Genomic DNA, 57,671 nt, shown 5'->3' with positions numbered 1-57,671 from the left:
CCCATCAATATGGTCGCCTTTACCGGATCGCGAACAACGGGCCAAAAAATTATGGCCAATGCCGCTCCGGCATTGAAACGCCTGGTTATGGAATTGGGTGGCAATGACCCGATGATCGTGTTGCAGAGCGCCAATATTCCCCAGGCTGCACAATTTGCCGTTGGCTCCAGTTTTGAGAATTCTGGCCAGATGTGCACCTCCACAGAGCGTATTTATGTGGACGAAAAAATTGCCGATAAATTCGAAAATGCCGTGGTGGCATTAGCGAAGCAATATCGTGTCGGCGGGTGGCAGGAGCCACAGGTGGATATCGGCCCCTTGGTTAATCACCGCCAACATCAAAAGGTAGTGGAGCATATCCACGATGCCCTGAATAAAGGCGCAAAGCTTCTTCTAGGGGAGCGCGATCCACAGGTGCCGTTTATTCCGCCCACAGTTATCAGCGGTATTCGACCGGGCATGCTGGTGGAAGATGATGAGACTTTTGGGCCTATCGTAGCCATCGACCGCTTTAGCTCAGTAGACGATGTGGTCGAGCGGGCCAATAACTCTGTTTACGGTCTCGGTGCGGTTGTGTTTGGTGAAAGCAAACAGGCCGAGCAAGTCGCCAGCCAGCTGCAAGCGGGAATGATTGGCATCAACCAGGGCGCCGGCGGGTCACCTTGGGTGGGCGCCAAGCAAAGTGGCTTTGGCTTCCACGGTGGAGCTGAAGGGCACCGGCAGTTTGCCCAAATTACCGTTTTAAACCGCTAAGTCTTTTAAAAGTTTTTCTATAGAAGTACAGCAGATGTCCACGACTGAAAGTATTGATACTGTCACCCACTTGGATGACTTTTTTGTTATCGCTCGCGAACCTGGAGCAGAACATCCGGCCCTACCTACCTGGGCTACTCGCAGTAAAAACCCGGCGGCCCTGGCCGAGCAAGCTCCGCAACCGGTTTCACGACGAGATATCGCCGAGGTACCCGGAGCCTTCCAATTGCTCAATGTCTTTTCAAAAGAGGAATGCCAACGGCTCATTGATATCACTGAAGCGGTGGGTTATTCACCGGATGCAGCCGTCTCCCTGCCCCGGGAGGTCCGCCATAACGACAACCTGACCTGGGTGGTTGACGAGGTTACAGAGCGGCTGATCTGGCAGCGATGCCGAGACCTGGCGCAGGACTTAAATGGTTACTTTGGTGGAAGAGAGGCTGTCGGCATCAATCGGCGTTTCCGCTTTTATCGCTATGGTGAGGGAGATTTCTTCCAGTTCCACACCGATGGCGCCTGGCCCGGTAGCCGCATTGACAACAACCAGTTGATCACCAATGGCTACCCCGATCGCTATAGTGAAATGACGTTTTTAGTACTGCTGAGTGAAGATTTTGAAGGTGGTGCAACCCGATTCAGGGTGAATGCAGATGACCCCCTAAAACAACCCAGCCGAGACTCTTTATTAGACATCGATGTCCGCACACCTGCCGGGGCCGTACTGTGCTTCCCTCATGGAATGCATCCCTTACACAGAATTCACAGCTCTACTCCAATCACCCGAGGAATCAAATATATTATTAGAACGGATATTCTCTTCCTGCAGGAATAACTTCTCCAAGACCTGTTAAAAGGGAAAAGATGCTTCGGCTCACATCGAAGTATTAAGTGCTCCAGGCGCTAGAATTTCATTTGATTTCTACCTTGGAGCACATTCAGTGAAATTGCTTAATTATCTGGATAAACACTTCCTGACCAAAGAACAGCTTATTCAGGCTACTCAAATCAGCGAACTACAATTGCAGCGCTACCAGGATGAGGGTGTTATGCCAAAGCCCTCTTATAAGCTTAATATTCAATGGGACTGTGAATCCTTTTTTGGACCCCACTCCGAAAAACAGGCAGTTGAGTACTTTGCAAAAGGCTACGCCAGCTGGATTGGTATCATAGAGGCTAAGCAAGACTTTAACTCTATTTATCAATGCTTTGCTAATCGATATATGGCTAAAATAGCTCAATTGCAAAATTTAAGATACGAATCCAGCAACCCAAAATTTTCATCCGGAATTTCTCAACATATCGAAGAGGAATGGCAACACTTTATTGAGGGGACTTATGGATTATGTACTCGCAGTGGCCTGCCAGAAGATATAGCAGCAAAGGAGCTGTCTAGCACAGAAATCAATGCACTTCTTGCTCAAGATAATTTAAACCAAAAACAAATACATCGGCTTAATCGTTATGTAGATCTTCTAGATGAAACCAGCGCATATTTTGCGCCTCACGAAAGAAGTATAAGTTCAAGGCAGAAGCTAATTGATACGCTGCGCAGGAAATATAATTTAGATTGCTCTGTATCAAAAAGTAAATAATTATCCAATTACGGGGATAGGATCATCGATATACTCAGTCGAAGTTGCCCGCAGCAAAGGGTGGGCTGTCAATATTTTCCCCGAGTACTCAATGGATGGTTTTAAGAAAGGGCTAAAATCTTCTGTCACCCCCGAACAATTTAACCAGGACGCTACAAAATCTGGGCGATTGGGCGCAATCATGGGAAGTGACTTTTCATGGTAGCGCTTAGTGGCTGGGTGGGAGTCCAAAGTAATGATTGAGCAACTGAGTAAATTTCCCCAGATTTTATACAAACCACAAAAGAAAAAAGGCTCACCATAACTGAATTCCACCGGGTGCTTGCCACCTTGGCTTTCCACCCAGGCTGTAGCGGGAATTAAGCAGCGGGACTTGCGATATTCCGGCCTGGAGTCCAGTTTTTTCCAATTACTGTTGATGGACCAGTATTTTTTATGGGGCCGCCAAGTATCACCATGCCTCTCAAGGTAGAGATGCCAAATGGCATTTTCTATTTCAGCAGCACCATTCCGTGTAGTTACAATAGACACCTGCTGGGTGGGCCTCCGGCGTCTACCGTAAATCATATGCCCGGCACCCCGAATACCATAAGTATCGAGAAAGCGTTCCATACCCGCATGACCACTGACATCAAAGACACTACACACCCAGAGCCTCCCACTTATCCGGCTGAACTGGTTTTTTCAGTATATTCGGACAGCCACCTTAAATTACTCTCGATCCCTCTCATCTGACACAAGGTTAACTCCAATTCCTTGCGCAAATCCACTCCCACAGCAACAGAAAACCGACGTACGTACTTTTCATAGTTCAAAATACTAATCGCGTACATAGGGCGGCTGTCATAACTGGACCTATAGCGGCAAATTCTTATGGGTTCATTATCAAAAACTATAACTCTGGGGCGCATAACAACTCACCTATAATACTGTACAAAAATACAGTATATCTTGAGAAAGTACAGATCTGTCAAGCCAATAGCGAACTGGCACCGCTGCCAACTTCCAAAGGCGCCGAATAGCTTTATCTAATGATGACACCAGCAAAACCTGGCGCGTAAATTAATAAAGATCACAATCAAATCTAGAATTCTTCTAAGAATTAGAAAACAGATTTCATTTGAATATTATCCAGGAAAGATTAAATCAATTTAAAATTCTATAAATTTTGCGAATAGCAAAATCGTGCAAACCACCTTTATTTAGAAATCCACTTCGCGAGACATCCTGATGAAAAAATGTAAATTTCACGTAACGATTATATTTTCTGGATTACTTATTCCACTTTCAGCAGTCGCCGTTGAATGTGGTGATACGATTACTTCACCAACCACACTGACAGAGGATCTTATTTGTGAAGTCACAGAGCCAGACCAGATAGTTTTGACCGTAGATGGCCCCACTGGAATTTTTGATATGGATGGTTATCAACTCACCTGTATTGATGAGAGCAATCAAGCAGACGCAGCAATACTTCTTACCGGAACTGGCGCGCAGGTATTTGATGGTTCGATCACCGGTTGTGGAAGAGGTATTGTTGCTGAAGGGGAGGGAGGGCATGTCATTTATTCTATGAACCTTACTGATATGTTTGGTGATTTAATTTATGTAGAAACTAATAATACAGTTATAAGAGATAACACCCTTTCTACAACTCAAAGTGGGGATGGTGTAGAGCTTAGGGGGAATTCAAATATAGTACTTAGAAATACCCTTACCAATATTGACAATTCAGGTATTGAATTAAGGGGAATGTTTAATAGTATAACTTTTAATAATATCAGTGGTAGCGGCAATCAGGGTATCGAGGTGAATGGACAGTTCACCAATGTATTTTCAAATATTGTTACCGATGGCTTAAATGATGGAATTGCCGTAGGGGAAGGCGATGAGGGAGATAAAGCTGACTTCTCTACAGTCTCAAACAATCTTGTAACCGGAAATGCCGGCCTAGGAATTCCAATTAGATTTACTTCAAGTACTCTCATCACTCAAAATACTGTCGAGGATAATGGCGAGGGAGGAATTGGTATATTTATCGAGGGTAGTGAATTTAACAAGATTGTTCGAAATACCTCTCTCAATAACTCACCTTACGATTTGGAAGATGATACCGATCCGGGCGATTGCAGCGGCACCAATACTTGGGTCTTTAACACGTTTACCGCAGCAGAACCTGCATGCCTGGATTAAAATATCTATTGAAAACAGTGGGTAGCGAAAATATAAAGTGTCTCGCTACCCATTGCTATCTACCTAACGATCACTAATTGGCCGCTATTTAATCTTAGAAGATCTCTCTTCATCCCTAAGCGTTAGCACTTCATAACCGTCACAAGTTACCAAAATCGTATGCTCCCATTGGGCCGATAGCTTTTTATCCTTAGTTACTACAGTCCAGCCATCTTTCTTGAGTTTGGTTTTACGATTTCCCTGATTGATCATGGGCTCAATGGTAAATGTCATTCCCTCCTGCAAAACTTCACCGGAACCAGGCCGCCCAAAGTGAAGAACCTGAGGTGCTTCATGCATTTCCCGGCCAATACCGTGGCCACAATATTCCCGTACGACACTGAAGCCGTTGCGCTCGGTATGGCGCTGGATTGCATTGCCGACATCACCAAAAGTAACTCCCGGCTTTACCGTGGCAATACCGGCCCACATAGCTTCATAGCAGGTGGTTACCAGTTTTCTGGCAATAGGGGTCACGGTACCGATGCTATACATTTTGCTGGAATCCGCAATATAGCCAGATTTCTCCAGGGTAATATCCACATTGATGATATCTCCCTCCCGCAGTAGCTGCTTATCACTGGGCATGCCGTGACAGACTACTTCGTTGACTGAGGTGTTCAGAGCGTAGGGATAATCATATTGCCCCTTGCTGGCGGGGCGGGCATTGAGTTCATTGACAATAAATTCTTCTACCCGCTCATTAATTTGCATTGTCGAGACCCCCGGTTCAATAAAGGCGTCCAGCATGGCAAATACACGACTCAACAATTGGCCCGATTGGCGCATTAACTCCTGCTCATCAGGAGTCTTTATTTTTATTTCACTCACGTATCAGCTCTTCCAGGGTTAATGCCTGATTGCGCAGCAACTTCTTACACAAGTCGCTGTAGCTTAATTCCGGGTTCAGCTCCGCCAGCATCCCAATCTTGATCCAGTACTCCGCCTGGGAATTAATTGAACGGGCCATCACCGTACTGGCCTTGCGAATCTCATCGTGTAGCTCATCGGATATCTTGACGATGCCCATAACCCTAACCTTGATATACTTTATATATAAATTGTATACGAAACATATAAAAGTGCACAATAGATAAACAGAATATTAATATGCAACTTATTGCATAGCTCGATAGGGGGCGCTATGGTTGAGGAATAAAAACAATAGTGGCGAGGCCATCATGACAGAGACCCCTGAGAAGAAGCGCAGTGCCCCAAAACCAAGCCGGCTGCGTATTGGTCGGCGCTATCGCCCGAGCCGCCTGGAAGGCAATTACGACGCCATTATCATCGGCTCAGGCATTGGCGGTCTGACTTGTGCTGCGATGCTCAGTGCCATGGGCAAGAAAGCACTTGTCCTTGAGCAACACTACACTGCCGGGGGATACACCCACGCCTATGACCGCAATGGTTATGAGTGGGATGTCGGCGTCCACTATATCGGCGATGTGGGCGAACACCCCACCATGACCCGCAAGATCTTCGACTTTATTTCCAATAACCAGTTGCACTGGGCGCCAATGGACAGCACCTATGACCGCATCTGTATTGGCGATAAACAATACGACCTGAAAGCCGGCCGCCAGCAATTTATCGATGAGTTGGTCAGCCACTTCCCCGATGAGCGCGCGAATATCGAGGAGTACCTGCAACGGCTGAATGTGGTTGCCAAAGCCATGCAGCGACTGGCAATGGAAAAAATGCTGCCCTCCTGGTGTGGGCCTTTTATTCGCCTGTGGAGAAAGCTGCGCGAACCCGCCTGGCTCAATAAAACCACCCGCGAAGTTCTCAGTGGAATCACCAGCAATGAAAAGCTGATCTCTGTGCTGACAGGGCAGTGGGGTGATAATGGCATGACCCCATCCGAGGGCAGCTTTATTATTCACGCCCTGATCGCCAAGCATTATCTCTATGGCGGTTACTATCCTGTCGGCGGCGCCAGTAAAATCTCCGAAACGATTATTCCCCAAATCCAGGCCAGTGGTGGAGATGTATTTACCTATGCCAAGGTGGAAACCATCCTGATGAATGGGGATCAGGTTCGCGGTGTAAGAATGTCCGACGGACATGAAATCGAAGCACCATTAGTTGTCTCCGGCGCAGGGGTATTTAATACCTTCGAGAAGCTGTTACCGCGCAGTACCAGTGAGCGCATGGGATATATCCGCGACCTGGACACCGTCAACCGCTCCATGTCTCACCTGTGTCTGTATATTGGCTTGGAAAAAACAGCGGAAGAATTAAACCTGCCCAAGACCAATTACTGGATCTATTCCAGCGATCAGTACGAAGAGGATATGCAGGCCTTTATCGACGATCAGGATAAGGAAATACCGCTAGTCTATATTTCGTTCCCGTCTGCGAAAGACCCCACCTTTACCCAGCGCTACCCGGGCCGCGCCACTATCGAAATTGTGGCACCGGCCAACTACGATTGGTTTGCCCAGTGGCACGACAAGCCTTGGGGCAAGCGAGGAGATGATTACGAGGACCTGAAGGAGGCATTTAGCCAGCGCCTGCTGGAGCATTTGTATAAGCACATGCCGCAGTTGCGTGGGGAAATTGATTACTACGAGCTTTCAACCCCGTTATCCACGGATTATTTCTGCTTCTACCCACGGGGAGAGATCTACGGACTGGATCACGATCCCAACCGCTTTGAGCAATCCTGGCTGAGACCCAAAAGCCGGGTCAAAGGGCTCTACCTTACAGGGCAGGATGTGATGAGCTGCGGCGTAGCCGGTGCAATGATCTCCGGTATGCTCACAGCGCAGAGTATTATTGGATTGCGTCAAACTGGAAAATTAATGAAGAAAATATTTTCCAACCAAGCCCCAAAGACGCCGGTAAATTCCAGTGAGGAACTGGGTAATGCCTCTAGCTGAGACACTACTCTAAGCGACTTCTTCGCCAGCAAACTGTTCGGGGTTAGCGCCTCGGCAGTTTGCTGGGAACACGATCAAAATTTAGTACCCGGATCATCAGGCGGCGGTTCTCCCGCTTGCCTTTCTCTGTCTCATTATCCGCAATCGGATCAGTATCGCCGTAGCCCTGGGCTTCCATACGGTCAGCGGAGACGCCTCGCTCTATTAGGAAATGCTTTACCCAATCCGCTCTGCGCTGGGACAGGCTGAGATTCTTCTTCGCATCGCCGCCACTGTCTGTATGCCCCTCAATGGAGATTCGCATCTCTGAAAAATCGCGCATGATCACCAGCAAGGCTTCCAGATCGGCAATGGTTTCTATGCGGGGGGCAAAACCGCCGGGATCGAACTCCAGGCGCAGGCGGAATGTGTCCCCGATGGACCGGTTATTTCCCCGTAAAAACCTCACCAGCTCATCGGCAAAGGGGGCCGCTGCTCGGGCAGTCTTCTCACTGTCACCTGACTGTATTCCATCGACAGGTTCGAGCGTATATTTCTTTGGGGATTCGGACTGGTCACAGCCCACCAGAGTAAAGGCCAATAAGAATAGGCAACTGGCAGACAAGAATTTACCCGCCATAGGTACAGCTTCCGGTTTCTCGACGTCAAATTCAGTGTAGAACAGCGAAAGCGCTGATCAACCGGAAGTCTCGGCCACTGTGGCCATTAAATAAAGTTGAGAACTGCCATCATGTCTGTGACTACCCGGGCACCCTGCTGTTCCAGCTGGGGACCCCTTACTGGATGGGCACTGTAGCCAACCACGCGCATACCTGCAGAGACGGCCGCAGAGACACCGGCAATGGAGTCCTCCACTACCAGACAGCGCTCCGGCGCCACCCCCATGGCATCTGCTGCGTGCAGGAATAGCTCTGGCCAGGGCTTGCCCCGGGATACATCGTCGGCACTAAAAATCCGCCCGTCGAAATAATCGTACAAACCGGTCTTATTCAGTGTCAGCTGCATTTTCTGGTGAGAGCCCGAGGAAGCCACGCAGCTGCGCAGACCCAGCTGTTGCAGTTGGTCGAGCAGGCCTTCAATACCCACAACCGGCTGTAATTCCTGCTGGAACGCCTCGCGGATACGCCGCTCCGTATTGCCAAAATAATTATCCGGTAGTGGTCCGCCAAAGCGCTTCTCGATTTCCACCAAGCAGTCCCTGGCCGGGCGACCGCTGAATTGCTCGTCCAGTTCCTCGGCGGTGGTCTGCAAGCCCAGGCGATTCATTTCTTCTGCCAATATGCGACAGACGATGCTCTCGCTGTCTACCAGCACACCATCACAGTCAAAAATAATTAAATCGGTAGAAGACATGGGAACCTACATCGTTAACGCGCAGAGAGCAGCATCAGGCCGAGGATGACACCGATGACGCCGCTAATACGCAGGAAATTTTCATTGCCACGGGAAATTTTAACCGCTAATTCTTTGCCCCGCTCAAAACCAATTTGCAGCATATAGGCACCACTCAATAGCACCAGTACGCCGAGGGCATTGAACAAAATATACCAGTGGCGAGTGTCTGCAATTAGTAAAAGGATCAGGCCAATAATAATTCGCGCCCAGGCGGAGAGGGCATAGCCGGTTTCGTTAAGCCGTTCGCTGAGGCTTTGGCCAGCTTCGGCTTGGCAATAATCGCCAGTGATAACACAACGATGACAATGCCCAACAACCAGATAAATGCTTTTATCATGCTCTTCTCTCCCTGAATACTCTCGCGGCCAATCCTTCAGTGACTTACAAATCACCCCATTGAAATTGCAATACCGACAATGCCGCTATCGGCGCTGTCTCAGTGCGCATCACCCTTGGTCCCAAACGCAGAGGCATAAAATCCTGCGCCAGTGCCGCATTGATTTCCACCTGCGATAGCCCGCCTTCTGGACCTACCAGTAGCAGGGCGGATTCCGGTGTACCGCGCTCCGCCTGCCATTGGCGCAGATCCAGCTCGGTGCGGTGATGCAGTACCAACTTGGCTTGGGGCTCAGCTTCAGCAGATTCACTCTGTAAATACTGCGCCAGCTTTATCGGTTCGGCAATCTCCGGCACCCGGTTGCGCTCACACTGCTCACAGGCACTGATAGCAATCTGACGCCAGTGACCCAGCTTTTTCTGTAAGCGGTCCCCGGACAGCTTCACTTCACAGCGTTCGGTGAACAGTGGCTGTATTGCCGCCACCCCCAACTCTGTAGCTTTCTGTATCACCCAATCGAAACGATCGCCACGGGAAATACCGATCGCCAGGGTCAGTGCCAACGGTGATTGGCGATCTTCTGCACAGTACCCTCTCGTGCGTGCGCGTGCGCGTTTACCGGTCTCAATCAACTCCGCCGTGTACTCACCACCATTGCCGTCAAAAAGAACTAATGGATGACCCGCATTCAGGCGAAGTACTTTTACCAGGTGACGGGAAGCCAGCTCATCCAGGTCTACTTCCTGATCGGAAGCCAGAGGCTGCTTGGAAAAAATACGCGGGATGCGCATGGGAGAATCCTATTCAAACACCATAAAAAAGCCGACAGGAATGTCGGCGTTTTGTTGGCAATTAGTTTAGGCATTTATACCCCATAGGCGCAATGGTGGAGACGATCCACCCTTGCGCCAGGTACTCGACGCTACACCGCCTCCAATGAGACCGGGGCATCCTCTTGCGCTGCGGCTTTACGCTTCGGACGTAACTTCTCAATCACTTTGTACAGGTTGGGGACCAGAATCAAAGTCACTGCCGTCGCAAAAAGAACACCGAATGCCAGGCTGATCACCATCGGGATCAGGAACTGGGCCTGGATTGAACGCTCAAACATAATCGGTACCAGACCGATAAAGGTAGTAATCGAGGTCAAGATAATCGGGCGGAAACGATCCCGGCCCGCGTGTACTACCGCATCCATCACCGCCATACCCTGAGCGCGCAGCTGATTAATACGATCCATCAATACCAGATTGTCGTTCACAACCACGCCCGCCGCTGCGAGGAAGCCGAGCATCGACATAATGCTGATGTTGTGCCCCATTAACAGATGACCAACTAAGGCACCGAAGAATCCAAAAGGTACAGCAGTGAGGATCAATAGCGGCTGAGAGTAGGAGCGAAAGGCAATCGCCAGCAATGCGTAAATAGCGAACAAAGACAGCACAAAGAAGGCCAGGATAGCGCCATTAAATTCCTCTTCTTCCTGCATTTCTCCTGCGGTTCTGAGAGAGAAGCCGGGGAACTGGCGCTCCAGTTCAGGTACCAGGGTCTCGCGCATATCCTTAAGGATATCCTGCGTGCTGGAAGTATTCGGTGTTATTTCAGCGGTTACCCGAACTGTGCGTTCGCGATCGTTGCGGCGAATCGTGGTGTAGCCTGGCACATAAACCGCATCAGCTACCGCTGAGAAGGGTACCTCCCCATCGTTGGTACGGATACGAATACGGTCCATCTGCTCTTCACTGGCGCGCTCCTCCATGGGGTAGCGAACCATTACGCGAACATCCTCACGACCACGTGGGATACGTTGAACCTCCTCACCATAGAAACCCTGGCGAACCTGCCTGGCCACATCTGACAGGTTAATGCCCATCGTGGTGGCGTAAGGCTTCAGCTGGATTTCAATATCGCGACGGGCACTGGTCAGGTTATCGCGCACATCATAAACACCGACATAACTATCCAGCTTTTCCTTAACTAGGTCAGCCGCAGCACGCAGTTCCTCCATATCCCCCGAGGCAGTGCTCAGGTTTAGACTCATACCATTGCCGCTATTGTTAATAGTGGCATCAATATTCATATCTTCGACACTAGCCGGCAGCTCGCCAATCAATTCGCGCCAACGCAGCGCCAAAGATTCAGAAGTAACATCACGCATCTCTCCATCGATGAGCTGCAAGGTTACATAGATGTTGCCTCGCCAATTGAAAACCAAGGAGTTCTCCAAGAAAGGCTCACCCTTGTTCTGCTCCAGCATTCCCTCATCAGATTCCAACTTATCAGCTGCGCTAAGTACCTGCTCCATTACCCGTTCAGCTTCACTGAAAGGCTCACCAGAGGCCATAGAAATTCGCAATTGCAATAAATCAGAGGGGACCTGGGGGGAGAATGAAGAGCCCACATAACCGCTCTGAAAAACAGCGATCGACAAACCAAGCGCCAACATAAAGCTCATTACTGTGGTGCGGCTATTGCTGAGGGACTTCTTCAGCAGCGGCAAGTAATACTTGTCGCCAGCAGTTTTCATAGTGCCGGCAAAACGCCCACGCACTTTCTGTAATTTAATTCCTAGTGTCGACTTGGCTGGCTTCTCAGGCTTCATGCCTACCAAGTGAGCCGGCAGGATTAACAGGGACTCTACCAGTGAAAACACCAGACACAGCAATACTACCACCGGCAAGGCCAGCATCATCTGTGCGGTGACACCGGGCAGGAACAGCATGGGAATAAAGAACACCATGGTGGAAGTCACGGCAAAAATTACCGGCGAAGCTACCTGCTTCACTCCTTGCTCGGCCGCAGCTAAGCCAGATTCACCTCTATCGTGGGCAGCATGCACGGCCTCTCCCACAATAATGGCGTCATCCACCACAATCCCGAGTATCAACAGGAAAGCGAACAGCGACAGCATATTCAGACTGACGCCGGTCACCGGCAACAGCCAGAAAGCACCAAGGAAAGCGACAACAATACCCACGGTTACCCACATGGCCAGTGCCGGGCGCAGGAACAGCATCAGCATGACAAACACCATGGCAAAACCGCTCAGGGCATTGGTAGTCAGCAGATTCATGCGGCCTTCAAATGCCTTGGAGAAGTCGAACCAGATATCCAGTTCCATACCCGGAGGCAATTGCTCGCGAGTCTCTTCTAGGAAATCTTTGATTCGCTCTGCCGTTTTTACCACATCCAGGGGCTCGCCCTGAATAATGCGGAGGTTCATGGCAGGATTGCCATTAAAGCGAATAACGTTGTTGTATTCCTCAAAGCCATCCCGTACTGTCGCTACATCACGCAGTAACAATACAGAGCCATCAGCACGGCTAACCACGGGGATGCGCTCAAAGTCTTCAGCGGTATAGGCTTGGCCTCGGGTTTGAACCTGGATATCACCGCGATCCGAGCGCACCATGCCGGCAGGCAAATCCAGGGAGGAGCGGCGCACCGCGTCGGCAACCTGGTTAAAGCTCAGGTTATAACGACGCAAATCCAGCTCGGAAACTTCAATAGATAACTCGTCTGGTCGATCACCCCAAACATCAACGCGGCGCACACCCGGAATCAAGTTGAGTTTGTCGCGTAGGTCAAGAGTGGTTTCCTTGAGCTGACGCTCGGAAACCGGACCGCCGATAGCAATCATCATTAATTCGGCATTAGCTTCGATCAAGCGAATAACAGGACGTTCAATACCATCCGGAAAGGTGCTGATACTGTCCACCTGCACCTTAATATCGTTGAGCAGTCGCAGTTCGTCGTAACCATCCATCGCCTGAACTTCAATAGAAGCATGGCCCCGCCGGGAAGCGGAGTTCACTTCCTTAATACCTTTTACTTCGGAGATTGCTTCCTCAACACGTACAGTTACCTGCTGCTCTACTTCAGCAGGACCGGCACCAGGATAGGAAATATCCACATCGACAATACCCAGCTGCACCGTTGGGAATACTTCCCGGTCGATACCAGATATACCAAAGAATCCGCCGATGATAATCATAATCATCAGCAGGTTTGCCGCCTTACTATTGCGCGCAAACCAAGGGATGATTCCGCTCATTACTTGCCTCCCTGGGAAGCATTGCTAACACCACCGGCATCACCAGCAGCGGATACTGTAGAGGGATCTGCTGAATCCTCAGGAAGACTCCCCAGGCCCGCTGGCCGCTCATTGAGGGGGTTAGCGGTAAGTACCATACCCTCACGGGAGTAGCCCAAGCTTGAAACAATCACTCGGTCACCCATAGCAATATCCCCGCGGAGCCAGATTCTGTCACCGATGGTTTGTAACAGCTCAACAGTTTTGTAGATCAGCTGGCTCTCGTCATTCAGAACCAACAAGTGATCTCCTTCATGTAGTGCCTGACGGGGCAGCTCCACAACATCATCAAAGGTTCTACCGGCAATATCTGCCTCAACAAACAGGCCATTCATCAGCGGTACATCCCCTTCATAGGGCTTCTGCACTTGGGCAACAGCAAAAATAAAGCGGCTGTTGGGATCGATACTCGCTTCGGTTCGCACCAGTTGTGCACGCCACTCGTGTTTACGTCCAGCGACAACAGCTCTCAGGCGCACAGCGGGGCCATTCTCAATAGTTTTACCCAGGGGAAGATCGAGCAGGGCCAGTTGCTGGTCAGTCAGAGGGAGGCGGACTTCAGCGATACCAGTGCTGTGAATTTTTGCCAGAGGAGTGCCGGGGGTAATGTACTGCCCCAGGTCGACAAAAGTCTCAACTACACGACCTGCAAAGGGGGCTTTGAGTGATGTGCGCTCCAAATCCAGCTTTGCCTGGTCGCGGTCAGCTCTCGCGGCTTCCACTGCAGCCTGGGCAGCTTCGAGATGGGGTTTGCGCAGGAACAGGGCATTGGCAGCTTCAGATCCCAGGTCACGCCACTCGCGCTTAGCTTGCTTGGCATGGCCCTGCTCCTGAGCAAGGGCGGACTTAGCATTTGCCAGTTGTGATTCCGCGCGAGTGACTTGGTAGCGATAGTCTGCTTGCTCGAGCTGCAATAAACGGGCGTCTTTATTGAAGAAGCCACCGGGAACAAATGCCTCATCGACGCTTTCGATCACACCGCCGACTCGCGCGATCACATCGATTTCATGGCGGGCATGGACGGTTCCCTGGCTGGGTACCAACAGTGTCTGGCGACTGGGTTCTATATAGAGAACATCGGCCATTGGCGGTACCACCACCTCTGGCGGTTTTTCCTCCGGCTTCGGTTTCAATACAACCACCGCAGCAATAACAGCCACCCCGACTAACAATACAATGAATAACAGCTTGTTTTTACTCGAGACTTTCACAGGTACCCTCTACCCCGTTCCCTGACCTGAATTGGTCAAATTTTAGTTAGTACGCATTCTACTGGAGTTCGACGCACATAAGAGGCAATTTGGATGCAGACTGCCGCACAAGTTTGTGCCCTGCCGCAAACCTTCCTCGCTGCGCTCGGGTAACGCATAATGCCGACCCAAAATTACTCCTGTAAGGGCCCTCTCGTTTACCCGCCAAATACCACGGAAACTGAAAGGCTACTTACTGGTCCTACATCGCCCTTAACGGTACGAAATTTCCCGGAAAACGGATGTAAACATCAAATGCTGGATATCAACGTTCGCATCGCCGAAGAACTCAATGTCAGACCACAACAGGTTACCGCCGCAGTATCCCTGCTCGATGAAGGAGCCACAGTCCCATTTATTGCGCGCTACCGGAAAGAAGTGACAGGGGCCCTGGACGACACCCAGCTGCGCACCTTGGAAGACCGACTGCGCTATCTGCGCGAACTGGAAGAGCGCCGCGCTGCCATCCTAAAAAGCATCGATGAGCAGGGCAAACTGACCCCAGAGTTGTCACAACAAATCAACAGTGCCGACACAAAGAATCGCCTCGAAGACCTCTACCTCCCCTACAAACCCAAGCGCCGCACCAAAGGGCAAATCGCCATCGAGGCTGGCCTGGAACCGCTGGCCAATGCACTGATCAACAACCCCTCCCTAGACCCCGCAGCCGAAGCAGAGCAATACCTCAACACCGACAACGAAGACGCCTCCCTTCACGTCAAAGACATCAAAGCCGCTCTGGATGGAGCCAAATTTATCCTGATGGAACGCTTTGCCGAAGACGCCGAGCTGCTGGGCAAGCTACGTGAATTCCTCAAGTGCGATGGACAGGTGAAATCCAAACTGCTCGAAGGCAAAGAAGAGGAAGGGGCCAAGTTCCGCGACTATTTTGAATACGCCGAAGACTGGTCCAAGGTTCCCTCGCACCGTGCCCTGGCTATTTTCCGTGGCCGCAACGAAGGCGTGCTCGCTATCAGTGTCGGCCTTGCCGAAGAGGAGGGGGCTTCCCCAACCGCCAACCACCCCTGCGAAGCCATGATTGCCCGCCATGTGGATATCACCGATGAAGGTCGTCCTGCAGACAAATGGCTCGGCGAAGTGGTGCGCTGGACCTGGCGAATCAAACTGCTGACCGCACTGGAAACTGACCTGATGGGTGAGCTGCGCGAGAAAGCAGAAGAGGAGGCCATCAAGGTATTCTCCCGCAACCTGAAAGACCTGCTGCTAGCAGCTCCGGCCGGGCAAAAAGCCACCATCGGCCTGGACCCGGGCCTGCGCACCGGGGTCAAGGTCGCCGTGGTCGATGCCACTGGCAAGATACTCGATCACACCGCCATATTCCCCAACCCGCCACAGAATCGTCACCAGGAGTCTGCAGCAGTTATTGCCGCCCTGTGTAATAAATACAATGTGGGCCTGATCGCCATCGGTAACGGCACCGCCAGCCGTGAGACCGACAAATTTGTCGGGGAAACCATTAAACAATACAAGCTGACGGCTCAAAAAGTTGTGGTTAACGAAGCCGGTGCTTCCGTTTACTCCGCCTCTGAATTTGCTGCGCGGGAATTCCCAGATCTTGACGTGACTATCCGTGGAGCTATCTCCATCGCCCGCCGTCTGCAGGACCCGTTGGCAGAATTGGTGAAAATCGAGCCCAAATCCATTGGTGTTGGCCAGTATCAGCACGACGTTTCCCAGACTCAACTGGCTCGCTCATTGGATGCCGTGGTTGAGGACTGTGTAAACGGGGTCGGCGCTGAGCTGAACTCCGCCTCTGCACCGCTGCTGGCTCGGGTTTCCGGCCTGACTGCATCTATTGCCAACAATATTGTCAGCTACCGCGACCAGAACGGCGCTTTCAAAAATCGCAAGCAACTGATGGAAGTTCCGCGCTTAGGACCCAAGGCATTTGAACAGGCCGCCGGCTTCCTGCGTATTAATAACGGTGAAAATCCGCTGGACAAATCCGGTGTACACCCCGAGTCCTATATCGTGGTTAAACGCATTGCCGAAAAAAATAGCCGTGAAATTAACAGCCTTATCGGCGACTCCGGCTTTCTGCGCCGGCTGAATCCGGCAGACTATACCGACGAAAAATTCGGTGTACCTACCGTTACCGATATTATCGCCGAACTGGAAAAACCTGGCCGAGACCCGCGCCCGGAATTCCGCACGGCAAAATTTGAAGAGGGCGTAGAAGAAATAAAAGACCTACGCCCAGCAATGGTACTCGAGGGGACTGTCACCAACGTCACCAACTTCGGTGCTTTTGTGGATATCGGTGTTCACCAGGATGGCTTGGTACATATCTCTGCACTTTCAGAGAAGTTCGTTAAAGACCCTCACGAAGTCGTAAAAGCCGGTGATATTGTCAAAGTTAAAGTGATGGAAGTGGACGTTGCCCGCAAACGTATCGGCCTTTCCATGCGTTTATCTGACGAGCCCGGTGAGCAGGGTAGTGGCGGTATTAAAAAGGGTGACCAGCGCGAAAACCGCCAAGCCCAGCGCTACAACAAGCAGCAGGGCAACCGCTCCCAGAAAGGGGGCCAAGGCAATGGCCGTGGCAGCATGGGTGATATTTTGATGGCGGCGATGAAGAATAAAAAATAACCGATAAAAAGGGCGGCCAAATGGCCGCCCTTTTTATATCTCTCTGACAGCCCCTCTTGCCATATTATTCAATTAAAAACTCTCCGGGCAACTCGCTAGTAAAATACAAAGCTTCTCCACTTACAGGGTGAGAAAATTTCAGCTCGCTAGCATGTAACAGTAGCCTCGAAGCCCCCTTCAACGCACCAGGGTGGGCATAAAAGGGGTCCCCCAATATTGGATGTCCTATTGCCTGCATATGCACCCGGAGTTGGTGAGAGCGCCCAGTAACTGGCATAAGTCGAATCAAGCTACTGTTTTCAGAGCTGGAGACTTTCTCCCAGCGGGTTAGAGATGGCTTGCCCTCGGCAAAATCTACTTTTTGCCTCGGCCTATTTGGCCAGTCACAAATAAGCGGCAAATCCACTTCACCACTTACATTTTCAGGCACACCCCATACCCGCGCATAGTAGGCTTTCTCGACTTCACGATTTTGAAATAAAGTACTCAGTGCCTTATGTACCTCAACACTGCGTGCCATTACGATTAGTCCTGAAGTATCCATATCCAATCGATGGACAGTTAATGCATCTGGATATAGTGATTGCGCTCGACCAGCTAAACTGTCTTTATGATCAGCGCTTCTTCCCGGAACACTAAGAAGCCCACTGGGTTTTTCTAAGATGAGTAGTGCTTCATCCTCATATAGTATTGAGAGGAATGGTTTCAGGGGGGGATTATAATTCCGCACTTATACCAACCTACCGGAATTTAAAAATATTTCAGATGGCCCAGAAAAGATACTAAATTTCCAGCCAGTAAACTCTGAACAAACGATATGAAAATTTCAGTCAATGTTTCATAAACAGAAAACTCGAAAGCAATAGCTTTCGAGTTTTCAATTAAAGCTTGAGGTTTTTCAAAATCTTAGTAACGATTGCATCCTGATTCATTGTGTAAAAATGTAAACCTGGTGCCCCCCCTTCTAATAAGGTCTCGCAGAGGTCGGTAACAACCTCTAATCCAAGCTTTCGAACGTCTTCAGGATTACGGAAGCTTTCCATGCGTTTAACCAACCACCTCGGAATTTCTGCACCACAATTGCGAGAGAAACGCACAAGGTTGGCAAAATTAGCTATCGGCATAATGCCTGGATAAATGGGCGCATCGATACCCGCCTTTTCACACTGATCAATAAAGTAGAAATAGGAATCCGGGTTATAGAAATATTGAGTCAGAGCGCTATTAGCACCTGCCTCAAATTTACCTTTTAAATAGCGAATATCATCATCATAGCTGTTCGACTCCGGGTGGATCTCTGGATAAGCAGCTACTTCAAGATGAAATTGATCACCGGTATGTCGGCGAATAAAGGCGACTAATTCATTCGCATAAACCAGTTGCGCCACTGCACCCATGCCCGACGGCATATCACCACGCAGTGCAACTATTCGATTAATTCCCGCCTCTTTATAATCATTTAACAAACCCAGTATTGTCTCTTCATTATCACCACCAAACGACAAATGAGGAGCAATTGAAATACCATCTCGCCGCATATTGGTCACAATACTCGACGTTGTCTCTCTTGTGGTACCACCGGCACCATAAGTTACAGAGAAGAATTCAGGGTTAAATGCCTGCAGCGCTTCACGAGTTTTGTATAGTTTCTCGCGACCCTCTGGCGTTTTGGGAGGGAAAAATTCGAAACTTATGCGAATGGAGTCTTTCATTATATTTCTCCAACCCCGCACAATTCAGGTGCCGGCGATACCGGCACCTTTTAGTTAGGGGTGATTAGTACTTATAACTTTCAGGTTTGAACGGACCTTCAACTGAAACACCGATATAGTTAGCTTGTTGCTCGGTCATACGGGTAATAACACCACTAAAACCCTCAACCATATAGCGTGCAACTTCTTCATCCAGGTGCTTGGGCAGTACTTTTACATACAGCGCTGAAGTTTTTTGATCTGCCGGTAAGTCGGCAAACTTTTCTTTGAACAAATGGATCTGGGCGAGAACCTGGTTGGCAAAAGAGCCATCCATGATGCGACTCGGATGGCCAGTAGCGTTGCCAAGGTTTACCAGGCGGCCTTCAGACAGCAGCAGCAAGTGATCATTGGTTTCGCTATTGCGAACCACCTTATGTACCTGAGGCTTAACTTCCTGCCACTCCCAGTTTTCACGCATAAAGGCGGTGTCGATTTCATTATCGAAGTGACCAATATTACAAACCACCGCACCACTCTTCAGGGCGGAAAGCATGTGGGCATCGCAAACGTTTACGTTGCCAGTTGTAGTAACAATCAGGTCTGTATTGGCCAGCAGCTGCTTGTTAATCCCCTCAGCGGTACCGGTATTAACGCCGTCGATGTAGGGGGAAACCAGCTCAAAGCCGTCCATACAAGCCTGCATTGCACAGATCGGGTCCACTTCAGAAACCCGTACGATCATGCCTTCCTGGCGCAGGGATGCTGCGGAACCTTTACCTACGTCGCCGTAACCAATAACCAGCGCTCGCTTACCAGAGAGCAAGTGGTCAGTGGCGCGCTTGATGGCGTCGTTGAGACTGTGGCGACAGCCATATTTGTTGTCGTTCTTGCTCTTGGTCACAGCGTCATTGACGTTGATCGCAGGAATCTTCAAGGTGCCTTCGCGCAGCATATCCTGCAGGCGGTGTACGCCAGTGGTGGTCTCTTCACTCACACCGTGGCAAGCATCGAGAAGTTGCGGGTATTCGCGGTGCAGCAACTCAGTGAGGTCGCCACCGTCATCCAAAATAATATTGGGTTGCCAGCCGGCAACATCGGCACCAATAGTGCGCTCAAGGCACCACTCATACTCTTCTTCAGTTTCACCTTTCCACGCAAATACGGGGATTCCGCGCGCAGCAATGGCAGCAGCAGCGTGGTCCTGGGTGGAGAAAATATTACAAGAGGACCAGCGAACTTCAGCGCCCAGCGCGACCAGAGTTTCGATCAGCACTGCAGTCTGGATTGTCATGTGGATACAGCCCATGATACGGGCACCCGCCAGCGGCTGCTCTGCGCGGTATTTCTCACGCAGGGTCATCAGTGCCGGCATTTCACCTTCTGCAATTTCAATTTCACGGCGCCCCCACTCGGCCAGGGAAATGTCCGCGATTTTGTAATCTTTAAATTCAGTGCTCATTTGATTCATCGTTTTTGAGTCCAAAAATTATCTGCTTGCCGAGTGGTACCCAGCATATTTTGTGTGCCCGCGCTTTTGGCGCAGGCATGAATATTTATTTCTGAAACTTAGAGGCCGGCTTGGGAGCGAAGCGCATCCGCCTTGTCGGTTTTTTCCCATGGGAAAGCAGTAAAGCTCTCACTGCGTTCCTGGCCATTGCTGTCAATCCAATTGTAAGTGTGGGTAAACGGATCGCGACCAAAGTGACCATAAGCTGCGGTCAACTGATACATCGGGTGCAGCAGGTCGAGGGATTTGGAGATGGCGTAAGGGCGCAGGTCAAAGTTTTCGCGCACCAGCTCTACCAGCTTATCCTCTGCTACCAAACCGGTTCCAAAAGTATTAATTGCTACGGAAGTCGGCTCGGCGACACCGATGGCGTAGGAAACCTGAATCTCACAGCGCTTGGCCAAGCCTGCAGCGACAATGTTCTTAGCCACATAGCGACCTGCGTAAGCGGCAGAGCGGTCAACCTTGGAGGGGTCCTTACCGGAAAACGCACCGCCGCCATGGCGAGCGGAGCCACCGTAAGTATCGACGATAATCTTGCGCCCGGTGAGACCGCAGTCCCCAACTGGCCCGCCAATAACAAAGTTACCCGTCGGGTTGATATGGAACTTGGTGTCTTTATGCAGCCATTCCAGCGGCAAGGTGTTGTGAACAATCAGCTCCATCACTGCATCGCGCAGATCTTTTTGGCTGACATCCGGGTTGTGCTGGGTTGAAAGAACAACCGCATCAATCGCGCAGGGGCGGCCCTGTTCGTCGTAACGGAAGGTCAGCTGGCTTTTTGCATCAGGACGCAACCAAGGGAGCAGACCGGATTTACGCACTTCAGCCTGGCGCTCAACCAGACGGTGGGAATAGTAGATCGGCGCAGGCATAAAGGTGGGGGTTTCGTTGGTCGCATAACCAAACATTAACCCCTGGTCCCCAGCACCCTGGTCTTCCGGCTTAGCGCGGTCTACACCCTGTGCGATATCCACAGATTGTTTACCGATCACATTGATAACACCACAGGTCTCACCGTCATAACCCACGTCAGAGGAGGTGTAGCCGATATCGGTGATAACTTTACGCACCAGCTCTTCCAGGTCTACCCAGGCAGAGGTGGAAATCTCACCGGCAATAACAGCAATACCGGTTTTCACCAGGGTTTCACAGGCAACCCGCGCCTGCTTGTCACGGGCCAGTAGAGCATCCAATACAGCATCGGAAATCTGGTCGGCAATTTTATCCGGGTGCCCCTCAGATACGGATTCTGAGGTAAACAGTCTGTATTCACTCATTTTGAGGTCTCCATTGTCCCGCCGCAGCGGTTGAATATCTTTTAACTTCAGGCTGTGCCTGACAAACCCCCGTCAGGGCTTAATAAACTCTCTTATCTGGATCTGAAAGCCATTGCGCAGGGCGCTATAAATACTGCGCCCATCTTGCAAGCCGGCAGTCGCGGCCCAGTCACTCAACTGCTCTGGAGCAAAGCCCAGCCATAAATCTCCGCAGGCCTCTCTGGCCCAGTCCTGGCTGTGTTCTTGCAATTCTGCAATTAAAAGCTGCCCGCCCTTTTTTAGGGCGCCGTGCAAATCGTGAAATATCTGTGCCGGGTCAGGAGTGTGGTGCAGCACCATGTTCACCACGATGGTATCGGCACTGGCCGGCCGTGCCGCAGCAGCGCGAGTATCGCTACAGACAAACTCGATATTTTTAATACCCTGTTCATCGGCAAAAGATTGGGCCCGCTCCAACATTGCAGAAGACAGATCCAGTGCTGTCACTGTCGCGAAACGCTGAGCCAACTCCTGTAGAAATTCACCTTCTCCAGGCCCAACTTCCAAGGCATGGCGACCAGGTTTGAGCAGCTGAGCCACTTGTGGTCCGTATACGTCATAGCTGGCGATCAATTCCTGCTGCTCGCGAAAGCGGTTGCCGTAATCGGCAAAGAAACGTCGCGATGCTTCCGCTCTCTCCTCAGAAATCCGGGATACCGCCTGCACCCGCACATCGGCCAGAGGCAAATGATCCAGGTTTGTAAATAGCTGTGCCAGCAGTGGAGTAGCTGCAGTGCGCCGGTAGAAAAGGTTATTACCTTCGCGGTGCTTGTTTACCAGACCTGCCTGAGCGAGCACTTTCAAGTGATGACTCAGGGCCGGTTGGCGCAAATCAAAGATTCGGCACAGCTCTAACACACTGTAAGAATCCTGGCTAAGCAGGCGCAAAATTTCGAGCCGCAGGGGATCTCCGGCGGCTTTCAGGGTCAAGGCCAGCTGAGGAATTGCCTCGGCTGGGCTCAGTTCGGGTGCTGGCTCATTTTCAGACATGGAGCGAAGTCTAGCAGGGGAGCACATCTATATCAAAATGTTTTGATATAGCTTCATTAAATATTTTTGATATAGATGTTAATGGCGCCGCCTGATGCATAGAATTGGAAGTTTGTTGCTGCACTCAACAACAAATCCCCCACCAAGGCTTTGCGCAGGGCCGCCCTTTACGGGAAAATACGCCACCATTTTCGTTGTTGCGGGAATCTGCCGGCAGAGCAGCGCCGCACCCTAGCTAAGAAACCAGAGAGCTCTTCTTATGTCTTCTACTCCCTCTCGCACTGAAAAGGCCAACGCCATTCGCGCCCTGTCTATGGACGCGGTCCAAAAAGCCAAAAGCGGCCACCCCGGTGCGCCCATGGGTATGGCGGATATCGCCGAGGTGCTGTGGAATGACTACTTAAAGCACAACCCGGCCAACCCCAGCTGGGCCGATCGCGACCGCTTTGTACTGTCCAACGGTCACGGCTCCATGCTGCTTTATTCCCTGCTGCACCTGTCCGGCTATGACCTGCCGATAGAAGAGCTGCAGAACTTCCGCCAACTGCATTCCAAAACTCCGGGCCATCCCGAATACGGTTATGCCCCTGGTGTAGAAACCACCACCGGCCCACTGGGCCAGGGCATCACCAACGCTGTTGGTATGGCAATGGCAGAAAAGATCATGGGTGCCCAGTTCAATCGCCCCGGCTACGAGCTGGTAGACCATCACACCTATGTATTCCTGGGCGATGGCTGCCTGATGGAAGGTATCTCCCACGAAGCCTGCTCCCTGGCCGGCACTCTGGGCCTGGGTAAGCTGGTCGCCTTCTATGACGACAACGGCATCTCCATCGATGGTGAAGTGGAAGGCTGGTTCACCGACGACACGCCCAAGCGCTTTGAATCCTACGGCTGGCACGTAATCCCCAATGTGGATGGCCACGATTCCGCCGCTATCAAAGCCGCTATTGAAGAAGCTCGCTCTGTTACCGATAAGCCCACCATTATTTGCTGCAAAACCGTGATCGGCTTCGGCTCCCCGAACAAACAAGGGCGCGAAGAGTGTCACGGAGCACCGCTGGGTGACGAAGAGATCGCCCTGGTTCGCGAAACCCTCGGTTGGGCCCACGGCCCATTTGAAATCCCCGAAGATATCTACGCTGGCTGGGATGCCAAAGCCAAAGGTGAAGCCCAGGAAGACGAGTGGAAAGATATCCTCGCCGATTACCGCGAAGAATTCCCGGAGCTGGCAGCCGAATTTGAGCGCCGCATGAGCGGTGAACTGCCCGCAGACTTCCTCAGCAAAGCAGATGAGTACATCAAAGCCTGCCAGGAAAGTGCAGAAAAGATTGCCTCTCGTAAAGCCAGCCAAAACGCTCTGAACGCCTACGGCCCGCTGCTGCCGGAATTCCTCGGCGGCTCCGCCGACCTGGCCGGCTCTAACCTCACTATCTGGTCAGGCTCCAAAGGCGTCAGCGCCGAAGATGCCTCCGGCAACTACATCTATTACGGTGTGCGCGAATTCGGTATGAGCGCCATTATGAATGGTATCGCTCTGCACGGTGGTTTCGTGCCCTACGGCGCTACCTTCCTGATGTTTATGGAATACGCCCGCAACGCTGTGCGCATGGCCGCACTGATGAAGCAACGTGTGGTCTTTGTCTATACCCATGACTCTATTGGCCTGGGCGAAGACGGCCCGACTCACCAGCCGGTAGAACAGCTCAGCGCCTTGCGCGCCACTCCGAACCTGCACACTTGGCGCCCCTGTGACGCCACTGAATCCGCAGTGAGCTGGAAAATGGCAATAGCGCGCAAAGAAGGCCCCAGCACCATGGTATTTAGTCGCCAGGGCCTGGCCCCTCAAGATCGCGACAGCGCACAGCTGGCTCAGATTGAGCGCGGTGGGTACGTACTGTCCGACTGCGAGGGTACTCCTGAAGCCATTATTATTGCCACTGGCTCCGAGGTAGAGCTGGCAATGGCGGCCCAGGAAAAACTGGTCGGCAAGAAAGTTCGCGTTGTTTCCATGCCCTGTGCCGAGTTGTTTATGGAGCAGGAAGAAGCTTATCGCGAATCCGTACTGCCTTCTTCTGTACGTGCGCGAGTAGCGGTAGAAGCGAGCCACAAAGACTACTGGTATAAGTTTGTCGGTTTCGATGGCGCTATTATCGGTATGGAAACCTTTGGCGAATCGGCCCCTGCCGGCGACTTGATGCGCTACTTTGGTTTCACTGTGGACAATGTGGCTGAAGCGGTAGAAAAACTGCTGAAATAATACTGTTCTCTCCACTGAATATCATTTAGGTATCAACCCCGCGCGGCACTGCCTCAGCGCCGCGCGGGGACGCTGAGCTGACATTTTTTCTCCTGCCTAAAGTTGTGCTATGACCACTAGAATTGCCATCAATGGCTACGGCCGTATCGGCCGCTCCGTTTTACGCGCACTCTATGAGTCTGGCGCCCGCGATAGCTTACAAATAGTCGCCATCAATGAACTGGCTGACTGCGACACCATTGCACATCTGACAAAGTACGACTCTGTCCACGGCCGCTTCTCAGGCGAAGTTTCCGTGCATGAGGATATCCTTGTAGTTAATGGAGATTCTATTGCCGTTACTCATTGCGAACGGTTAGAAGATCTGAATTGGCGACGGGACCGGGTAGATATCGTACTGGAATGTACCGGTAGCTTTAAGCAGCGACAAGGCGCGGAGTTGCACCTTGCCGCAGGAGCCAAGAAAGTACTATTTTCCCAACCTGCCAGCCGGGATGTCGATGCCACGATTGTTTACGGGGTGAACGACCATATTTTGACGGGCAAGGAACGGGTAATTTCGGCAGCCTCCTGCACAACTAATTGCAGTGTTCCAGTTATCGCCGCCCTGGATAAAGCCTTCGGCATTGAGGCCGGGGTCATTACCACTATTCACTCTGCGATGAACGATCAACCGGTAAGTGATGCCTATCACCATACTGATTTGAGAAAAACGCGTTCGGCGATAACCTCTGTTATCCCGGTTGATACCGCTTTGGCACGCGGTATTGAGAGAATACTACCCAATCTGGCAGGTAAATTTGAAGCCCAGGCCCTACGCGTTCCCACAGTCAATGTTTCTGCTATCGACTTATCAGTCTCACTACAAAGAGAAGTAAGTCGGGAAGATATTAATGCTTTATTAAAATCAGCTTCTGAGTCTGAGTTTAATGGTGTACTTGGCTTCACCCAAGAACCCCTCGCATCCTGTGATTTTAATCACGACCCGCGTTCGGGGATTATTGATGCAGGCCAAACTCGTGTAGCAGGGAATCGCTTAGCCAAGATTTTGATTTGGTTTGATAATGAGTGGGGATTTGCGAATCGGATGCTGGATTTAGTAAAAATAATCTAAAAAACATCTATACCTCATCATCTGGAAAGTTACTGATACAACATTTTAAGCTGGAAATATATTCCGGGAGTAATGTTTATGGCGCAAACTTAACAACTAGATAAATAACGATAAATAACGATAAATAACGATAAATAGTATGGCGTTTGAACTCATACATCAGGTGTCGGCCGCACCTCTAAGCGATTTATAATCTGCGAATTTAAATATCAGTCTAATCTGAGACAATTAAAGCTTATGCTACAGCATAAACTCTGGCAATATCAAAGCAACCTCCTCAAAATAGAATATTCGATAAAAAGATATACAGTAAACTACCTATCTAATTTTTGGATCAACACAAAAAATGGCGACACAAGGTGTCGCCAGAAAATAAAAATTCAGTTAAATCTGGAAACCATATCTTTAGAATTTAAAATGGTCTTTCAGACAATTTAATCAAGCCAGAATGGTAAACTCTATTAGTACCTAAAACATGTTCATCCGCATCTATATCTTCACCATAAAGGCTAAGATAAACATCTTGAAAATATTTTACATTGTATTGAAACCAATACTTATCATCACTGTCTACTTGATGAATATCCCATTCACGCTCCTGGAATAAAGCACACTCTGCATCAACCTCTGGGTCCCAAGAATCTGATATACAGGGCTCAGCCACAGACTCAGACCTGTAAAATCTGATAGACAGATTACCATTGGTCTTTAATTCCCATAGCCCAGAAAGCTCCTGACGTTCACTATCTTCAATGGTACCATCATTATCTAAATCATTGAGAGATACCGTTGAAATAGTACCATCTGCAGAAATATCAAAATAGAATCTATGAAGTGGCTCGAAGAAATTTTTTGGATAAATATAAACACCTTCAATTTCGTTATCAGCCCAGCTTTCAATATCCTTTGAAAAAATAGTTGATATTGCAGAGGAGTGCAGCCCATCTGGAGACACTCTTTCTACAAACGAAGTAAGAATTTCTCCATTCTGCAAACTTAAAAGAGAGAAATATAATTTCTCATTATCAGAAAAGCTAACTACGAGGCGATCTAAATCATCGACAATCCAGGTAGCAGAAGCATCACTCTCAATTATCTCTCCATTTCCGGAAGCAACTGGAATTTTAACATTCACATTGCCACCACTCTCGAAATCACCTAAGAAACTCATTTTTAATGAATTAAGTGTAGAAATAGGCTGGAAATTCTCAATATAGTTCACTACCTCTCCATCTCTATCAGGAGTCGGCATACTATATGAATTACCAATAACTAGTATATCTTTCGGACTCAAAAGATCAGATTGGCGAGCACTGTTTGCAGCAATATAATTTGTCTCAAATATATCATCCACCTCAGCCCAATCAGGGAATTTAAGAGTATCGGAAGTTTCTAAAACTACCATTCCTTGATTTTTAGAATCCAACATCCAGAACAATCGGTCGAACTGTCTTTCCCTCACAGCGGAAAGATAATACTCACCAACTTCCATAGGAATACGCTCTACAAGGGGCTCTACAGACTCCAAAGATATCCCTTCAGGCCCTTGAGTCCAAGTCAATTCAACTAACCCACTGCCATTGAGATATTCACCTGTTCCATTTGTATTTAATGTAATTCTTCCGCCTTCAGATGGAAGGTAATATGTTCCCTCAATAGGGTTTAAATTATTGCTAGAAGTGCCTAACAGGCCAGGTTCTTGGGCCATAGCAACCTTAACTTCTTTAAATAAACCCTCCATCTGATTCATAAACATAGATACATATTGAGATGAAAGATCAAAATCTGAAGCAAACTGATAGGTATCTTCTACTTCTTCAGGTATTGATATACCTCTCTCTGAGTAATCTATAAATATTTTTATTGCTGCAGCGACAGAAAAGGCTCTTTCAGCATCAACTTTTTTAAATACCTCATCCCACTCATCAGAAGACTCAATAACTGAGTCACTTTTCGATTCTAATATTGCTGAAATAGCGGTAGATACGCTGCTAATATTTACAGCATGACTTTCCGATTGTTCAAGAACACCATCATCTCCAGCGATTTCGACTAAATAACTAAAAGTTCCTAGAGTGCTCGCAAATTTAATCTTGCTGTCTTCTTGAGAAGTGGCAAAAATTTTAACAACTTCATCTGATTCAGATTCATCCAACTCGATTTCAGCCGTATAGCCACCATCGCTACTGGAAAGTGAGGAAACTAATGAATCACCTATGAATATTTCAATATCAGCGTTTGTAGTTGGCCCATCTATCAAGGTGCCATGAATAGAAAGCGAAACTCCCTCCTCACCACTTCCACCACTTCCACCACTTCCACCACTTCCACCACTTCCACCACTTCCACCACTTCCACCACTTCCACCACTTCCACCACTTCCACCACTTCCACCACTGCAGCCTACTATTAAGCTAACAACGCAAGCCCCTAAAAGCTTCGATAATCCGTATCTGTTCATTCTACCAAACTCTTCCTTTACACAACTTAACAAAGAGCAGCACTATAATTTTTCTAGCAGGGAAAATCTATCGACAAAAAGTCAATCCTGACAAAACCTAATCTGTACGAAAGTGCAGCAACATTGGAAGGGAGATTCTTAAGTACTTACTATAAGCATAGATAGTTAATTGGACTGAATGGATAGCCCTAAAAAATAATAACTATGTAAACATCTATTAACCTATCACATCAAATAAGATCAGATAAATATATCCAAAGCTTGAACAAAGACGCTTACAAAAATATAAAAGTGTATAACTTAAAAATATGGAGTGACTCCTTGAAATGATGGCCCGGCAACTAGTGTTATTCTCCAAAGATAAAATTAAACATGGCTATTTTTTTACTAAATAAAGCGTATCGACAATCATGTATTTGCCATTTCGCGACACCCAAAATTCAACATGGAGATAAAAATACAGATTGTTATATAATGGAAATACTCAGCCCCATTTAAGAAATCAATTCCCATTATGAATACAGGCTATTACATCACTATCAATACTCTGCTTTGATATATTATTTTCTCGTTTGTACTCGCTAGCCAGCTGCAACAAACTCTGCTCTCTATCTTCCTTATCGAGCTCACCCAATCTTTCAGCTGCATTATAAAAATCCTCCCAACCATTACTATCAATATAAAGCTGACGAAAAGCTGGAACCAAAGATTCATATTCTGCCGCCAACGCCAAAGTAGCATTATTGGTTTTCTCTATATAAGCCTGGTAGCGCGCGGGGTAAGACCACTCTGCTGCCATACGCCAATAGCAACGCCTCAATCGACTCAGAATTTCCTCCTTTTCTTGGCGCTTTTCCTCGTCTGGCAAGTTGGATTGGTAAACTGGTTGAAGCTCTTTACGCGTCGCTGTCATTAACTGTCGTACCGCCAGTGCCTGAGCCTTAGTCTCCTCAGCAGAACTCGAGAGACCTTGGCTACGAAGCCAATCAGGTAGGGCAATTTCGGACACTGCTGTAGCAAAGCTCTCATTAAAGCGGGTATCACCCGGCACATAAACTCTTCTGTGGGCCAACTCATGAAATAAGAGTCCGGCTAGTCTCTCCGGTGTCCAATTCACAAAGCTTGATAACACAGGGTCATTAAACCAACCCAGGGTGCTGTAGGCCGGCACGGCTCCCAGGTAGACATCGTAACCCTGGTTCCGCAGGCTATTTGCTTTGGCCATAGCCGCTGATTTGCGGAAGTAGCCCCTATAGCTAGCGCAACCAGCTATGGGGTAACACCATCGTTTGGGGCTCAGGGAAAACTCTGGTGCGGCCAATACATTCCATATGGGGTACTCATCATCGAGCTGAACATAGGAGCTATAGGCTTGCCCCACTGGTAGTTTTAACTCCTGTGCTGCATAGGCACGGATTTCCTGAACGAGCTGTAATTGCTTCTGGAGTTGATCACTGGCATTGCCGTCTTGAACCAGCTCTTCAATCGGCTGCCGGGCAGAGAGTATCCGCAATTGACCGCTTGCAGCCTGGAAGTAATAGCCCGCAGTCTCGCACCCGTAGAGCCCTAACAATACTAATACGAGCAGCCAAACTCTGGGGCGCGCTAAAAACCTAAGATCAGAAATACTGATATACACTCTTTTTCCTATTAGTATTTTTCTTAGAGAAACCCACCAGTCAAACGATTCCATGTGCAAAAGGTTATTCCATGTCACCAGTGGCAGCCGTCTTAACAGTATTTGCCCTGGTTTTAGGTGCTGTTGCCTGGTTGCGACTGCTATTTATTGGTTTTAGTCGCGACCCCTTGTCGGGGCTGATAGCACTATTTATGCCACCTTTGGCGCTTTTGCTGCTTCTGCCTGACAGGCGAGAAAATAGCGATCTTTATTCTTTATGTGGCACGTCCTTACTCTGCCTGCTAGCAGCCCTGACCCTGCGTTGACCAACCCGTCGTTCTTACAATAAGTCGATCCAGCTTGATTTAGGTCAAGAGGTTTCCATTACAGCTCCCTAGACTGCATAGGTGAAGCATTAGCCTATTTGGAGAGAAAAATGGATGCTTTAATTGACCTGTTTACCAGCTTTTCTGGCCTTCTCAGCTTGGCCGTTATTGCCTTTATATTCCTGATGGCAGCGTTTTTCGTTCGCTTGGTTCGCAACAATGTTGAAAAAGCTGTTGCCGAGCAGGAACGCATCGCAGCACAAGCAACCGGTTCCAATAAATAGCTAGGCTTCCATCGTTGCTGTAAGCAACCAAGCACAAGCTAGTTTAGCGTTTATCTCTCGATCTGGTATCTAATAGCGGGCTTTCTACAGCCGGTAGGGTGGTCAACCTCCCTGTAGCTGGGAAATAACCGTGTAATCAAGCTTCTTGTCATGGAAGAGGTGGAGTTGATTCTACTGAGAAGAGAGTGCGGCGTTGTGCCCGTATAGCTAGCGCTCTCAGGTGAGTAACCCTATCGAGAGCGCAACTGCAACACCTCAAGCGCTACCTGTGAAGCTAACCGCTGAAAGCCCAGTGGTGACTTTTTATCTCAGGTAGCAGGCTTGTCTTTGGGTGAAGACTTCATCCAACGCCCAAATAAAATGCCAATCTCAAACAATAGCCACATGGGGAAGGCCAATAAGGATTGGGAAATTATATCCGGCGGTGTCAGTAGCATCCCAATTAAAAAGCATCCCACAATCACATAAGGGCGCTTACTTGCCAGGGTCTTGGCATCCACGACCCCACTCCAGATCAGTAGGACTGTCGCGATAGGGATTTCAAAAGCAAAACCAAAAGCAAAGAAAAGCTTCAGCACCAGATCCAGATAACTGCGCATATCTGGCATTACCTTAATATCTTCTGGAGCAGTTCCAACAAAGAAATCAAAAAGAAGGGGAAAGACCACAAAATACGCAAATGCAATGCCGATATAAAAAAGTGCGACGCTACTAATTAATAATGGAATAGCAATACGTTTTTCATTTTTATACAGTCCCGGGGCAATAAATGACCACACTTGGTAAAGCACAAAAGGGATTGCAATAAAAAAAGAAACTATAAAGGTCGTTTTGAACGGGGTAAGGAACGTGGAAGTCACCTCTGTAGCGATCATTCCAACATCACCCGCCAAACGCTCCTGTAGTGGGTGGGCAATAAAATTATAAATTTCAGACGCAAACGGCATCAAGCAGACAAATAAGACCAATACGACTAAGAGGATTCGCAGTAGGCGATCACGCAGTTCGATCAGGTGGTCGATAAAAGGCTGATGTTTATCTTGGGACTGATCGCTCATGACTGGCTATCTTTTTCCTGTTGCGATGTTTTCTTCTCGCCTTGTTTTTCTTCTTCATCTTCATCGATGTTTTCAGGATGGTCCGGGTTTAAATCCGGGTCCCCAAAATCATGCCAATGCTCCGGGTATTCCGGATCCTGTAACTCCTCGGCAGTTTCATCCTGTTCTGGCAAATAATCCTCCTGCTCTGCACGAGGATGAGCAGGTTCTTCTATCGCCTTTTCAGGCTTTGGTGCCTCAGGATGATTTACTCCAGCTGCCTGTTTTTCTACTGGTGTCCCTGCAACTTGTGGTTTTTCAGGCTGATTAAGCGCGTCGTGAACTTCCTTATTGGCTTCGCTAAAGGTTTGCTCCATCTCACGACGACTCTCCTCAATCTCACGCATAATGCGCTCATTGTGAAGTTCACGCCGTATATCATCGGCTCCAACCTCTCGCTCCAATTCTTCGCGAGCACTATGTAAGGTCCGCTTCAAACCGGACCACCAGCGGGAAGTGGTACGCACCGCATCGGGCAGTCGCTCAGGGCCAACCACCAACAGGGCCACGGCAGCAACTACCAATAGTTCTAAAAAGCCGATATCAAACACAGAGTGACACTCGCCTTAGTCGTTGCCGATTATTTGTCCTGAGACTGTTTATCTTTATTTTTGACAGTACTGTCTTGGCCTGGCTTCTCTTCCTCATCGTGCTTGAGACGCTCGACATCTTTGTCTTCATCAGCATCCTTGGATTTGTCTTCATCCTTAACCGCTTTGCGGAAACCCTTAATTGCGCCCCCCAGATCGCCTCCGAGGTTTTTCAAACGCTTGGTTCCGAACAGTAGTAAGACTATGACCAGGACAATCAACAACTGCCAGATACTAATTCCACCGAATCCCATAATTGTCTCCATTACATTCAATAGGATGGCTTGAGTTTCTTACCGGGCACTCCCGCCATCAGGGGTGGTGCCACAAGTGATTCAAATTTTACTTAGTTCGCGCAGCTTTCTCGTCCAGGCCAGAAAGACCAAATCGGCGCCCAAGCTCTCGAACCACGTCCTGAGAATCAGCGCCCAAGTGAGATAGCATGACCAGCGAGTGAAACCATAGGTCCGCTGTCTCGGCAACCAGGTCTCGATTATCGCCACTACTCTGTGCGTCTTTTGCTGCAAGAATAGCTTCAGTGGCTTCTTCACCGACTTTTTCCAAAATCTTGTTCAGGCCTTTGCTATGTAGACTGGCCACATAGGATTCAGAAGCATCACTGCTATTTTTACGGCTTTCCAACACCGCATCGAGCTGTTGCAGCACATCTTTCATAATTGTTTCACTTATAAATGGACTTCGGGTCCTGAATCACCGGCTGATTCACCTGCCACTCTTCATCTTGAAGGAGGTGATAGAAACAACTACTGCGTCCGGTATGACAGGCGATTCCACCTTCCTGCTCGACCAACATTAATACGGTGTCCCCGTCACAATCCAGGCGCAATTCACGCACCTTCTGCAGGAAGCCGGAGGTTTCTCCTTTGCGCCACAGGCCCTTGCGGGATCGGGACCAGTAGACGGCGTAACCCTCACTGGCAGTGAGCGCCAGCGATTCCCGGTTCATCCAGGCCATCATCAACACCCGCCCGGTTTTGAAATCCTGCGCAATCGCAGGAACCAGGCCATCACTGTTCCAGCTGACTTTATCGAGAAAACCGGCCTTTGCTTGAATTTGAGTCAATGTCTAACAATCCTTAGAAGTTCCAGTGTAGGCCGAAGCGCCCTAGGGCCACAGCAGTAGCACTAGTGCAGCAACGCCCAGTACCCAACCAGTCGGCGGCAACTGAGCCAGCCATTCCGGTTTACTGACGGCGATGGCGCCAACGCCCAACACAACTCCGGCGACCCGCCGAATATATTGGCGCAAGCCTCGGCGTTGCGAGCCCGCCAACTGCTCGCCAATTACCTCTAACTGGGGCGCCAGTTCCCGCGACTGCTCCAGAGCTGAGTACACCAGCTGTGGCATCTGCGGGAATTTCTCAAGCCACTCCGGACCGTAGCGCTTTATCTCACCCACAATTGTTTTGGGGTGGATTCGATCGCGCATCCAGCGCTCTAAAAATGGATGAGCAGTCTTCCACAGATCCAGCTGCGGATAAAGCTGTCGACCCAAACCTTCGATATTCAACAGGGTCTTTTGTAACAGTACCAGCTGCGGCTGTACCGCCATATCGAATCGGCGTGCAGTCTGGAACAGACTGATCAACACCCGAGCGAAGGAAATCTCTCCCAGGGGTTTTTCAAAAATGGGCTCACAGACCGAGCGAATAGCGGACTCAAAGGCATTGATCGGCGTGTCGGAGCGAACCCAACCACTTTGCACGTGCAGCTCCGCCACCATACGGTAATCGCGGCGGAACATCGCCAGGAGATTGCGCGCCAAATAGTACTGGTCTTCCCGTGTCAGGCTACCGACGATTGCGGTATCAATCGCAATATATTGCGGGCGTTGCGGGTGCTCCCTGGAAACGAAAATGTTGCCCGGGTGCATATCCGCATGGAAAAAGTTGTACTCGAATACCTGCTTAAAGAAGATCTCAACACCGCGCTCAGCCAGCAGCTGCATATTGGTGTCCTGGGCGCGAAGCTGGGCCAGGTCGGTGACCGGGATACCGTCGATACGCTCCAACACCAGGACATTTTCGCGGGTGTAATCCCAGTGCACTTCGGGGATATACAACAGCGGGGAGTTGGTAAAGTTGCGGCGGAGCTGGGTGCCGTTGGCCGCTTCACGAGTTAGGTCCAATTCACCTTCAATCGTGTGCCGATAGTCCTCAACCACCTCCACCGGGCGCATGCGGCGCCCTTCGGGCACAAAGCGTTCAATTACACGGGCGATCACCCCCAGGAGTTTCAAATCTTCCTGGATTACCTCATCAATGCCCGGGCGCAGTACTTTGACGACCACTGATTCGCCGCTCTTTAATTCAGCCGCATGCACCTGTGCAACTGAAGCCGCTGCCAGTGGCTGCTGATCAAATTTGGCGAAGACCTCATCCACCTTGGCACCAAGGGCTTCTTCGATCAGAGCCGTGCACTGGTCACTGGGGAAGGGCGGCACCTTGTCCTGTAAATAATCTAATTGCTCGACAATATCTGGTGGTAGCAGGTCGGGACGAGTGGAGAGAAGTTGGCCGAATTTAACGAAAATGGGCCCCAGCTCTTCCAAGGCTCGGCGCAGCCTTTCGCCCCGTGGCATCTTGGACTGCGGCAGCAACTTCACCGGAAGTAGCAACCCCCGCAACCACAGTGGGCGCTCCTCGGCTGGCAATAATTGATCGAGACGATAGCGCAGAAAAACCCGCGCAATTGTGAGACTTCGACGAACTGGCAAAACTACTCGGCCTCCCTGCGGGAAAATTGTTCTTCCAGCAAGCGTACGCGCGCCTCGAGCCGTTCAGCAGCTAGAGAGGCCTCGGCCAGGTCTTCGACAAATGCTTCGAACTGGGCCTGGGGTGGAGTCAGCTGCCACTCCTCACTGATAGCCTCTGCCGCCACTTCAGGCGCTCGATTCAGGTTGCCTCCCAACCAGCGGGCAGCATCGCGCAGGACATTGCCAATTGAGTGGGCGGGAATATCGCCAACCACTTGCGCCAACGGCGCTTCCCAATCGATATCCAGGTCACTCAAGATCCATTGCAGTTCTGCCAGCAGGGCACTTGAGCCGCTCACTGACACCCCCAGTCCGGCAGGAGTTGCATCCGGGTCTTTGATCAGGCGTACAAAAGACAGCGCTGAGCCGCTCAATTGGGTGGTAACTTCCCCCTCCCAATGCTGGCGCACCCGCACCTGGTCACCCTCGATACACAGGCAAAACTGTAGTTGCGGGGCGGTTAAATCCAGCGCCATGGTCTTTCCATCCAGAGCGGAAAGGCGCTCGCGTGTCGCCGGGTCATACTGGAGGGCAGTATTAATTGTGGTTTCCAGCGCGGCATCAAAGCCCGCGCGAAAAGTGGGGTCGCTCATGGCGGTTTACGGCCTCGTGCCTGCGCTCAGAGAAAAAATAGGCTTATGCAGTTTTTCAGGGCTTGATGCCCCGGTGCAAAGCGACAATTCCGCCGGTCATATTGTGGAATTCACAATCGACAAAACCGGCATCCGCCATCATCCCCTTGAGGGTTTCCTGATCTGGATGCATGCGGATACTCTCCGCCAGGTAGCGATAGCTGTCCGCATCATTGGCAACCAGCTTGCCCATAAATGGCAACAGACGGAAAGAGTACTGATCGTAGACTTTCTCCAACAGCTTCGACTGGGGCTTGGAAAACTCCAGCACTAACAATCGGCCACCGGGTTTCAACACGCGCAACATGGAGCGCAGCGCCAGGTCCTTATCGGTGACATTGCGCAGGCCGAAAGCGATCGTGATGCAATCAAAGGTATTGTCCGGGAAGGGCAAGTACTGGGCATCCGCCTGCACCGGCACCACGTTGCCGGCGATTCCCCGGTCGAGCAGGCGATCGCGACCCACTCGCAACATCGATTCATTGATGTCCGCCAATACTACCTGGCCGCTGGCACCCACAATACGGGAGAAGCGCGCGGTGAGGTCACCGGTACCCCCGGCGATGTCGAGAATACTTTGGCCCCGTCGGGCCCCGGACAATTCGATGGTGAAGCGCTTCCAGAGGCGGTGAACACCTCCAGACATCAAGTCGTTCATTACATCGTAACGGGCTGCTACAGAGTGGAACACTTCTGCCACACGACCGGCCTTTTCTTCCACCGGCACTTCCTGGTAGCCGAAGTGGGTGGTCTTGCGATCCTTCATGCTATGCCTGCTGAGCGAAAACTTTAAAAGGCCATTGTACATTGCCGGAGCCAGTGGGGCACCGCTTGAAATCAAGCAGAGCGGTAACCACTAAAATTTAGTGAGATCACCCGGGACTGTTCTATGAGCTATCAATTCCAATGTGACTCTCCTTTTCCCGAGCAAATCAAATCTATCGCCCAGGCAGAAGTAACGGCGGCAAACGGATACTTGCTCCGCAACGGAGGGGAAACTGCTGTCCACGAACTGCGCAAACGCTGCAAGAAAATTCGCGCGCTACTGCGCCTGGTCCGCCCACAAATCATTAGCACTTTTCAGCGTGAAAATACCCACTACAGAAAATTGGCAAACACTCTCGCCCACACCCGCGACCTCACAGCACTGCGCATCGCTTTACTGGGATTGGCACCGCTACATCACTTTCACCGGTTACACCATCTCCTCGACGAACTGATCCAGGCAGAGCAAAACCACTCAGCGGTTCAAGCGGCATTGAAACTCCTCGATAAAGGTCAAATAAGAATTCCATCGTGGCCGCTTGAACAGCTCGGCTGGCATGATGCGGAAGCCGGTTACCTGCGCGGCTACCGAAAAGCCGCAAGCGCATGGCGTAAAGTACGCAGGCACAAAAATGCAAACCGCCTGCATCTATTGCGTAAAAGAGCCAAGGATCACTGGTACCAGAGCCGCTTATTGAGGAAGCGTTATCCGCTCACTGTGGGCGAGCGCTGCAAGTCACTAAAGGAGTTGGGAGAAGTTCTGGGTGACTGGCGTGATCTCCATTTGCTGGCACGGCTGGTAATCACTCAGGGAGACAAGCTGCAAAGTGAGTTTGGCACGGTGCTAAAAATTATCCGGCACCGACAAAGCCTACTCATGAAAAAGACCGAAGCACTCTGTGGGGCGCTTTTCTCCAAGCCTCAATTCAAGATCTGACCGGGGAAAGTTTCGGTGTGGATGAACATGTCTTCCACACCGACAGCTGATGGGATTACTGTTCCAATAATCCGCCAGCGCGCGCCATTACGTGAAACAGGAAGTTTTGTTCGTTGGTGCCGCTCACCAGGTGCGCACCCGGTCCGCGCGCCCAAACACCCACATCCTCACCCGCGTGGGATTCACTGCTCATGGGAACCAGGGCATCCTGCTGGTAATCCAGGGCAGCAGTATCTGTGCTCACCAGGCTCGGACGCGCTCCGCTATCACCGGCACTGTAGCCCGGGCCATTGGCATAGCTCAGAGTCGTGTAGGGCAGGCCATCTTCCGCCAGGGCATGAGAGGTTTCCGCTTCGCCATGGCCGTCATTGCCAATCACTTTACCGAGAATCGGGTTACCGCGAGTGGGGTAGCCGGCGATAGTCATCACGTGGCTGTGGTCCGCAGTAACAACAATCAGGGTATCTTCTGCACTGGTATTATCCATGGCGTACTGAATCGCTTCGGCAAATTCCACCGCATCGGTCAGCGCGCGATAGGCGTTGCCGGCGTGGTGACCGTGGTCGATACGACCGGATTCCACCATCAGGAAGTAGCCGTCCTCATTTTTCTGCAGCATCTCGAGACCTTTGGCGGTCATCTCTGACAGGGAGGGCTCACCGGCTTTATCGTCCTCGCGAACGGCTTCATATTCCATGTGTGAGGAATTAAACAGACCGAACAGCTTGTCGGTTGCGGAGGCATCTACGGCTTCAAAAGCAGTGGTGTCTTCAACGTAGGCAATATTGTTTACACCGTCGTCGTAACGGGCCTTCCACTCATCCACCAGGTTGCGCCCATCTTCACGGCGCCCCGCTTCACCTTCGATATCGGTAATATCGCTGGGCAGGAAGTTGCGACGACCTCCGCCCATTACCACATCGATACCATCACCGGCCTCAAACTCAATCAGTTGAGCGGCGATATCGGTGCAGCCATCCGGGGCTGCTTCTTCCCAGCCGCGCTCAGGTACCTTGGCATAAGTAGCCGCCGGAGTGGCGTGGGTGATACGCGCGGTGCTGATAATACCGGTGCTCTTGCCCAGGTCTTCGGCCAGTTCAATAGCCGTCGTCAGCGGGTACTCGAGGCTGGCGGCACAATCGCCGCGCGCAACATTTTCAGCAACACTCAATACACCGGCCTTGGTTTTAACACCGGTTACCAGTGCGGTCATAGTGCCGGCAGAATCCGGGGTCTGCTGGTTGGTGTTGTAGGTTTTGACCAGGCCAGCAAACGGCATTTGCTCAAAGCTCAGCTGGTGTTCCTCACCATCGAGGCCCTGCTGCTGACCCGCCAGGATACGGGCGGCGGTCACTGTGGAGATACCCATACCATCGCCAACGAACAGGATAATGTTCTTGGCGGCACCAGGGGTGTTGTTGATTTCTACAGCGCTCGCTTCTTCGATCGCCTGCTGGGCTTCCTGGAACCAGCTGCTGTTGCTCTGCGCAGAGGAAACACCGACATGCTCCTCTTCGGGTAATTCCACTACGTCGTCAGAGTTTGAGTTGTCGTCGCTACAGGCGGTGGCCAGTAGGGCGACAGAGAAAGCCAGTACCGTTTTCTTAAAATATCTCATGGTGAATTACCCCCAGTTATTCTTCTGTCAGCGACAGGTCGGTCGCAGCAGTCATCACGTGGAAGACTGCACTCTGCTCCAGGCTACCTTGTACCCGCTCGGCGCCGGCGCCGATAGCGTGCAAGCTGATATCCTCGCCCGCATGGCTCTCAGACTCCAGGTGCACCATTGCTTCCTGGTGGAAGCCCGGCGCTTCGGTATCCACGCCGGAGAGATCTTTGCGTCCGGTATCGGCGGCGATATCGTAGCGCTCATCCGCGTCGGTATTTTCACCTAAATCGGCATAACCCAGGCCATTGGCATAGCTCAGGGTGGTGTAAGGTTTACCGTCCGCAGCAAGACCTTCTTCCGCTTCTGCGGCACCGCTGCTGTCATTCTCAATCACTTTGCCGAGTATCGGGTTACCGCGAGTCGGATAGCCGGCGATAGTCATCACATGGCTGTGGTCGGCGGTCACCAGGATCAAGGTATCTTCAAGATCCACTTTATCCAAAGCAACCTGTACCGCATCCGCAAAGGCGATGGCATCGTGCAAGGCGTTGTAGGCATTGCCGGCGTGGTGGCCGTGGTCGATACGCCCGGACTCTACCATCAGGAAGTAGCCATCGCTGTCTTTTTCCAACAGCTCGATGGCGGTATCGGTCATCTCGGCAATGCTCGGCTCATCGCTGTCCTTGGCGATGCGGTCCGCATCGTAACTCATGTGGCTGCTGGTGAAGAGCCCCAATAACTTATCGGTGGAGGCAATATCGACGCCTTCCAGCTCGGAGCCACTCTCCACGTACACAGCAGTCTGCTCGCCGTCATAGCGCTCCAGCCATTCACTGGTCAGGTCGCGGCCGTCTTCACGCCTACCGTCGTTGTCGGTGGTAACAAAGTTGCGGCGGCCACCGCCGAGCATGACATCGATACCGTCGCCGGCAGACACCTCAACCATCTGCGAGGCGATATCGGAACAATCACCCTCGGCGGAATACTCCCAGTTGCGCTCCGGGCTGCGCGAGTAAGTGGCTGCGGGCGTGGCGTGGGTCAGGCGCGCAGTGGAAACAATGCCGGTGGCCTTGCCACGGCTCTCCACCATTTCCAGGAAGGTGTTTAATTCCTTACCCTCAGTGCTGGCGCAATCAGCTCGCAGTGCATCGCCGTCGATATTAATTACACCGGCGCGGGTTTTTACACCGGTCATCATAGCGGTCATGGTACCGGCAGAATCCGGGGTCTGCTGATTGGTGTTGTAGGTTTTGATCAGTGCGGTATGCGGAAACTCTTCGAAGGAGAGCGCATTTTCTTCGCCGCTCTCACCGACAAGCTGGCCTTCAAGGATACGGGCGGCGGTTAGTGTGGAAATGCCCATTCCATCGCCGACGAACAGAATTACATTCTTCGCAGTTTTTGCCTCTCGGGAAAGCGAAGCGCGCTCTTCCAATCGGTCAGCACTTTCCGTGTACCAGGCACTATTGGTTTGGTAGTCGGGCAGGGTTGCCGCTGAAACAGCGGAAGCGAGAGGAATCAGACAAAAGGCGCTCAGTGCGCGGACAATTGTTTTTGCCATGGGGGCCTCCGAAACTCGTTAATTTGGCGAGCATTAGAGTTCCAAAATGTGACAAAAGAATTACGCGCCGGTTACGTTGTTAATATCTTTGCTCTGAAAATCAATGAATATCAAAGAACTACCTAGAAGCGACAATATTTGGTGCAGTCGTACCAAAAATTAATTATTTCGGTAATAAATTATTGAGAAGAGTGGGGAGATATTGAGAGAGAGAAGGGTGGAACCGCCCCCTGGGGAGCGGTTGTCATTACCGATTAATTTGCCACTAGCCGATAAATTTCACCACACTCTCATCCGGGTCGCGGCCCTGGCCGGCATCGCGCAGGCGCTGAAGGTAAGCCTCCCAGTTGGACGAATAGTTTTCAGCTAGTTCGTGCAAATACTCCCAGGTAAAAATACCGGTGTCATGGCCATCGTCGAAATCGATTTTTAGCGCATAGCGGCCAGCCGCCTCCACCGTATCGATACCCACATGTATTTTGCCACTGACCAGCACCGGTTCGCTGGCACCGTGGCCACGCACTTCGGCGCTGGGGGAGTAGACGCGTAGGTACTCTGCCGGCAAGGTAAATTCAGCATCGCCAAATACCAGGTGCAGGCTTTTCTCTGCGCGATTTAATCGGATTTTTTGCGGTTTCATTGATTTACAAAATAAAACGCGACAGGTCTTCGTTCTGGCTTAACTCGCCCAGATGGCTGTCCACATAGGCGGCATCAATATTCAGAGAAGTATTGCCATCGCCCGCATCAAAGGAAATTTCCTCCAGCAAGCGCTCCAATACCGTGTGCAGTCGGCGTGCACCGATATTCTCGGTACGCTCATTCACCTCGAAGGCCACTTCCGCGATGCGGCGAATACCGTCTTCACTAAATTGCAGTTCCAGCCCCTCAGTGGCCAGCAATGCTTTTTGCTGCTCGGTAAGGGAAGCGGACGGCTCGGTGAGGATGCGCTCGAAATCTGCGGAGCTCAGCGAATTCAATTCCACGCGAATGGGCAGACGACCCTGCAACTCGGGAATCAGGTCCGAGGGCTTGGACAGGTGGAAGGCGCCAGAGGCAATAAACAGGATGTGGTCGGTTTTGATCATGCCGTACTTGGTGTTAACCGTGCTGCCTTCAATCAGTGGCAGCAGGTCGCGCTGTACTCCTTCGCGGGAAACATCGGCACCGCCGCTCTCCTGGCGCTTGGCGACTTTATCGATTTCATCGATAAATACGATGCCATTCTGTTCGGCAGCGCGGATCGCACGGGTCTTAACATCTTCGTCGTTGACCAGCTTGGCCGCTTCCTCGTCGGTGAGCTGCTTGAGGGCCTGCTTGACCGGCAGCTTGCTCTTGCGAGTCTTGCCCTGGGACATATTGGAGAACATGCCCTGGAGCTGGTTGGTCATCTCCTCCATACCGGGAGGGGCCATAATTTCTACGCCCATGGGCGCAGCGGCCAGATCCACCTCAACCTCTTTGTCATCGAGATCACCTTCGCGCAACTTCTTGCGGAACAGCTGGCGAGTGCTGGAATCCTTATCGGTGGGCTCGGTGGAGCGCGCCGGAGGCAACAGGGCATCGAGGATGCGCTCTTCTGCGGCATCCATAGCGCGCTGCTCAACACCAGCCATGGCCTGCTCGCGTTCCTGCTTCACTGCCATCTCAACAAGATCGCGGACAATCGACTCTACATCCCGACCGACATAGCCCACTTCGGTAAATTTAGTCGCCTCTACCTTGATAAAGGGCGCGTTCGCCAGTTTGGCCAGGCGGCGGGCAATTTCCGTCTTGCCCACGCCGGTAGGGCCGATCATCAAAATATTTTTCGGCGTGATCTCGGCGCGCAGGTCTTCACTAACCTGCATACGGCGCCAGCGGTTTCGCAGCGCAATGGCTACCGCACGCTTGGCCTCCTGCTGGCCAACAATATGGCGGTCGAGTTCGTGGACAATTTCTCTGGGTGTCATCTGGGACATACAAATTCCTGCAAAAATTCTTGCGGGGGCTTAAACAGCCCGCCAGCCGGTCACTCTAAGGTGTACCCGGTAATCAATAAGCCAGTTCTTCGATGGTGTGGTTCTGGTTGGTGTAAACACAGATATCACCGGCGATCTTCAGTCCCTGCTCCACAATAGAGCGAGCATCCATATCGGTATTGTCCAGCAGCGCACGGGCTGCCGACTGGGCGAAGGGGCCACCGGAACCGATAGCAATCAGGTCGTCTTCCGGCTGAATCACGTCGCCATTACCGGTCACAATCAAACTGGCAGTGGAATCAGCAACCGCCAGCAGGGCCTCCAAGCGGCGCAGGGCGCGGTCGGTACGCCAATCTTTGGCCAACTCCACAGCGGCGCGGGTCAGCTGGCCACCGTGGGCCTCAAGCTTGGCTTCAAAACGTTCGAACAGGGTGAAAGCGTCTGCAGTACCACCGGCAAAACCGGCAATAACCTTATCTTTGTACAGGCGACGCACCTTGCGTGCATTGCCTTTCATAACGGTGTTGCCCATGGACACCTGGCCGTCGCCGCCAATCACAACTTTGCCGTTGCGGCGACAGGATAAAATAGTAGTTCCGCGATACTGTTCCAATGGAGACCTCTCGGATTGCGCGTGTACTCTGGCAGCGGGCATCGAAGTGCCCGCGCCGGGGAATTATCTTCAGACTAGGTAAGTGAGGACGGTTCGCGCCGATTTCAATAAGAGAGGTCACAATTACTGAGTGGGGCAACACACCTTAATAAACGGAATTGATGGTCACTGGGTCGCCGGGCGTTTTAGCACCAGCGGCATCAGGCGATGCTCAGCCAGTGTCTGGCGCGCTTTGGCCATCCGGGAGCGGTTGCTATAAGGGCCCACCAGTACCCGATGCCAGGTTCCCCGGTTATCGGTGGCCGATTCCACTTTGACATCCAGGTTGGCCAGGGTCAGCTCAACGCGCAGGCGCTCCGCTTCAGAGGCATCGCGAAACGATGCCGCCTGCAGGATATATACCTGTGCCGGGGTGCTGCGATCGGGTTCCGACGAGCTACTACTCTGGGAATTGTTGGTGGAGTCACTGCGGCGCGCCGGTTGTGCCACTTTGGGCGGGGGTACCGTGACTTCGTTTTCTTTTAATTTTGTATAAAAATCAAAACGCGGTTGAGGCGATGTTTCCTCTCGCTGCTGTACCGCCTTTGGCTTAATGCTGCTTATTCCCCGGCTGTCCTTGTCCATGCCCTGAAGAAACAGTACGGCCACCGCAAAGCCACCGACAAAATTCCCCAGGACAAACCAAACCCATGCGGGTTTGCCTGCGGCTTTTTTACTGCGGCGATTACTGGTGCGACGGCTCATCGAAAATTTCTTCCCTGCAAGGTTTTAGCGGTTTGTGAATTGTACCGCCAATTTAGTGCCAGGCGCGTAACCCAGCGCATATTCACGATAATTCCTGCGCATCCATATCCACAGCCCAGCGCAGGCGGCGATTTTTATTGCCCTCCGCCCAAGCACACACTCGCGCCAGCAGCGGCTGTAAGTGGGCTCGGTTTTGTGCAGTGACCTGAATATAAAATCGGAAGCGCCCGGATTTGCGTTCCAGTAGTGCCGGCACCGGCCCCAGATATTGGATCTGCGGCGATGGGGGTGCCAGGGACTGCATAAAGAGTCGCGCATTTTGTAGAAACTCTTCAGCCCAACCAGGCTCTTCACACTCCGCTCTCACCAGTGCCATAGCACTCGCGGGAGGCAACTGTGCAACCGTGCGATCCCTCAGCAACTGGCGCGCAAAAGCGCCATAGCCTTTTTCCAGCAGCAATTGTAAAAGCGGGTGCTCGGGGAAGCGGCTCTGAACCAATACCCGCCCACTGAGACTGCCGCGCCCCGCACGACCCGCCACCTGTTCCAATAACTGGCCGGTACGCTCTGGCGCGCGGAAATCTGCGCTGAACAGGCCGCCATCGGCATCCTGGATCACTACCAAAGTGACCTTGGGCAAATGGTGCCCCTTGGCCAGCATCTGGGTTCCCAGCAACAGGCAGGGCTCCCCCTCTCGCGCCGGTGCTAACAATTTATCCAGCGCCTGTTTGCTCGCCGTGGTATCCCGGTCCACACGTATCACCGGGTAGTCGGCAAAGCGACGGGCCAACAGTTCCTCGCTGCGCTCCGTGCCGGCACCCAGGGCCGAGATCGAACGGCTGTGACATTGTGGACAGCTATCAACCAGCGGGCGGCGGTAATCGCAGTGGTGGCAGCGCAACTGGCGTTGCCGCCGGTGCATAGTCAGCTTGCTCGAGCAGTGCGGGCAGTCCGCCAGCCAGCCGCAATCATCACAAGTCAGCGCGGGAGCAAAGCCGCGCCGGTTGATAAACACCAGGGCCTGCTCACCTCGCGCTAGGGTATCGCCGATATGGCGCAGCACCTGGGGAGAAAATCCCTCTTCCAAAGGCTCCCGCAGTGTCGGTACTACGTGAATTTGCGGCGGCTTGGCATCACCGGCGCGATAGCGCATACGCAGGTGTTGATAGCGCCCATTCAGAGCGTTGTGCAAGGTTTCCAGAGAGGGCGTGGCCGAACCCAAAACCACCGGCACATTATTATTGCGCCCCAAAACCACGGCCAAGTCCCGGGCCGAATAGCGCACACCGTCCTGCTGTTTAAAAGAAGCATCGTGTTCTTCATCGACAATCACAACGCCGAGCCTGGGCAGGGGGGTCATAATGGCTGAACGGGTGCCGATCACAATATCTGCCTGCCCACCCGCTGCCGCCAACCAGGATTGAGCGCGCTCGCCGTCGGCCAAGCCAGAGTGCAGCGCTGCAATACTGTGCTTGGGAAATCGTGCGGCAATACGCCTCAGCGTTTGCGGCGTAAGTCCAATCTCCGGCACCAATAACAATGCCTGGCGGCCGCCATCCAGAACCCGCTGCATCAGGCGCAGATAAACTTCGGTCTTGCCACTGCCGGTGGTGCCCTCCAGTAGTGAGGCAGAAAAGCTGCTGCAATCGATACTGTCGAGCACCTGTTGCTGTTCGCTGTTCAGCTCCGGGGCCGCTGTGCTCTCTGCAGCGGGCAATGGCGCAGGTACGGTAGGGCCTAGAATCCACTCCACCAGGCCGCGATCCTGCAGGGCACGAATCACGGGGGTATTGTGGCCGAGGGCCTTAAGGTGGGTTCGGCTCTGCTTGCCATCACTCAACAGCAACTGGAACAGAGCCTGCTGCTTGGGCGCGCGCGCCAGTGCAGTTTCCGGTAAGCCCTTTCCCTCTGTCGTGAGCTGAAGCCACTGCTCCGCCCAATGATCAGACGGCTTACCTTTGCGCAGCGCCACGGGCAGGGCAGCGGCGTAGACCTCGCCGAGGGGCGCCTGGTAATAGTCGGCAATCCAGGACAGCAGCTTGCGGCTGCCATCACCAAACAGGACCTCCGAATCCACCAGTTCCAGCGCTAGCTTCAAACTGCTGTGCGGCGACTCCTGCACTATATCCAATAGTACTGCCACTAACTTACGCCCGGCAAAGGGCACCCAGAGGCGCTGGCCGGGCCGCAGTGACTCCGGCGACAGTCCCTCTGGCGGCAAATAGTCAAACAAGCGCCTCAGGGGCACGGGCACTGCCAGCCTTAAAATGACTCTTTGTTGGACTGACTCCTGCACCTGGCCCCCACTCACTCAAACAAAAGGCGCTAGTGTAATAGCAGATGTGGCAAGTTGCAGGGCTTCGTCGGGGATAATGGTTGTTATGACCGAATTGGCGACTTAGGCGTCACTGAGGAATTAGTGAGGTCAATTGTTATCAAAGCTGTTGTGCAATGCTAACAAGTGGCCATCCTCAGTTATTTCGCCACCCAATTGTGCTTGAACCGCGACATTAATCTGATAGTATGCGCCGACTTTTTAAACAGCCTGGAACCATACTGGTTCCTGCACCAATGACGATGCCGTGCTCGGCAAAAGATCGAGTGGCGGTTTCGAAAAGAGGCAATCATGAAAGCAGATATCCATCCTAACTACACCGACATCTCCGCTACCTGTTCCTGCGGCAATGTTGTAAAAACCCGCTCCACTCTGGGCAAAGACCTGCAAATCGACGTTTGCTCCCAGTGTCACCCTTTCTACACTGGCAAGCAGAAGCAGGCTACCACTGGTGGTCGTGTTGACCGTTTCAAGAAGCGTTTCGGCAGCCGTATCGGCAAATAATCCGGGCTCTTCGCTCGAATGGACCCGCCGCTTGCGGCAGGGTCCATTCCAAAAAGGCACCTCGCTCTGCGATGGTGCCTTTTTTGTATCTACTCATTCCCCATCATATCCAGCAGCCGTAAGCGTCTGTGTACAAAATCAAAATCGACTTGAATCGCTTAACCTTACCGCTATTGGCGACCATTTTATCCTTATAAATCAAAATATTGCGGCTATTTATCCCGAAAATCGTCGATAGGCACGATAAAAATAGAAGCCCGTACCACATATTGCAGATTTTCACGCTTGTAGCGCCAAGCTTCCCTCGGTTATTCTCTGGCCCCCGCAGTAACCGGGATAACACTTAAGTGTTGCCCACAGTATTCGAGAGAAAAGCCCCCAAATGACGGATTCATTGCGCCAGGCAGCGCTCGATTACCACGCGCTCCCCAGTCCCGGCAAACTTTCAGTAGAACTGACAACCCCTGCCGAAACCCAGGAAGACCTGTCCCTGGCTTACAGTCCCGGCGTTGCCGAACCGGTGCGAGAAATCGCCAAGGACCCAGAAGCAGCTTATCGATACACCGGCAAAGGTAATCTGGTAGCAGTCATTTCCAATGGCAGTGCCATTCTCGGTCTCGGCAATCTGGGCCCGCTGGCCTCAAAACCCGTGATGGAAGGCAAGTCTCTGCTGTTTAAACGCTTTGCCGATATCAACTCAGTAGATATCGAAGTTGATGCCAGCAGCCCGGAACAATTTATTCAGACCGTGGCCTCGATCGCCAACACCTTCGGTGGCATCAACCTCGAAGATATTAAGGCGCCCGAGTGCTTCCATATTGAAGAGACCCTGATCGAGCGCTGCCCGGTACCGGTTTTTCACGACGATCAGCACGGTACTGCCATTGTGACCGTTGCCGGTATGCTCAATGCCCTGGAGATTCAGGGTAAGAAAATCAGTGAAGTGCATATGGTCTGCCTGGGCGCAGGTGCCGCCGCGACCGCCTGCTGCAAACTACTGCTGGCCGCCGGAGCGCGCAAAGAGCAGATCACCATGCTCGACAGCCGTGGGGTTATCCACTCGGGTCGCACGGATATCAACGCCTACAAAGGAGAGTGGGCGCGGGATACCGATATGCGCACCCTCGACGACGCCATCGCCGGTGCGGATGTATTCCTCGGTGTGTCCGGTCCGGACCTGCTCTCCGCCGAGCAGCTACAGCGCATGGCACCAAAACCGGTGGTCTTCGCCTGCTCCAACCCCAACCCGGAGATTAAACCCGAGTTGGCTCACAGTGTGCGCGACGACCTGATTATGGCCACAGGCCGCTCCGACTACCCGAACCAGGTTAATAACGTCCTCTGCTTCCCGTTTATTTTCCGGGGTGCCCTGGATGTTCGCGCTGCGCGCATTAATGAAGAGATGAAACTGGCAGCGATCGAGGCGATCCGCAAAATTGCCCACCTGCCGGTGCCGGATTCAGTGCGCGAAGGTTATGGCGGTATCGAACTCAGCTTCGGACCCAACTATATCCTGCCCAAGCCAACCGACCCGCGTTTACTGCCTGAGGTGGCTTCGGCTGTAGCTCGAGCCGCCGTAGACAGTGGCTGTGCGCGCCTGCCCTACCCGGACAACTATCCCCTGGAAACCCTGTAAAGATCACAGATTTCCTCACTTAACCCGTTAGAGCAGGCATTTACCGCTTTCGCTCTAACGGAGTTCTTGAGCCATAAAGCCCCCGTCGCTAAACTGCCTTTCTGTCACAGCATCAAAGTTGCCCAACATAATGAGTCATGTGTACGTGCTGACCAATCAGCACCAGCAGTTCCTGAGTAAAAGCGGCGAATGGACCGATGGCCGCGAGCCGAACAAACTGTTTCGCAGCGAGCATAAAGACGTCGCTATCAACCAGATGTTCGAGGCTAATACTCGCAATGTGAGCCTACGCATTGAATTGCTACTGTGCGAACTCAGCATTAAGGGGCAGCCCCAGATCCCCGAGGAAGCTCTGGCACCGGTATCCAGTGATGTGAGTCAGGGTGACCCTGAAATCACCCCCTCAACACCTGAGGAACTGCCAGAGCAGGCCAACCCGGAGATAGAACCCCAGCCTGCGCCTGAAGTCGCACCGGAAGAAGCGCCTGAGGTTGCCCCGGAACCAGCGCCCGCTGAAACGCCCGCACAGCCTGACGAAAACAAATCTGAATCCGCCGCCTGAGCGCCAGAACATTCAGCACCGGCACAGAGAGTCGCCCGAGATGGCAGCGATAAAGAAGCGTTCCGGTAGTACCAAGGAGATTCGAGTGCCCATTTCCCACCTGGCCGCGCTATCGCAAGCCAAACCAGCCCAACTGCTCAAAGGCATCCTCCGCGGTGTCGAGAAAGAAAGCCTGCGTGTCGCTCCCGATGGCGCCCTTGCGCAAACGCCGCATACCACAGCGCTGGGCTCCGCACTCACCCATGAGAGTATTACTACCGACTTCTCCGAGGCCCTACTGGAATTTATTACGCCGCCAGTAGCGACCCCTGAGGAAGCGTTACAGGTCTTGGATCGTATCCACCGCTACACCTACAACCAGATCGGTGACGAGCGCCTGTGGGTTAACAGCATGCCCTGTGCGATTGGCGAAGATAAAGATATTCCCGTTGCCCGCTACGGCAGCTCTCACAGCGGCACAATGAAAACTATTTACCGGCTGGGCCTGGGGTTGCGCTACGGCCGCGCCATGCAGACTATCGCCGGTATCCACTACAACTTTTCGCTTCCTGAAGAGTTCTGGCTGTGGCTGCATGAAATCGAAGGCAGCAGTGAGGATTTAAAAAGTTTTAAAACCCGTCGCTACTTCGATCTAATTCGTAATTTCCGCCGCAATTACTGGTTGCTGATTTACCTGTTTGGCGCCGCACCTGCGGTATGCGCTTCTTTTGTCGATGGTCGCGAGCACAGTCTTGAGCCCTTCAATGGGGATGACCACACTCTGCACGTGCCCCACGCTACGTCCCTGCGTATGGGCGACCTGGGCTACAACAGCAACGTGCAGCAGTCACTAGTGGTTTGCTACAACGACCTGCGCAGCTATTTATCGACGCTCTGTTCAGCGATCAGCAGTTCCTACGGCCCCTACCAGGAAATGGGGGTTAAAAATGAAGGCGGCGACTACCAGCAATTGTCCACAGGCATACTGCAAATCGAGAATGAGTTTTACTCACCGATCCGTCCCAAAAACCCCGCCAAACGCGGCGAAACAGCGCTGTCTGCCCTGGATAATCGCGGTGTTGAATATGTTGAAGTGCGCTGTCTCGACCTGAACCCCTTCGCCCCCCTGGGAATTGACGCCCAGCAGATGCGCTTTCTCGATAGCTTCCTGCTGCACTGCCTGCTCACTGACAGCCCCAAAACCAGTGATGCCGATTACCGCAGTACCCAGGAGAACCAACAGCGTATCGTCTACCGGGGTCACGAACCGGAACTAACACTGCTGGATAACGGTGGCGAGCGTAAACTGAGCGACTGGGCCACCCAATTATTGGAAGAGGTCGACTCAGTGGCAGAACTGCTGGATAACGCCTGGGGCGGCTCGCAATACCGCGGCTCAGTGGGCGTGCAGAAGGCCAAGGTGAAAGGGGATATCCTCACACCGGCACAGCAGATACTGGCAGAGATGCGCGGACAAAACATTACCTTTTCCCAGTGGGCTATGGATAAAGCCGAACAGCACCGCCGCTACTTCCTGGAGCGCCCTCTGGACAGCGACTATCTGCAAGACTTCCTACAGCAGGCAGAAACCTCACTGCTCAAGCAAAAAGAAATTGAAGCGCAGGATAGCGGTACTTTTGAAACATTCCTGAGCCGTTACTATGCCCAATACAACTGCTGCCAGGACTAGCGGCTGATACAGTGCCGCAGCCTGAGCGAGGCTTATGAACTATCTGGCACACCTGTTACTGTCCGGGCCCAATCCGCGCTGGCGACTGGGCGGGCTCCTGGGGGACTTTGTTAAAGGTCCCCTGGATGACAGTTGGCCAACGGATATTGAGCATGGTATTCGCCTGCACCGTCGCATCGATGCCATCACCGATGCTCACCCGGCCTACCGGGATGCCCTGTCACAACTGGACCCGCGCTGGCGTCGCTATGCCGGTATCGCACTGGATATATGGTTTGATCACCTGTTGGCAGAAAACTGGCAGCAGTGGCACTCTGAAGCGCTGGATGAGTTTTGCCGGCGCTGTTGGAGAGACTTTCATTTCGACAGCCGGTATATTCCGCCACGCGCAATGGCATTTATTGAGCGCGCCGAGCAAATTAAACTGCTACAAAGTTACCGCGAGGAGCGGGTAATCGAGCTGACCCTGGAGCGGGTTGGACAGCGGTTGCGCCGCCCGGTAGCACTGCAGGAGCTACTGCCTGAACTTATCGCCGGGCGGAACAAACTGGAAAGCAATTTCAATAAACTATTAACCGACTTGAATCTCGAAGCGAACCGCTTTCGACAGCACTATTCAGGACCCGAATTACCATGACCTTACCCAACCCGCGCATCACTTTTCTTCTGGTCTTCCTAATGGTGGCCTTTTTACTCGGCTCCGCCTTTTATCTCGAGTACGTGCAGGGGCTGGAGCCTTGCAAATTGTGTATTACCCAGCGGGTAATGCTATTGGGTGTTGGTGTAGTTTCGTTGATCGCATTCCTGCACAACCCAGCCACCATTGGCCGTCGTGTCTACGGCCTGCTGGTATCCCTGTGGGCAATGGGCGGTCTCTACTTTGCCGGTCGCCAACTGTGGCTGCAAAGCCTGCCGGAAGACCAAGTGCCGGCCTGTGGTCCAAGCGTCAGCTATATGATTGAAGTTTTCCCGATGGCCGATGTGCTCAAGGCGCTGCTGAGCGGCGATGGCAATTGTGCTGAAGTACAGTGGACCATGATGGGCCTGAGTATCCCCGGTTGGGCCGCTATCGGTTTTGCCGGTCTGATCCTGTTCGGTGGCTGGCAAGCATTCCGCAGAGCTTAACAATCTCCGGCGGCTTTACCGGCCGCCATCTCCTACATGTCAAAATCCACGCTGCACAACATACTCCGCTGGCTGGGGGGAGCTGCCATTCTGGTTGCCTGTACCTGGCTGGGCAATTTCACCAGCTCAAGCCTGTCACTACCCATTCCGGGATCTGTCATAGGGATGCTGATGCTACTGGTGATTCTCGTGTTCAATGGTGGGGCTCCCGCAGGCCTTGCCAAAGTCAGCTCACAACTGCTTTATCTATTGCCGCTGTTATTGCTACCGGCGGCTGTCGGGGTATTTTTTTTCCAGGGCCTGACTCTATCCGACTGGCTAGCCTTAATCGCCGCTATTGTGATTGGCACACTGATCAGTATCGCTATTTGCGCACAGCTATTAAAGAAATTGCTGATTCGCTCTGGGGGTAATAGAGAGTGAATGAATTTCTGGCGAGCCCAATCTTTGTATTGCCCTTGAATATCATAGCTTTTCTTGTCGGCGTTACCCTTTACCGGTGCTACAAGACTGTTCTGCTGCACCCTATCATCAGCGCTAGCATTTTGACCGCAATAACATTGAGTGCTCTCCATATCCCCTATGAGAGTTACCAGGGCTCCAGTGCATTACTGTACAGCTTGCTAGGGCCAGCAGTTGTTGCCCTGGCTGTCCCTCTCAAACAAAATCTAGTGATTATCCGCAAAGCCGGCTGGCCGCTACTTGTCACTATTTTTGTGGGTGCGATTTTGGCCCCAGTTATAGCGGTATTAATCGCCTTGGTATTTGGCGCGGGCAAGTCAGTACTACTGGCGTTGAGCGGCAAATCTATTACCACACCCATCGCATTGGCCCTAGCGGAAACAATCCACGCTTCTCTCAGCCTCACTGCAGCTATTGTGGTCTTGACCGGGGTGGTCGGTGCTATCGCTGGCCCAGCTCTAATGAGTAGGCTCAATATTCACGATGAGCGCATTGTCGGTATCGTACTCGGCATCAATGCCCACGCGGTGGGGACCGCGCGGGCATTAGAAATCAGCGCCCTGTGCGGCGCCTGTGCAGCGTTGGCGATGGGTACCTGCGGTGCGCTCACCGCGCTGATTTTGCCGCTCATTATCAGTGGATAAAACACCCTAGATTTGCTCCACCGAAGATCGCCGCAGGCATCGTTGTATTCTGGCGTAGATCACACTCTGCGCCTTGCCGTCGGCGGGGGAATCTCCTATCTTCTTAGGGCCTTCGGGATCAGCAATAAAGCTGGCTATCACGGCAACAGTAACCAAAGGATTCTTGGAGATGCTGGAAAATTGTAAATCTGCGCGCGAGCGCTGGGGTGGCGTCAGTGAAATCATTGACCGCTGGCTACAGTCCCGACAAATCCTGCTGGTAAGTTACTACCATCTATCTGAGAAGAAAGAATTTAACGATGGGGATTCGGAGACCGAGAACGGTGTTCGTCATCTTTGCCAGTTGCTGGTGGACTACGTCTCTGCGGGACACTTTGAGGTATACGAACAGCTCATACTTGAAGGCCAGGCTTTTGATGATAAACAGGGGCTGCAACAAGCGCGGGAACTCTATCGGGATATTGATGTGACCACTGATGTCGCTGTCGATTTCAATGATAAGTACCAGGAAACCGACGATCTATCCAGCCTGAACCCGGATTTGTCACAGCTGGGGGAAGCACTGGAAACCCGCTTTAGTTCCGAGGATCGAATGATCGCACTTTTGCACACAGCCCATAAAAACCAGCTGGTCTAAAAAACTGAATTCATCACTGTAAAGGCGATGGGAAGCCGGCGCCTTTAATCGAATATTTTTGCTGTTGATTTTTCAAGGTAAAAAATAAAGGCGCCCATTGGGCGCCTTTATTGAATCCAAAGTAGTAAATTTAATTACTCGCTTTTGGGCTCTTCTTTTTTCTCTTCTTTTTTCTCGGCGCCATCTTCCTTGCCAACATTGGCTTTGTGCAGCTCCACTTCAAAAATCAGCGTTGCGTTAGGGCCGATCTTACCGCCTGCACCACCCGGGCCATATGCCAGCTCGGAGGGGATGTAAAGCTCCCACTTGGAACCCTCTTTCATCAGTTGCAACGCTTCGGTCCAACCTTTGATGACACCATTAACCGGGAACTGGACCGGCTCACCACGGGCGTAAGAGCTATCAAACTCTTCACCATTAATCAGGGTACCCTTGTAGTCCACTTCAACAGTGCTGTTCTCACTGGGCTGGCCGCCGGAACCCTCAGTAATCACTTTGTACTGCAGGCCGGAATCAGTGGTAACAACACCATCTTTCTTGGCATTCTCTTCGAGGAAGGCTTTTCCTTCCTGCAGGTTTTTATCAGCAGTTTCTTTGAATTCTTTCTCTTGCTGAGCCAGCATTTCCTGCTGCTTCTTCTGCATTTGCTCTTGGAAGGCAGCGATAGTTTGCTGCTTTTCTTCTTCAGTCAAACGGGATTCATGGCCGCTGGAGACATCCTTAAGAGCCATCATCACTACTTGGGGATCTAATTTCACATCCTGAGCTTCAAGGCGCTTCGCCATATCTTCGGCAATGATGTAGCTGACCTTCTTCTCCTGGGTGTCCAGGGCAACTTCTTTTTCCTGCTTAGATCCCTGTTCGTTACAGCCGGTCAGCGCCAGGCCAAGGGCAATTGCTGCAGCCAAAGGGTATTTATTCATGGGTGTTGTCTCTTTGTCCGTATTGCGTTGAATGATTCGCGCTTGACCCTGGGTCAATGCCTGCGGCGGCTTATCAAGTAATCCTGAATCGGCCCTTAGCCTCCAGGCGCACCTTTTCCGCCAGTCCGCTCAAGTCTAACCTAAGGCGACTGCAAGTGCATACCGATGACGCGCACACTGTGCAGGACACCACATTCCACCTTAAGGTTCCAGGGACCAGCGAGAAAAAAATACATTTACAGCACTATTTTCGCTGCTTACGGCATACATTTTTTTTAAAAACAGCGCTATTATCGACCAGTCGCCGGTTATTGTTCCGGACTGTTTGAGGTGCTTTTCAGTTTCAGAACAATTTACAGTGTTCAGATCCCCGATTTAAATATGTCTATTACAGATAGATCTGATCCGTACACTGTCCGGATGTTCCAATTGATAATAAACGTCAGGACATTTACTCATGGCTGCCAAACAAAGAGCTGTCAATTCAGTCGCAGAACTGGAAGCACAAATTTCCAAGCTAACCGTCAAGCTGGACAAAGCCCGCAACAAGAAAGTTACCGATGCCGGCAAAAGTGTTTTAAAAGCCGGAAAAGCACTGACTTCCGCAAAAGAAAAATTAGCTAAAGCGAAAACCAAACTAGTAGACGCTAGAACTGCAGCCAAGACACGAAAGACAGCTGCCACTCAAAAGCGTGTAGAAACCGCCAAGGCCAATGTAGAAAAGCATAACGAAGTACTCCAGCAAGCAAAGGCATCACACGCCGAAGCAAAGGGTACTGAGTCCCAGGCAAAAGCCGAGCTGAAAGCTGCCGAAGCTGTACGTAAGGCCGGTGTAAAAGCAGAAAAACTGCTGAACAAATCCAAGCCAAAAGCCCGTAAAGCTACCACCTCAAAAAAAGTAGCCGCTCCTAAAGCAACAGCAGCAAAGAGCCGCACTAAAGCAAGCACTACCAACACCACCAAAACAGCGAAAAAGACAGTGGCAAAAAAAGCCACAGAAAAGAAAACTAGTGCCAAGAAAGCGCCGGCAAAAACCGCCGCTGCCACTAAAGCAGTAAAGAAAACTCCCGCAAAGAAAGCCTCCTCTGCTGCGAAAAAAGCGCCAGCCAAGAAAGCTTCTACTGCCGAGAAAAAAACTTCAGCGAAGAAAGCTCCAGCTAAAACTACTGCTGCCAAAAAACCAGCGGCGAGCAAACCCTCTACGGAAGCCAAGCCTGCAACAGTCAAGCCAAGCGTGGAAACTCCGAAGGTGAAGGCTGCCAGCAAGCCAGAAACCGTAGAGAAGCCCAAAGACGATTCAAAAACCATGGCTCCAGCTGAGCAGCAGAAACCTATGGATACTCCGCGCCCAGCAGCAACGATTACTCCTAGCACTCCGGCAAACAGCCTGTTTTCTTCGGAGCAACCCAGCGGCGAGTAGTCTCGGAACTCCTCGCAGCCAAATACGCTGCTGCTTAATTGAGCTCTGTACTTTTCACGACTGTATTACCGGCGACCCCAGAAAGTACAGTGCCCAGAGGGGTGTAACAGTGGCTTAACCCGCTGCCCCCCTGTGAGCCAAGTAGCTTTCGATCAGGCCCGCCCAGCGGGCCTGATCTTTTTGCTGCAAACCATATTGCTGGGATGCTAGCTCCAGTGCAGAACGATCCCCCGGCCAGTCCTCAGCATAAATTTTCCACAGCGCAGCCAACTGCAACTGCTCCAGCTTCAATTCATAGCGTTTACACAGTGCGTAGGCCCGCTGGGTATGGGGGCGCAAACTCCCCAACCAACGACGCAGGTGCCGCACACTGCGAATCATTCGCCTGCGCGGCGCAACGCCTCGATCTGCGACTCTCCATCCCTCTTCACTGATTTCCTTGCCACAAACGGCTGTATAGCTCGCCCACAGTAGAAGACACACGTCAGCGCCATTTCTGTCTTGGCAGTCAAGTAGGAACTGTTCGACATCCTGGTAGGCATAAAAGTCCAAGCTGAACTGCCAGAGGGGGTTTTCCTTGGGGGAAGATGGAGGTGAAGTATTTGTCACGTTAGAATCCCGACCCTTTGCTGATCGGCATAGTGCCCCAGTCTCTGTGGAGTCCGGGTCTGTTCAATAGCCTAGCATTCATCGGCCTATTCATATGAGGTTTTTCCAGTGATCAATTTACAAGGGGTTTCTCTGCACCGAGGTGAGCGCGACTTGCTTGACAGCGCAGATTGCAGAATCTTCCCCGGCCACAAAGTCGGAATTATCGGTGCCAACGGCTGTGGCAAGTCAACTCTGTTCAAACTGCTGCTTGGACAACTGGAAACCGATGCAGGGCGGGTAGACCTCCCCAGCACCTGGCGTATCTCCCATATGGCTCAAGAGGTAGAAGCTAGTGAGCAGTCAGCACTGGATTACGTTTTAGACGGCGATAGCGAGTTGCGGCTATTGCAAAAGCAACTGGCAGAGGCCGAAGCGAGCGGCGATACCGACGGTCACAAACTGGCAGAACTGCACGAGCGCATGGCCAGTATTGATGGCTATAGTGGCCCGGCGCGCGCCGCGCAACTCCTCGACGGGCTCGGCTTTTCCCACGAAGAGCAACAGCGCCCCGTTCGCAGCTTCTCAGGTGGCTGGCGTATTCGCCTCAATTTGGGCCGTGCCCTGATGTGCCCCGCAGATCTTATGCTATTGGACGAGCCCACCAACCACTTGGATCTGGATGCCACCCTTTGGCTGGAACAGTGGCTGCAACGCTTCCCCGGTACCCTGCTGATTATTTCCCACGACCGCGACTTTCTCGATGCAGTGGTCGACGGCATTGTCAGTTTTGAACAGCAAAAACTGGTCTTGTACAGCGGCAATTACAGTGCCTTCGAGCGCGCTCGCGCTGAGCGCCTGGCCCAGCAGCAAATACAGTTTGAAAAACAGCAAGCCGAACGCGCACATATGGAAGACTTTGTGCGGCGCTTTCGCGCCAAAGCGAGCAAGGCCAAGCAGGCACAAAGCCGCCTGAAAGCCCTGGACCGGATGGCTCTGATTGCCCCAGCCCATGTGGATTCCCCTTTTCATTTTACTTTGCCATCCTCAGAGAAAACCTCTAATCCGTTAATCGACCTGCGCGAGGCGGATATCGGCTATGCCGAAAAAATAGTGGTGAAGAACGTTCAGCTGGGCATTCAACCGGGACGCCGTATCGGC

55 protein-coding genes (2 of these 55 only partly in view) are annotated in these 57,671 nt (G+C 51.7%); 22 read left to right on the top strand and 33 right to left on the bottom strand.

Annotated elements, in window-relative coordinates:
• From ACJJIS_RS22650 to ACJJIS_RS22640, 3 genes are all read left to right on the top strand, one after another.
• On the top strand, positions 1–753 hold the 3' portion of the coding sequence (locus ACJJIS_RS22650) for an aldehyde dehydrogenase family protein (protein WP_444895712.1). 579 nt of this gene lie to the left of the window's left edge; 753 of the gene's 1,332 nt are visible here — the last part of the coding sequence; its start codon lies off the left edge, out of view; it ends in the stop codon at positions 751–753.
• 34 nt (positions 754–787) lie between these two features.
• Complete coding sequence (locus tag ACJJIS_RS22645) at positions 788–1,585, top strand: prolyl hydroxylase family protein (RefSeq protein ID WP_475709143.1); 798 nt, start codon at positions 788–790, stop codon at positions 1,583–1,585.
• A gap of 106 nt (positions 1,586–1,691) precedes the next feature.
• A complete protein-coding gene (locus tag ACJJIS_RS22640) occupies positions 1,692–2,345 on the top strand; it encodes a DUF6058 family natural product biosynthesis protein (RefSeq protein ID WP_475709142.1) in 654 nt (217 codons plus the stop codon).
• On the opposite strand, the gene ACJJIS_RS22635 is transcribed toward ACJJIS_RS22640, so the two are convergent.
• On the bottom strand, positions 2,346–2,993 hold the full coding sequence (locus ACJJIS_RS22635; protein WP_475709141.1) for an SOS response-associated peptidase family protein: 648 nt from the start codon (positions 2,991–2,993) through the stop codon (positions 2,346–2,348).
• A 582-nt stretch (positions 2,994–3,575) separates the two neighbouring features.
• Between ACJJIS_RS22635 and ACJJIS_RS22630 the strand changes: the two genes are divergently transcribed.
• Positions 3,576–4,538: a right-handed parallel beta-helix repeat-containing protein gene (locus ACJJIS_RS22630; RefSeq protein WP_444906893.1), complete on the top strand. Its 963-nt coding sequence runs from the start codon at positions 3,576–3,578 to the stop codon at positions 4,536–4,538.
• 84 nt (positions 4,539–4,622) lie between these two features.
• Here the strand turns inward: ACJJIS_RS22630 and map are convergent, their stop codons facing one another.
• The gene (map, locus tag ACJJIS_RS22625; RefSeq protein WP_444934471.1) at positions 4,623–5,408 is read right to left on the bottom strand and encodes a type I methionyl aminopeptidase; all 786 of its coding nucleotides are present in this window, start codon (positions 5,406–5,408) and stop codon (positions 4,623–4,625) included.
• On the bottom strand, positions 5,401–5,607 hold the full coding sequence (locus ACJJIS_RS22620) for a ParD-like family protein (protein WP_444915195.1): 207 nt from the start codon (positions 5,605–5,607) through the stop codon (positions 5,401–5,403). The genes map and ACJJIS_RS22620 overlap by 8 nt, the downstream gene beginning before the upstream one ends.
• A gap of 151 nt (positions 5,608–5,758) precedes the next feature.
• On the opposite strand from ACJJIS_RS22620, the gene ACJJIS_RS22615 reads away from it, so the two are divergent.
• Entirely contained in the window at positions 5,759–7,462 is a 1,704-nt protein-coding gene (locus ACJJIS_RS22615) for a phytoene desaturase family protein (protein ID WP_444940421.1), read from the top strand.
• Positions 7,463–7,505: 43 nt separating this feature from the next.
• On the opposite strand, the gene ACJJIS_RS22610 is transcribed toward ACJJIS_RS22615, so the two are convergent.
• The 6 genes from ACJJIS_RS22610 to ACJJIS_RS22585 form a co-directional block, all read right to left on the bottom strand.
• On the bottom strand, positions 7,506–8,081 hold the full coding sequence (locus ACJJIS_RS22610; protein WP_444906891.1) for an OmpA family protein: 576 nt from the start codon (positions 8,079–8,081) through the stop codon (positions 7,506–7,508).
• 86 nt (positions 8,082–8,167) lie between these two features.
• Positions 8,168–8,815: an HAD family hydrolase gene (locus ACJJIS_RS22605; RefSeq protein WP_282930693.1), complete on the bottom strand. Its 648-nt coding sequence runs from the start codon at positions 8,813–8,815 to the stop codon at positions 8,168–8,170.
• A gap of 14 nt (positions 8,816–8,829) precedes the next feature.
• Positions 8,830–9,249: a hypothetical protein gene (locus tag ACJJIS_RS22600; RefSeq protein ID WP_475709140.1), complete on the bottom strand. Its 420-nt coding sequence runs from the start codon at positions 9,247–9,249 to the stop codon at positions 8,830–8,832.
• Positions 9,239–9,985, bottom strand: coding sequence for a 16S rRNA (uracil(1498)-N(3))-methyltransferase (locus tag ACJJIS_RS22595; protein ID WP_475709139.1), 747 nt, complete (start codon positions 9,983–9,985; stop codon positions 9,239–9,241). The genes ACJJIS_RS22600 and ACJJIS_RS22595 overlap by 11 nt, the downstream gene beginning before the upstream one ends.
• 131 nt (positions 9,986–10,116) lie before the next feature.
• Entirely contained in the window at positions 10,117–13,248 is a 3,132-nt protein-coding gene (locus tag ACJJIS_RS22590; protein WP_475709138.1) for an efflux RND transporter permease subunit, read from the bottom strand.
• Positions 13,248–14,498, bottom strand: coding sequence for an efflux RND transporter periplasmic adaptor subunit (locus tag ACJJIS_RS22585; RefSeq protein WP_475709137.1), 1,251 nt, complete (start codon positions 14,496–14,498; stop codon positions 13,248–13,250). Before ACJJIS_RS22585 ends, ACJJIS_RS22590 begins: the two co-directional genes overlap by 1 nt.
• Positions 14,499–14,792: 294 nt before the next feature.
• Between ACJJIS_RS22585 and ACJJIS_RS22580 the strand changes: the two genes are divergently transcribed.
• Positions 14,793–17,147, top strand: coding sequence for a Tex family protein (locus tag ACJJIS_RS22580; protein ID WP_475709136.1), 2,355 nt, complete (start codon positions 14,793–14,795; stop codon positions 17,145–17,147).
• Between the two features lie 64 nt (positions 17,148–17,211).
• Here the strand turns inward: ACJJIS_RS22580 and ACJJIS_RS22575 are convergent, their stop codons facing one another.
• The 5 genes from ACJJIS_RS22575 to ACJJIS_RS22555 form a co-directional block, all read right to left on the bottom strand.
• Entirely contained in the window at positions 17,212–17,877 is a 666-nt protein-coding gene (locus ACJJIS_RS22575; RefSeq protein WP_475709135.1) for a pseudouridine synthase, read from the bottom strand.
• 151 nt (positions 17,878–18,028) lie between these two features.
• A complete protein-coding gene (metF, locus tag ACJJIS_RS22570; protein WP_475709134.1) occupies positions 18,029–18,859 on the bottom strand; it encodes a methylenetetrahydrofolate reductase [NAD(P)H] in 831 nt (276 codons plus the stop codon).
• A gap of 64 nt (positions 18,860–18,923) precedes the next feature.
• Complete coding sequence (gene ahcY / locus ACJJIS_RS22565) at positions 18,924–20,300, bottom strand: adenosylhomocysteinase (protein ID WP_369974263.1); 1,377 nt, start codon at positions 20,298–20,300, stop codon at positions 18,924–18,926.
• A gap of 107 nt (positions 20,301–20,407) precedes the next feature.
• Positions 20,408–21,628, bottom strand: coding sequence for a methionine adenosyltransferase (metK, locus tag ACJJIS_RS22560; RefSeq protein WP_475709133.1), 1,221 nt, complete (start codon positions 21,626–21,628; stop codon positions 20,408–20,410).
• Positions 21,629–21,700: 72 nt separating this feature from the next.
• Positions 21,701–22,657: a metalloregulator ArsR/SmtB family transcription factor gene (locus ACJJIS_RS22555; RefSeq protein ID WP_108734975.1), complete on the bottom strand. Its 957-nt coding sequence runs from the start codon at positions 22,655–22,657 to the stop codon at positions 21,701–21,703.
• A 259-nt stretch (positions 22,658–22,916) separates the two neighbouring features.
• On the opposite strand from ACJJIS_RS22555, the gene tkt reads away from it, so the two are divergent.
• Together tkt and gap are read left to right on the top strand one after the other, a co-directional pair.
• Positions 22,917–24,917 (top strand): transketolase, encoded by a 2,001-nt coding sequence (gene tkt, locus ACJJIS_RS22550; RefSeq protein ID WP_475709132.1) that lies wholly within the window; start codon positions 22,917–22,919, stop codon positions 24,915–24,917.
• Positions 24,918–25,026: 109 nt separating this feature from the next.
• A complete protein-coding gene (gene gap, locus ACJJIS_RS22545) occupies positions 25,027–26,031 on the top strand; it encodes a type I glyceraldehyde-3-phosphate dehydrogenase (protein WP_475709131.1) in 1,005 nt (334 codons plus the stop codon).
• A 412-nt stretch (positions 26,032–26,443) separates the two neighbouring features.
• Here gap and ACJJIS_RS22540 read toward each other — a convergent pair whose 3' ends face one another.
• Both ACJJIS_RS22540 and ACJJIS_RS22535 read right to left on the bottom strand, forming a co-directional pair.
• Entirely contained in the window at positions 26,444–28,492 is a 2,049-nt protein-coding gene (locus ACJJIS_RS22540) for a hypothetical protein (RefSeq protein WP_475709130.1), read from the bottom strand.
• A gap of 502 nt (positions 28,493–28,994) precedes the next feature.
• Entirely contained in the window at positions 28,995–30,131 is a 1,137-nt protein-coding gene (locus ACJJIS_RS22535) for an aminopeptidase (protein ID WP_475709129.1), read from the bottom strand.
• Positions 30,132–30,202: 71 nt separating this feature from the next.
• Between ACJJIS_RS22535 and ACJJIS_RS22530 the strand changes: the two genes are divergently transcribed.
• Positions 30,203–30,436 (top strand): hypothetical protein, encoded by a 234-nt coding sequence (locus ACJJIS_RS22530; RefSeq protein WP_444918578.1) that lies wholly within the window; start codon positions 30,203–30,205, stop codon positions 30,434–30,436.
• 110 nt (positions 30,437–30,546) lie between these two features.
• Entirely contained in the window at positions 30,547–30,720 is a 174-nt protein-coding gene (locus ACJJIS_RS22525; RefSeq protein WP_282930681.1) for a DUF3149 domain-containing protein, read from the top strand.
• 308 nt (positions 30,721–31,028) lie between these two features.
• Here ACJJIS_RS22525 and tatC read toward each other — a convergent pair whose 3' ends face one another.
• From tatC to ubiE, 8 genes are all read right to left on the bottom strand, one after another.
• Entirely contained in the window at positions 31,029–31,778 is a 750-nt protein-coding gene (gene tatC / locus ACJJIS_RS22520) for a twin-arginine translocase subunit TatC (protein WP_413663789.1), read from the bottom strand.
• The gene (gene tatB / locus ACJJIS_RS22515) at positions 31,775–32,368 is read right to left on the bottom strand and encodes a Sec-independent protein translocase protein TatB (RefSeq protein ID WP_282930679.1); all 594 of its coding nucleotides are present in this window, start codon (positions 32,366–32,368) and stop codon (positions 31,775–31,777) included. Before tatB ends, tatC begins: the two co-directional genes overlap by 4 nt.
• A 29-nt stretch (positions 32,369–32,397) precedes the next feature.
• Entirely contained in the window at positions 32,398–32,661 is a 264-nt protein-coding gene (gene tatA, locus ACJJIS_RS22510) for a Sec-independent protein translocase subunit TatA (RefSeq protein WP_444892350.1), read from the bottom strand.
• A gap of 88 nt (positions 32,662–32,749) precedes the next feature.
• Positions 32,750–33,082 carry a phosphoribosyl-ATP diphosphatase gene (locus ACJJIS_RS22505; RefSeq protein ID WP_475709128.1) on the bottom strand — a complete coding sequence of 111 codons (333 nt, stop codon included), beginning with the start codon at positions 33,080–33,082 and terminating at the stop codon, positions 32,750–32,752.
• 7 nt (positions 33,083–33,089) lie between these two features.
• The gene (gene hisI / locus ACJJIS_RS22500) at positions 33,090–33,482 is read right to left on the bottom strand and encodes a phosphoribosyl-AMP cyclohydrolase (RefSeq protein WP_282934621.1); all 393 of its coding nucleotides are present in this window, start codon (positions 33,480–33,482) and stop codon (positions 33,090–33,092) included.
• Positions 33,483–33,533: 51 nt separating this feature from the next.
• Positions 33,534–35,144 (bottom strand): ubiquinone biosynthesis regulatory protein kinase UbiB, encoded by a 1,611-nt coding sequence (gene ubiB / locus ACJJIS_RS22495; protein WP_475709127.1) that lies wholly within the window; start codon positions 35,142–35,144, stop codon positions 33,534–33,536.
• 2 nt (positions 35,145–35,146) lie between these two features.
• Positions 35,147–35,776 carry a ubiquinone biosynthesis accessory factor UbiJ gene (locus ACJJIS_RS22490; RefSeq protein ID WP_475709126.1) on the bottom strand — a complete coding sequence of 210 codons (630 nt, stop codon included), beginning with the start codon at positions 35,774–35,776 and terminating at the stop codon, positions 35,147–35,149.
• Between the two features lie 55 nt (positions 35,777–35,831).
• The gene (ubiE, locus tag ACJJIS_RS22485) at positions 35,832–36,581 is read right to left on the bottom strand and encodes a bifunctional demethylmenaquinone methyltransferase/2-methoxy-6-polyprenyl-1,4-benzoquinol methylase UbiE (RefSeq protein WP_108734987.1); all 750 of its coding nucleotides are present in this window, start codon (positions 36,579–36,581) and stop codon (positions 35,832–35,834) included.
• Positions 36,582–36,704: 123 nt separating this feature from the next.
• Here ubiE and ACJJIS_RS22480 point away from each other — a divergent pair, with 123 nt between their 5' ends.
• On the top strand, positions 36,705–37,517 hold the full coding sequence (locus tag ACJJIS_RS22480; RefSeq protein WP_444915180.1) for a CHAD domain-containing protein: 813 nt from the start codon (positions 36,705–36,707) through the stop codon (positions 37,515–37,517).
• A gap of 55 nt (positions 37,518–37,572) precedes the next feature.
• Here the strand turns inward: ACJJIS_RS22480 and ACJJIS_RS22475 are convergent, their stop codons facing one another.
• From ACJJIS_RS22475 to ACJJIS_RS22445, 7 genes are all read right to left on the bottom strand, one after another.
• The gene (locus ACJJIS_RS22475) at positions 37,573–39,135 is read right to left on the bottom strand and encodes an alkaline phosphatase (RefSeq protein WP_475709125.1); all 1,563 of its coding nucleotides are present in this window, start codon (positions 39,133–39,135) and stop codon (positions 37,573–37,575) included.
• A gap of 16 nt (positions 39,136–39,151) precedes the next feature.
• On the bottom strand, positions 39,152–40,687 hold the full coding sequence (locus ACJJIS_RS22470) for an alkaline phosphatase (RefSeq protein WP_444915178.1): 1,536 nt from the start codon (positions 40,685–40,687) through the stop codon (positions 39,152–39,154).
• Between the two features lie 265 nt (positions 40,688–40,952).
• Positions 40,953–41,327, bottom strand: a complete 375-nt coding sequence (locus tag ACJJIS_RS22465; protein ID WP_444895682.1) for a gamma-butyrobetaine hydroxylase family protein — start codon at positions 41,325–41,327, stop codon at positions 40,953–40,955.
• A 4-nt stretch (positions 41,328–41,331) separates the two neighbouring features.
• Positions 41,332–42,648: an ATP-dependent protease ATPase subunit HslU gene (gene hslU, locus ACJJIS_RS22460; protein WP_282930670.1), complete on the bottom strand. Its 1,317-nt coding sequence runs from the start codon at positions 42,646–42,648 to the stop codon at positions 41,332–41,334.
• Between the two features lie 73 nt (positions 42,649–42,721).
• A complete protein-coding gene (gene hslV / locus ACJJIS_RS22455) occupies positions 42,722–43,261 on the bottom strand; it encodes an ATP-dependent protease subunit HslV (protein WP_108734993.1) in 540 nt (179 codons plus the stop codon).
• Positions 43,262–43,426: 165 nt separating this feature from the next.
• Positions 43,427–44,005 (bottom strand): SPOR domain-containing protein, encoded by a 579-nt coding sequence (locus ACJJIS_RS22450; protein ID WP_445355394.1) that lies wholly within the window; start codon positions 44,003–44,005, stop codon positions 43,427–43,429.
• Positions 44,006–44,087: 82 nt separating this feature from the next.
• Positions 44,088–46,301, bottom strand: coding sequence for a primosomal protein N' (locus tag ACJJIS_RS22445; protein WP_475709124.1), 2,214 nt, complete (start codon positions 46,299–46,301; stop codon positions 44,088–44,090).
• A gap of 330 nt (positions 46,302–46,631) precedes the next feature.
• Here ACJJIS_RS22445 and rpmE point away from each other — a divergent pair, with 330 nt between their 5' ends.
• The 9 genes from rpmE to rsd all read left to right on the top strand — a co-directional run bounded on the left by rpmE (position 46,632) and on the right by rsd (position 53,579).
• Positions 46,632–46,844, top strand: coding sequence for a 50S ribosomal protein L31 (rpmE, locus tag ACJJIS_RS22440; RefSeq protein ID WP_108734996.1), 213 nt, complete (start codon positions 46,632–46,634; stop codon positions 46,842–46,844).
• A 382-nt stretch (positions 46,845–47,226) separates the two neighbouring features.
• Positions 47,227–48,480, top strand: a complete 1,254-nt coding sequence (locus ACJJIS_RS22435; RefSeq protein WP_108734997.1) for a malic enzyme-like NAD(P)-binding protein — start codon at positions 47,227–47,229, stop codon at positions 48,478–48,480.
• A gap of 130 nt (positions 48,481–48,610) precedes the next feature.
• A complete protein-coding gene (locus ACJJIS_RS22430; RefSeq protein WP_445362825.1) occupies positions 48,611–49,042 on the top strand; it encodes a hypothetical protein in 432 nt (143 codons plus the stop codon).
• A 40-nt stretch (positions 49,043–49,082) separates the two neighbouring features.
• Positions 49,083–50,711, top strand: a complete 1,629-nt coding sequence (gshA, locus tag ACJJIS_RS22425) for a glutamate--cysteine ligase (RefSeq protein ID WP_444906867.1) — start codon at positions 49,083–49,085, stop codon at positions 50,709–50,711.
• Positions 50,712–50,745: 34 nt separating this feature from the next.
• Positions 50,746–51,348: an acyl carrier protein phosphodiesterase gene (locus ACJJIS_RS22420; RefSeq protein ID WP_413663801.1), complete on the top strand. Its 603-nt coding sequence runs from the start codon at positions 50,746–50,748 to the stop codon at positions 51,346–51,348.
• Positions 51,345–51,836, top strand: a complete 492-nt coding sequence (locus tag ACJJIS_RS22415) for a disulfide bond formation protein B (protein ID WP_282930663.1) — start codon at positions 51,345–51,347, stop codon at positions 51,834–51,836. The genes ACJJIS_RS22420 and ACJJIS_RS22415 overlap by 4 nt, the downstream gene beginning before the upstream one ends.
• A 36-nt stretch (positions 51,837–51,872) precedes the next feature.
• A complete protein-coding gene (locus tag ACJJIS_RS22410; RefSeq protein ID WP_413663802.1) occupies positions 51,873–52,259 on the top strand; it encodes a CidA/LrgA family protein in 387 nt (128 codons plus the stop codon).
• Positions 52,256–52,942, top strand: a complete 687-nt coding sequence (locus ACJJIS_RS22405; RefSeq protein ID WP_475709123.1) for an LrgB family protein — start codon at positions 52,256–52,258, stop codon at positions 52,940–52,942. Before ACJJIS_RS22410 ends, ACJJIS_RS22405 begins: the two co-directional genes overlap by 4 nt.
• A 169-nt stretch (positions 52,943–53,111) precedes the next feature.
• On the top strand, positions 53,112–53,579 hold the full coding sequence (rsd, locus tag ACJJIS_RS22400) for a sigma D regulator (RefSeq protein WP_413663804.1): 468 nt from the start codon (positions 53,112–53,114) through the stop codon (positions 53,577–53,579).
• A 134-nt stretch (positions 53,580–53,713) separates the two neighbouring features.
• Here rsd and bamJ read toward each other — a convergent pair whose 3' ends face one another.
• Entirely contained in the window at positions 53,714–54,502 is a 789-nt protein-coding gene (gene bamJ, locus ACJJIS_RS22395; RefSeq protein ID WP_444906864.1) for an FKBP-type peptidyl-prolyl cis-trans isomerase, read from the bottom strand.
• 457 nt (positions 54,503–54,959) lie between these two features.
• Here bamJ and ACJJIS_RS22390 point away from each other — a divergent pair, with 457 nt between their 5' ends.
• Positions 54,960–55,922, top strand: coding sequence for a histidine kinase (locus ACJJIS_RS22390; protein WP_475709122.1), 963 nt, complete (start codon positions 54,960–54,962; stop codon positions 55,920–55,922).
• Positions 55,923–56,036: 114 nt separating this feature from the next.
• Here ACJJIS_RS22390 and ACJJIS_RS22385 read toward each other — a convergent pair whose 3' ends face one another.
• Positions 56,037–56,531, bottom strand: a complete 495-nt coding sequence (locus ACJJIS_RS22385; RefSeq protein WP_475709121.1) for a TIGR02444 family protein — start codon at positions 56,529–56,531, stop codon at positions 56,037–56,039.
• Positions 56,532–56,639: 108 nt separating this feature from the next.
• On the opposite strand from ACJJIS_RS22385, the gene ACJJIS_RS22380 reads away from it, so the two are divergent.
• On the top strand, positions 56,640–57,671 hold the 5' portion of the coding sequence (locus ACJJIS_RS22380) for an ATP-binding cassette domain-containing protein (RefSeq protein ID WP_475709120.1). Its footprint extends 888 nt past the window's final position; the window shows 1,032 of its 1,920 coding nt (coding positions 1–1,032); it begins with the start codon at positions 56,640–56,642; its stop codon lies beyond the right edge, outside the window.

The organism is Microbulbifer maximicatervae (SeqCode), from assembly GCF_056231245.1.
Note: the sequence above shows the minus strand (reverse complement) of the source record. Positions and strands in the feature narration are given on the sequence as shown.

Bases quoted from the DNA above. Each gene is read 5' to 3' on its own strand.
- ACJJIS_RS22645 (WP_475709143.1), top strand. From the start codon at position 788: ATGTCCACGACTGAAAGTATTGATACTGTCACCCACTTGGATGACTTT.
- ACJJIS_RS22630 (WP_444906893.1), top strand. From the start codon at position 3,576: ATGAAAAAATGTAAATTTCACGTAACGATTATATTTTCTGGATTACTT.
- ACJJIS_RS22620 (WP_444915195.1), bottom strand. From the start codon at position 5,607: ATGGGCATCGTCAAGATATCCGATGAGCTACACGATGAGATTCGCAAG.
- ACJJIS_RS22615 (WP_444940421.1), top strand. From the start codon at position 5,759: ATGACAGAGACCCCTGAGAAGAAGCGCAGTGCCCCAAAACCAAGCCGG.
- ACJJIS_RS22610 (WP_444906891.1), bottom strand. From the start codon at position 8,081: ATGGCGGGTAAATTCTTGTCTGCCAGTTGCCTATTCTTATTGGCCTTT.
- ACJJIS_RS22605 (WP_282930693.1), bottom strand. From the start codon at position 8,815: ATGTCTTCTACCGATTTAATTATTTTTGACTGTGATGGTGTGCTGGTA.
- ACJJIS_RS22595 (WP_475709139.1), bottom strand. From the start codon at position 9,985: ATGCGCATCCCGCGTATTTTTTCCAAGCAGCCTCTGGCTTCCGATCAG.
- ACJJIS_RS22590 (WP_475709138.1), bottom strand. From the start codon at position 13,248: ATGAGCGGAATCATCCCTTGGTTTGCGCGCAATAGTAAGGCGGCAAAC.
- ACJJIS_RS22580 (WP_475709136.1), top strand. From the start codon at position 14,793: ATGCTGGATATCAACGTTCGCATCGCCGAAGAACTCAATGTCAGACCA.
- metF (WP_475709134.1), bottom strand. From the start codon at position 18,859: ATGAAAGACTCCATTCGCATAAGTTTCGAATTTTTCCCTCCCAAAACG.
- ahcY (WP_369974263.1), bottom strand. From the start codon at position 20,300: ATGAGCACTGAATTTAAAGATTACAAAATCGCGGACATTTCCCTGGCC.
- metK (WP_475709133.1), bottom strand. From the start codon at position 21,628: ATGAGTGAATACAGACTGTTTACCTCAGAATCCGTATCTGAGGGGCAC.
- ACJJIS_RS22555 (WP_108734975.1), bottom strand. From the start codon at position 22,657: ATGTCTGAAAATGAGCCAGCACCCGAACTGAGCCCAGCCGAGGCAATT.
- tkt (WP_475709132.1), top strand. From the start codon at position 22,917: ATGTCTTCTACTCCCTCTCGCACTGAAAAGGCCAACGCCATTCGCGCC.
- gap (WP_475709131.1), top strand. From the start codon at position 25,027: ATGACCACTAGAATTGCCATCAATGGCTACGGCCGTATCGGCCGCTCC.
- ACJJIS_RS22540 (WP_475709130.1), bottom strand. From the start codon at position 28,492: ATGAACAGATACGGATTATCGAAGCTTTTAGGGGCTTGCGTTGTTAGC.
- ACJJIS_RS22530 (WP_444918578.1), top strand. From the start codon at position 30,203: ATGTCACCAGTGGCAGCCGTCTTAACAGTATTTGCCCTGGTTTTAGGT.
- ACJJIS_RS22525 (WP_282930681.1), top strand. From the start codon at position 30,547: ATGGATGCTTTAATTGACCTGTTTACCAGCTTTTCTGGCCTTCTCAGC.
- tatC (WP_413663789.1), bottom strand. From the start codon at position 31,778: ATGAGCGATCAGTCCCAAGATAAACATCAGCCTTTTATCGACCACCTG.
- tatA (WP_444892350.1), bottom strand. From the start codon at position 32,661: ATGGGATTCGGTGGAATTAGTATCTGGCAGTTGTTGATTGTCCTGGTC.
- ACJJIS_RS22505 (WP_475709128.1), bottom strand. From the start codon at position 33,082: ATGAAAGATGTGCTGCAACAGCTCGATGCGGTGTTGGAAAGCCGTAAA.
- ACJJIS_RS22490 (WP_475709126.1), bottom strand. From the start codon at position 35,776: ATGAGCGACCCCACTTTTCGCGCGGGCTTTGATGCCGCGCTGGAAACC.
- ubiE (WP_108734987.1), bottom strand. From the start codon at position 36,581: ATGAAGGATCGCAAGACCACCCACTTCGGCTACCAGGAAGTGCCGGTG.
- ACJJIS_RS22480 (WP_444915180.1), top strand. From the start codon at position 36,705: ATGAGCTATCAATTCCAATGTGACTCTCCTTTTCCCGAGCAAATCAAA.
- ACJJIS_RS22475 (WP_475709125.1), bottom strand. From the start codon at position 39,135: ATGAGATATTTTAAGAAAACGGTACTGGCTTTCTCTGTCGCCCTACTG.
- ACJJIS_RS22470 (WP_444915178.1), bottom strand. From the start codon at position 40,687: ATGGCAAAAACAATTGTCCGCGCACTGAGCGCCTTTTGTCTGATTCCT.
- ACJJIS_RS22465 (WP_444895682.1), bottom strand. From the start codon at position 41,327: ATGAAACCGCAAAAAATCCGATTAAATCGCGCAGAGAAAAGCCTGCAC.
- hslU (WP_282930670.1), bottom strand. From the start codon at position 42,648: ATGTCCCAGATGACACCCAGAGAAATTGTCCACGAACTCGACCGCCAT.
- ACJJIS_RS22450 (WP_445355394.1), bottom strand. From the start codon at position 44,005: ATGAGCCGTCGCACCAGTAATCGCCGCAGTAAAAAAGCCGCAGGCAAA.
- rpmE (WP_108734996.1), top strand. From the start codon at position 46,632: ATGAAAGCAGATATCCATCCTAACTACACCGACATCTCCGCTACCTGT.
- ACJJIS_RS22435 (WP_108734997.1), top strand. From the start codon at position 47,227: ATGACGGATTCATTGCGCCAGGCAGCGCTCGATTACCACGCGCTCCCC.
- ACJJIS_RS22430 (WP_445362825.1), top strand. From the start codon at position 48,611: ATGAGTCATGTGTACGTGCTGACCAATCAGCACCAGCAGTTCCTGAGT.
- gshA (WP_444906867.1), top strand. From the start codon at position 49,083: ATGGCAGCGATAAAGAAGCGTTCCGGTAGTACCAAGGAGATTCGAGTG.
- ACJJIS_RS22420 (WP_413663801.1), top strand. From the start codon at position 50,746: ATGAACTATCTGGCACACCTGTTACTGTCCGGGCCCAATCCGCGCTGG.
- ACJJIS_RS22415 (WP_282930663.1), top strand. From the start codon at position 51,345: ATGACCTTACCCAACCCGCGCATCACTTTTCTTCTGGTCTTCCTAATG.
- ACJJIS_RS22410 (WP_413663802.1), top strand. From the start codon at position 51,873: ATGTCAAAATCCACGCTGCACAACATACTCCGCTGGCTGGGGGGAGCT.
- rsd (WP_413663804.1), top strand. From the start codon at position 53,112: ATGCTGGAAAATTGTAAATCTGCGCGCGAGCGCTGGGGTGGCGTCAGT.
- bamJ (WP_444906864.1), bottom strand. From the start codon at position 54,502: ATGAATAAATACCCTTTGGCTGCAGCAATTGCCCTTGGCCTGGCGCTG.
- ACJJIS_RS22390 (WP_475709122.1), top strand. From the start codon at position 54,960: ATGGCTGCCAAACAAAGAGCTGTCAATTCAGTCGCAGAACTGGAAGCA.